Below are 57,671 nucleotides of genomic sequence, written 5' to 3' on the forward strand. Positions count from 1 at the left end.
TCGGTAAGCAACCAAGCAACAGTTACTGGAACGAGCATCAGTGGTAATGATGTCAGCGATGCTTCCGACGACAATAGTATTCTTGAAAACGATCCAACACAAACCAATTTGTGTCAGTCTGATGGAATTGCTCTTATTAAAACAGCTCTTTTTAATGATGAAAACTCGGATGGCTGTAGCAATGTGGGGGAAACCATAACCTATAGCTTTACTCTTACAAATACTGGAAATACGACCATTACGAATGTGGTACTTACCGATCCTATGTTAGGAGGTACAATTGCTCTTGCATCTGGTGATACCGATAACGACAACCTGCTTGATGTAGGTGAAACTTGGACATACTCCGCCAACTACACCATTACTCAAACCAACATCGATACTGGTTCGGTAAGCAACCAAGCAACGGTTACTGGAACAAGCATCAGTGGTAATGATGTCAGCGATGCTTCCGACGACAATAGCATTCTTGAAAACGACCCAACACAAACCAATTTGTGTCAACCCAACAATATTTATCTTGAAAAAATCAGCCACTTTAATGATGCTAATGGAGATGGATATGCAAACATTGGGGAGATAATAACATATAATTTTATCATACACAACACAGGAGCTTCAACGCTGTATAACATTACCTTACAAGACAATCTTCCTGGTATTACCATAAACGGCTCTTCTATTGCTCAACTATTATCAGGAGAAGTAAATAGCACAACCTTTACCGCCACCTATAGTATAACTCAACAAGATTTAACAAATGGAACTGTTACTAATCAAGCGTTAGCTACAGCAGAAGATTCCTCTGGAAACAGCATTACTGATATTTCAGATGATCCTAACAATTTAGATAACATTGACATTGATAATGATGGCGATCCAGACGACCCTACAATCACCACCCTACTTATAGAGGAGATTGCTTTTGAAATTTTTAATGCGGTTTCACCAGATGGAGATGGGTCAAATGATTTCTTTCGTATTAATGGTATAGAAAATTACCCCAACAACAACCTCAAAGTCTTTAACAGATGGGGAGTTTTAGTTTACCAAACAGATGCATATGGAGCTAATGGAAATCTATTCAGAGGAATATCTGAAGGTCGAGCTACGGTTAGCAAAGACCAAAAACTACCTACAGGCACTTATTTCTACATACTCACACGATGGGACACTGACCAACAAGCCATGACTAACAAGGGATATTTATACCTAAAAAGAAACTAAAAACCACAAAACCTAATGAAACATTATTCTATATTACTCTTCATAATTATTAGTGTACATGTGTGTTTTTCTCAACAAGACCCACAGTACACTCAATACATGTACAATACCCAGGTGGTAAATCCAGGTTATATTGGTTCTAAAAATGCTCTTGGCTTAGGTTTGCTCTACAGAACACAATGGGCTGGATTTGAAGGAGCACCCAATACGGGTACTTTTACTTTTAATGTGCCTTTGGGTACTCTAAAACGAAATGCCATAGGACTTTCTATTATTAATGATAAAATAGGCCCTTCTAACGAAACTGGCATTACCATAGATTATGCCTATTCCTTACTTCTATCAGGACATGCTAGAATATCTTTCGGAATTAAAGGAGGGCTCAGCATACTTGATGTAGATTACTCTAAACTAAACATATATGACGATAACGACTGGCAGTTTGCAGAGAACATCGACAAAAAAATGCAAGCTCAAATAGGTGCGGGTATTTACTATAATAACGACAAACTCTATCTTGGTTTATCAGTACCTAATTTTTTCAACTCAAAACATTATAATTCAAACAACACCAATAACAGTGATGAAAATGCAATCGCTATTGAACGCTTACATTACTTCTTAATAGCTGGTTACGTCTTTAATATTAGTGAAAGCCTAAAATTTAAACCTGCTACAATGTTAAAGTGGGTTAACGGCTCTCCTTTACAAGCAGATTTGTCTGCGAATTTTTTATTCAATGATAAATTTACTCTTGGTGCTTCCTATCGATGGGACGCAGCAATCAGCGCCATGGCAGGATTTCAAATAACTAGTCAGTTATTTTTAGGAATGGGATATGATTTTCAAACCACAGATATAGAAGAGCACAGTGATGGCTCTTACGAATTCTTTCTGCGGTTTGATGTCTTTAATAATCCTGAACGTATACTAACACCTCGATTCTTTTAAACTCTTATATCATGAAAAAGCATTATTTTATTTTCTTCTTTTTATTTGCTCTCATAAATCTTTCTTCTTTTGCTCAAATAGCTTTGGTTGAAAAGGCAAACACCAAGTATAACACCTACGACTTTATAGATGCTCGAAAAATCTATTTAAAAGTTGTTGAAAAGAACTACGGATCAGCTGAAATATATAGAAAACTGGGAAATACATACTATTTTAACAGTGATTATTCAAAAGCTGCAAAGTGGTATTACAACTTAATAGACCGATTTCCAAACGAAGCTCTTACAATCGACTATTTTAGAGCAGCCCAATGTTTAAAGAGCATCAACCAACCTGAGGAAGCTCAAAAACTTATGAATATATACAAATCTAAAGGAGGGAAAGTTATTTCTTTAGAAACCTATAAAAATGTTGCCGATACTTTGTTTAAAAAAGGAGTACACGACAAACTTTTTGAAATAGAAAAGATTCCTGTTAATACAGCATATTCAGATTTTGGTACTGCTTTTTATGGCAACAATATTGTTTTTGCATCAAGTAGAAGAAATCCAACATTATCAAAAGAGCAATCTACTAAACTTGCAGGATGGGACAATCAACCATTTTTAAACCTGTATCAAGTTCCATTAGATAAAAATATGAATTTTGGACAAGTAACAGCTTTTGACAAAAACGTTAATTCACTCTATCATGAATCTACCGCTGTTTTTACAAAAGATGGAAACACTATGTATTTTACTAGAAATAATTATTTAAACGGTAAAAAGAAAAAAGATAAAAATCATGTGGTCAGACTCAAAATATACAAGGCTACTAAAAACGGAGATACTTGGGAAAATGTACAAGAACTCCCTTTTAACAACGATGCTTACTCTGTAGGACACCCAACTCTTAGCCCTAAAGAAGACAAGCTATACTTTTCTTCAGATATGCCCGGTAGTTTGGGAATGTCTGATATTTGGTTTGTAAAAATATTGGGCGAAGATATTTACACAAAACCTGTAAATCTTGGTAATAAAATAAACACTCCTGAAAGAGAAACTTTTCCATTTGTAAGCGACGAAAACAACCTGTACTTCTCTAGTGATGGACATTCGGGAATGGGGGGATTAGATATTTTTGTAACACAATTAAACAAAAACTCTCATGGTGAAATTTCTACTTTTGGAGAACCGATAAATAGTTCAAAAGATGATTTTGGTTTTATTCTGAAAGAAGACAGAATTGGATATTTTACATCCAATCGTGATGGTAAAAAAGGAAGTAAAAGTGATGATATTTATCAAATTTGGGAGCGTTGTGAAATTACCATTCAGGGACCTGTAACTGATAAAAAAACTGGTAAGTTAATTCCAAATACAGAAGTTACCCTATTAGATAGTAACAATAATGAAGTTAAAACAGTTACTGTAGGTAGTGATGCTACTTTTTCATTTCTTTTAGATTGTCAAGAACAGTATACTTTGAGAGCAAAGAAAGAAAAATACAATCCAAAAGAAAAAGTTATAGAAACTCCAAGCAATCCTAAGACTATTAAAATGCCTATAAAATTAAATATGTCTTTAGATTTAGAACTTACTGATCCATGTCCTCCTAACGATTTAGGCTGCAAATTAACCCTACAACCTATTTACTTTAATTATGATAAATCCAATATCCGTCCAGATGCAGAAATTGAGTTAGCTAAAATTTTAACCGCCTTAAATGAGTATCCTGCTTTAAAAATTCATATTGAATCACACACAGACGCTAGAGGTAAGGATTCTTACAATTTAAAATTATCTGAAAGTAGAGCACAAGCCACATTGAACTGGTTGTTAAAAAAGGGAATTGACAGCACAAGGTTAACGGCAAAAGGATATGGAGAATCTGAACTCATTAACAAATGCACCAACCAAAGTACCTGTACAGAAAACGAACATCAACTCAACCGTAGATCTATGTTTATCATTAAAGAATAAAGACAGCTATTTTACAAAGTACTTTTAACGATAAAACCTCTTTAAATAAAGAGGTTTTATCGTTTCTAATGTTTACTTAACTATAAAATAGGAGCTAATAATCGAGCTAATCTCTCTGTAAAACGTATCAATACTGGTCTATTGTTCCACTGATTTAACTCTATTTTCTCACTGTGTTTTAAATCTTCTATAAAAGCGTCTTTTAACTGACTTGCGAAATCTTTATCATAAATCAATGCGTTAATTTCAAAATTTAAATCAAAACTACGCTCATCTAAATTTGCTGTTCCTACAGAACAAATTAACTCATCAAACACCATTGTTTTTGCATGTACAAATCCTTTTTTATACCTATACACCTCTACTCCTATTTCTAATACTTCTTTATAAAAAGAATTTGACACCGCATTAACTAATTTCGAATCTGAAATACTTGGCACCAATAGTTTTATTGTAACTCCACTCAAACTAGCTATTTTAAGAGCATCTAAAAAAGAGGTTCTGGGAACAAAATAAGGAGTTGTGATTAGGATTTCTTTTTTTGACAATAAAATTGCTTGAATGAGCGCATACATAATGTCTGGATGATCAGAATCTGGTCCGCTAGAAATTACCTGAACTAATTGTTTATGTTCATTTGTTTTTTCTTGAACTTCCGCTGGAAAAAGTTCTTCCTCAATAATGACATTTTGATTCGCACAAAAATTCCAATCTGCTAAAAAAACTCGTTGTAAGTTTAAAACAGCTAGTCCTTCAATTTTAACATGTGTATCTCTCCAATAACAATTAAACTTATTAGGATTAATATAGCGCTCTGAAACATTTACTCCCCCTACAAAACCAACCTTACCATCAACTACAATAATTTTTCTATGATTTCGATAATTAATTCTATTAGCTAACAATAACCATTTGATTTTATAAAAAGGGAAAGCCTCTACCCCACTATCAACTAAAGATTTTACAAACGACTTGCGAATATCTTTACTTCCAAAATCGTCATAAATAAAACGTACCTTGACTCCTTCTTTTGCTTTTTCTTTTAAAACATCTCCTATTTGCCTACCTATAGTGTCATTTTGAAAAATATAATACTCTATATGTATATGATTTTTTGCTGCTTTTAAAGCCTTTATTACCTCAGGAAACTTACGCTCTCCATTTAAAAGCAAACTAACTTTGTTATTATTGGTTAAAACATTTTCTTTATGTATAAACTTCGTCAGATTATAAAAATGTCCTAAATGACTTTTAGATGTTGCTAGTATTTTTTCATTATACTTTTTTAGTTTCTCTTTAAGTTCAAAGAAAATGTTTTTGTCAACTTCTAGCTTTTTATTATACAGTTTATACGTTCTGTGATTTATTCCAACCATTAAATAGATAATAATCCCTCCTACTGGAAATAAGATGAGTAAAAACAAATAAGCTATTGCCTTAGGTGGTGTTGACGTATTAATGATAATAACAGCAACTGCAACAATAATGGCTACATATAAAATTATAAGTAGTGTTGTTATCAAAATAAAATATCTTTTTTGCTAAAGATATTTAAAATATTGAAACTCTTATAATGAGTGTCAAAAAATAAAAACCCTAATGGTTTTAGGGATTCCTGAAATTTAAGTAGCGAGGAGCAGATTCGAACTCTCGTACCTCACGGTACTAACCTAGGTCTAGACTAGTATTTTACACAAATCCAATCAACTGAAGTCTATCGTTTAAAAAAAAGGAAGATTGATTAATACTATTATTTAGTGTGTTTTTTTGTGCACCAAACAAGATATTAAATTCTAACTTAACTTATTGTTTTTGATACAATTACAATTCTTTTTACTTATTACCTTCCTAGATAAAAAACTGTAAAAGAAGCAAAAACCTTACTTTAAGTACAACTTTCTGTAAACGCATTTAAAGTATAAGCATTATTTTTAGAAAGTTGTGTAACGATATATAAATACATTGATTATATACTAATACTGGTTGTATAACAGTACCTCTTAAACGTATATAAACAAGTTGTGGTTAATACTGAAAAACTGTATTCTTCTTAATCTTGTTTTTCGAAATAAGGATGTACTCCCTTTAAATCAATGTAGTCTTTAATTTTATCTGTTTCACTTAATGGAATATAATCAACAATATTACTTTCATAAATATGTTTCCAAATAGAATGATTTTTTTGACCTAAACTCTTTTTAGGTTCATTACCAACTAGGAAGTAATGTCCACCTCCTTTTTCGTAATCAACTGCTTTTGTAAATGAGATATATTTAGTTAAATCTCTTTCAAGGTCAACATACCTTTTAGAAAAATCTATAGTTTGTCCTGCGACAATTTGACCATTCTCTCCTATGAAATTAACATTCACAGGCGATATTAACTCTTTAAAATCACTAGGTCTGACATCGACATCTAAATTAACTTTAGATTTTATTTTAGAATATAATTTTGTTCTAACAATTTTAACAATATCCTCCTTTGGTTTTTTGGTTATAATTTCTTCATCATTATTAAAAATATAGCTTTTGTATAATTTTAAAAATGTTGTTTCATCAAAATTCACATCTATTTCTCTTGGTTCAGAAAACTTTATAATATTATTGGAATATCTATGAAGATAGCTGAAATATTTTTCGTTAACCCAGTTTTGAGTAAAATCTTTTTTAAGATTCAATAAGTTATTATTATCAAATCCAAAATTCAAATCATTATTTAAATTTTTAAAATAAGACTTTAAGAAACTATAATTTTGAATTGGAATTAGTTGCTTAACTATACTCAATTTAGTGTCTGAAATCTTGAATTTAATATCTTCTCCATTAGCCATAATTATCCCTATACTAATCTTTTCTTTAAGACTTGCATTAAGAGTTAAATACATTATGCTAAAAAAAGTTTTCATTACTTAATATTTTCTTGAATTAGAGTTCTAAAGTTAATTTCGCAACTATTAAGCCATTCTTTAGTAAACAAATTTTCTCTCAATTGTTCCTCTAAAGTATCTTTGTCAACTATCCATTCTACAGGAACTAACGAAATAATTTCAGATAAATTATCTTCACACTCTTTAGTACAAAGGTAAAACTTCTTAACCAAGTTATCAACAACTTTAACAAGATTTCGTCCTCGGCTAAATAGTATGTTTGCTAGTTCAGTATTAATCAATGATTCAAAATCATTAATCTGATATACTCCTCGATGTAATGCATTTGAATTAAAAATAGCATCATGGTCAAATACAGTAAAGTATATCTCATTTTGTACTGTAAAGTCAATTAATAAATTACTATTGTTATGATTTCTATCTTCATTTGAAAGCCAAATATCAAAAAAAGCAATCATTAAAAAATCTTCCTTGTTTATAATTTTTCTTCTAAAACTTGCATCCCGAAAAGAAGCCAAGACAGTATCGTTTATCTCTTGACTAGATTGAATATATTTAGACCCAAAACAAGGCTTATCAAAATTAATTCCCTGAACATTTGAAGGAATATGGCCTTTCTTAACATTAATCAGAGAAATTTCAGGAGTATTTAAATCCCAAATTGTTGCGAAACTAGAACCTAAAAGTTCATTTATCAATTTAGATGCATCTCTACTATGCTTACAAATCCAATATTGTAAATCATCACAAATAACCAACATCGGATTCCCTGCTGTCGGATAAACTTTATCTGGTTTATGAATTGTTTTTAATAGTTGAAGCATTAATTGAATCTGAATTTATCTCAAATATATTACAATAGATACAAAGAATTACAAAACTTTAGACAAAGTACTAACCACAACAACGTGTATAATTAATAAGATTGAATTTCCACATCAACGGAAAACGACTCGCGTCGTTTTCTCCCAAAAAATCATACACAAACCGTTAGCTGCAAGCAACGCCAAAAAGTTAATTTCAGCAAAATGTATTCAACCCCTCTTAAAATATATCCATCTACAAATTATTGTCAATATAATTTTGTACTGTAAATAATTAATAACTAAATTTTTGTAGTATGAAAAAAGTAATATTGATAACGGGAGCATCAGCGGGAATGGGCAAGGACGGAGCTTTAAGATTAATAAAGGAAGGGCATATTGTATACGGAGGAGCACGAAGAATCAACAAAATGCAAGATATAATTGATGCTGGAGGACATAGTATTGAATTGGATGTGACTAACATTGATTCTATCAAAAATGCCGTTAACACCATCATTAGAGACCAAGGTCGTATCGATGTGCTTTGGAACAATGCAGGATATTCTGTAACGGGTGCTGTAGAGGACGTTTCTTATGAAGATGCAAAAAAGCAATTTGAAGTAAACCTATTTGGACTATCAGAAGTCACGAAGGCTGTGCTTCCTTTTATGAGAGAACAAAAATCTGGCACAATCATAAACACTTCTTCCGTTGGAGGAAAAATATTCTCACCTCTTGGAGCATGGTATCATGCAACAAAGCATGCTTTAGAAGGCTGGAGCGATAGTTTAAGAATAGAATTAAAGCCCTTCAATATCAATGTGGCTATTATAGAACCAGGTGGTATATCTACTGAATTTGGAAATGTACTTTACCAACCTCTGATAGACCGCTCCAAGGGTGGTGCTTACGAAGAAATATCAAAAAAAGTTGCAGATTCTTATAAAGCAAATTATGCCGACCCTAAAAGGTTAGCACCAACCTCTGTAGTCAGTGACGTTGCAGTAAGAATAATAAACAGCAAAAGACCAAAAACCAGATATGTTGTTGGATACATGTCAAAAACGACTATTTTTATGCGTTGGTTACTTACCGACCGCATGTTTGAAAAAATAATTGTGAAATTCTTTTAATTCATGAAAGAACATATACATATCAATACCATCAGTCAAGTACATAAAATGCTTGGGCTTGAAAGCCCAAAACATCCACTGGTTACTATCTTGAGAGACAATGGTAAATTGGCCCCGTTTAGTTCTATCGAAAATAGGTTTTTGATTGACCTTTATATTATAAACTTAAAATCTGGATTGGGAAGAACTTGCCTTTATGGAAGAAATACCTATGACTACCAAGAAGGCACTATGGTCTTTATGGCTCCTAATCAAACAATAAAAGTGGACTCCAGTATAGAAACCCCTAACCTATCAGAAAATTGGATTCTTTTGTTTCATCCCGATTTAATTAGAAAATCTGAATTAGGGAATAAAATAGAACAATATTCATTTTTTAATTATGACGTTCATGAAGCATTACATATTTCTGACTATGAAAAAAATCTGTTAAACCAAATAATAAACAACATCGAAAATGAATACTCTCAAAACATAGACACTCATAGTCAAGAACTCATTATTTCAAATATAAAAATGATTTTGGACTACTGCACAAGATTTTATGACAGACAATTTTACACTCGTACAAACTTTAATAAAGACATAGTAGCTAAATTCAATGCAGAACTTAAAACTTATTACAGTTCACAACTCCCTTTAGAAATTGGTATTCCAACAGTAAAATATTTAGGAGAAAAAATGAATATATCACCTTATTATTTAAGTGATTTATTAAAAAAAGAAACTGGAAGAAATACCATTGAACATGTTCATTTTTACATAATTGATAAAGCAAAGACCAATCTATTAAATTCAACAAAATCAATAAGTGAAATAGCCTATGAACTAGGGTTTGAATATCCTCAACATTTTGCAAAATTGTTCAAAAACAAGACTGGATTAAGTCCAACTGAATACAGAAGCCTAAATTAAAAAAGCCAGCAGCCAACAACGTATATAAAAAATAGCGGCTTAGGTACTTAATACAATGTGGTTTTAATAAATTTACCGTCAGTATCAAACCGAAAGAGTAGTGTGCAAAAATCCGCTACTTTTCATATACTAAACGCTGTATACCATTGCGGAAAAGCCAACCGCATATTAAACACATTTGGTTTTTTCCATCACACAATCTGACCCTAAGAAACCAAAAGAGCTTAATCTTTCCATCACTTAGGACAGTCCATCATTTTGATTTTCTTCTGGTCGAATACATGACTTGTTGCTCTTTGAATTGACCAATTTCCTCTCTGAGTGTATGATTGATGCTTTGAATCAGGTCATTTTGAACTTTCATAATTCGTAATAAATCGTGCATTGCGTTTAAATTATCTAATTGCTTATAGACAATTTCTTCTAAGTCGGCTTTGGTATATCTTCTACTCATAATGTAAGTTTTAAAAAGTATTCTTTAGATTTTCTAAACAAACCTATTCAAAATCTATTAAAATTCAAAATAAAACTTTAGAAATTCTATATTTTTCTTTTCAAGAGTTAAATTTACCTATACAAATTCGAAAGATTTATGACTTCTTTAGGACTTTATTTGACTAAAAAATCTGTAAACAGGGCAATGGTTTCAAGACGAACAGGAATCAGTCAAGCTAGGTTATCGCAATTAACTTCAAACGAATCGACAAAATTGAGAGCTGAGGAACTGTTCTTAATCGCCTTGGCTATAGATATAGACCCAGGAGAAATGTTTAAAGAAATTTTTAAGGATTTAAGATTAAAATAGTGAAAAAACGGCAGGCAACAAAGTATAAAATTAACTACTAATTCGTGCCTACTTACAGAAATCCTCGCAGATACTCTGCTTAATGCTTACTTGAAGAGTTATGTGCTAATACATTACGGAAAACTCTTACTTCTATTGTGGTTTTCCTTCGGTACATTTAAAATATAAATATTATATTTAGAAAGTTGTGTAACGATATATAAACACATCGATTATACACTAATACCGGGTGTATAACAACACCTTTTACATATATATAAACTGGTTAGCTATAATATAAACCCAATTAGAAAATAGATGATTCCTAAAATTAATAAATACGACTTTTATTTATATCGTGATTTTAGCAATGGTGATAATTATCTCAATTTAATTCAACTTGTTGCGCATTCAAGCGAATTTTTAAATGAAATTATTTTAACACCAGAAGAAAAAGAAAAACTTTCTAAAAGAATAGAACTGTGTAAAATATTATTTGAAGATGAGTGGGAATCTAGAAACGGAAAAATTCAATTTTTCTTTGACTTTAATAAAGAGTCGGCTATAAAATATTATCATAATTTAATCCAATTAGCCAAAGAATTACAATTTCAATCTGAAATTCCAAATCTCGAAAAAACACTTGATTTTTATATCAAGAACGAAATAAAAATAAAAAGACTTCAAGAAAATCAAGACGACGATGATGCATGGGATGAAGTTCAATCTTTAAATAGAGAATACGAATACCCTTATTCTGATTTATTGAATAAATTAGCTATAGATTTTTCAATAAACCCCGATAGTTTTTGCAGGGATATGAATGGAAATTCAATTGACCCTAATTTTACTGGAAAATTAAAACATTACGAAGGAGATACCATAAAATATGAATATTCAGTTCAAAAAGGTCAAATTTTTGGTGAATTTATGGAGTATGATAATGATGGTAATAAAGAAGAGTTATCATTCAAAGAAGGATATTTTGACAAAGAGATTATTAAAAGCTGGTTTAAAAACGGACAGATTGAATTTGAACAACTGAGTAATTCAGGCTATAGGTATTGGTATGATAATGGACAAAAAAAAATGGAAAATATAAATAACATTATCAAAAAATGGGATAAGTATGGGGAAGAAATACTATAACTAATAATGGTTATAAGTAATTGCTTATTCTCGCCTACTTCTAAAAATTCCATTGGAATTTTCAGACTTGTGCATACTTGCAAAGTTTCGTGCCACCCCACATAACTACTCATTGCCGAAACCGTCACCCTTAAATAATGAAAGAGAGCAAGCTTCTATATGCAATAGAGCAATTCATCGCTCTTAACGAAACCGAAAGAGAATTATTCTTAAAAGTTATAGAAAACCCTTCTGGAATTATACTACCTCCAGAATTTACCGAAGAAGATTTTTATAATAAACCAACTAAAAACCAGCATTTAACATAGTAACATAAACTATTGACTTTGTGTGCTTTTATGTGTACTCTTTTAAAATTTGACATAAAAAAAACGTTTTAGAAAAATCTAAAACGTTTTTTAATCAGTACGGGCGGAGAGACTCGAACTCTCACACCTCACGGCACTAGATCCTAAGTCTAGCGTGTCTACCAATTCCACCACGCCCGCGTACTTTTGAAATTGTGGATGCAAATATAAACAATACTTGCAAACTACAAAGAAGAAGTATACTATTTTTCTTATTTTTGATGCTAATTAATATACAACACATGCAAAACGTAAAAGATTATATAGCTCAACATAAAGATCGTTTTATTAATGAGCTTATCGATTTATTAAAAATTCCTTCAGTAAGTGCTGATCCTGCCTACAATCAAGATGTATTAAACACTGCTGATACGGTTAAAGAAAGTTTAGAAAAAGCGGGATGTGATAAAGTAGAAATTTGCGAAACTCCTGGGTACCCTATCGTTTATGGAGAAAAAATAATAGATCCTAATTTACCAACAGTGTTGGTTTATGGTCATTACGACGTACAACCAGCAGACCCTATCGATTTATGGACCTCACCTCCTTTTGAGCCTGTGATTAAAAAAACAGACATCCACCCTGAAGGAGCTATTTTTGCTCGTGGTGCTTGTGACGATAAAGGGCAAATGTATATGCACGTAAAAGCATTAGAATATATGACCCATACAGGAAACTTACCTTGTAACGTGAAATTTATGATAGAAGGTGAAGAAGAAGTGGGTTCTGAAAGTTTAGCTTGGTTTGTTCCAAGAAATAAAGAAAAACTAGCTAACGACGTAATTTTAATTTCTGATACAGGAATGATTGCTAATAACATTCCTTCGATTACAACAGGGTTACGTGGTTTGAGTTATGTTGAAGTTGAGGTAACGGGGCCTAATAGAGATTTACATTCTGGACTGTATGGTGGTGCAGTAGCTAATCCAATCAATATTTTAACCCAAATGATTGCTTCATTACACGATGAAAACAATCATATCACCATTCCTGGTTTTTATGACAAAGTGGAAGAATTATCGCGTGAAGAACGTGATGAAATGGCAAAAGCTCCATTCTCATTAGAAGAATATAAAGCCGCTTTAGATATTGACGATGTACATGGTGAAGCTGGTTATACTACTAACGAACGTAACTCTATCCGTCCTACTTTAGATGTGAATGGTATTTGGGGTGGATATACAGGGGAAGGTGCCAAAACAGTAATTGCTTCCAAAGCCTATGCAAAAATCTCTATGCGTTTAGTTCCTGGACAAGAGTGGGAAGAAATTACCGAGTTATTTAAAAAACATTTTGAAAGTATTGCACCCAAATCGGTAAAAGTAGAAGTAAAACCTCATCATGGTGGACAAGGATACGTAACACCAATTGATAATATTGGATATCAAGCAGCAAGTAAAGCCTACCAAGAAACCTTTGGAGTTACTCCAATTCCGCAACGAAGTGGTGGAAGTATTCCTATCGTTGCTTTGTTTGAACAAGAATTAAAAAGTAAAACTATTTTAATGGGATTTGGGTTAAACTCCGATGCCATTCATTCGCCCAACGAACATTTTGGCGTGTGGAATTACTTAAAAGGAATTGAAACTATTCCGTATTTCTATCAGTACTTTACTGAATTATCTAAATAATTATAAAAAAGCGTCATTAGATAATGACGCTTTTTTTATAAAGAAATATACCACGTTGTTCTAAACCATAAAGAATTATTCTTAGCCATCGTTAACAATTTCCCTAAGCGATAGTCTAAACCAATTTCTAATTTATCTTTTTTAGAAAGTCTGTACCCTACATACGGAGACAATCGTACTTCTAAATCTTCTTCATTAAATTGCCACAAATATTCATTTGATAATTTAAGGTACCATTCTTTAACATCCACCTTATCTCCTGACAATGCTTTTTCACAAGAAACTCGATAACGAGTTCGGTATTGCGATTCAACTCCAGAAGCGAAAAATTGTTCAACCCCTAAACGATGCCCTAATTTAAAAGTATCAAAACTCTGTACAGTATTAAAATGCTGAACCGTTCTGTGCACTAGATTACCTTCTTTGAGACGAAGAATATACCCAAAATTAACAGATGTGTTTACGGCTACTTTTATTGAAAAAATGCTAGACATATCTACCAAACGATGAGAAACCATAAATTCATCATCATAAAATACCTCTCGTGCTTCAATACTGTTTACCCATTTGGTTGTACCTGAAATTTTTGTTGACAGCACTACTTTTGGCAACCATCCAGAGGTAAAGTTAGCCTGCGCCTGAACAGATACTACTAGCAACAATAATCCTAAAAAAACGACTACCTCTTTCATTAAAACTCTAAATTAATATGGTGCTGAGGAGCCAGCTTCCATTCTTTAATTAAAACCCCGTTACTATTAAACAAAAACTCGTAGCCTACATACAACTTTTCTCTTTTTCCTTTAACAATTAGCTCATAATTAGGGCGTATTTTTTCATGATGACCAGCTAACTTAAATACCGCTTTGTACAGCTCACCCTCATCTCCTTTATACTGAATTTGAGTTTTTTTTATCTTAAACCTTTTGAATTTTTCAGACAAAAGACCTTTTATTTGTGTCTGTACTTTTTTGTTTAATTCAGAAAAATCCACTTTTATTTCAACATCTATAATTTCTCCTTTTTCAGAAAACTCAACACTGTGCTTTTGAGATTGATAATATACCTTCGCCTCAAAAGTCTTCCCTTCTTGACTCTCTTCAGCATACCACTTTACTTTCTCTTTAAACCCCCATTTTTTTATAATATGTAACGAATTTCTTGGTACTTTATCTTTATCAACTCTATATTCTCGCTCAAACTTTTCTTGAGTAAATACAGAGAGTGTAAACAATAAAAAAATAATCGCTAAAAATCTCATCGTTGTCTTTTTATTCAAAAATACTGAATATTAAAAAATTACAACCTCTACATTTGTAGAATTAAATTTTATTTCTACATTTGTAGAGATGAAATTAATTTTGTAACAATGCAATTATCAAAAACCGAAGAGCAAGTAATGCAATATTTATGGAAGCTTAAAAAAGCTTTTATGAAAGATATTTTAGCAGAATTTCCAGAACCAAAACCTGCAACCACAACAGTTGCTACTTTATTAAAAAGAATGAAAGACAAAGGTTTTGTTGACTATAAATTATATGGAAAATCAAGAGAGTATTTTCCTGTAGTTAAAAAATCAGATTATTTTTCTAAACATGTAAATGGGTTGATTAAAAACTTTTTCAACAATTCTGCGAGTCAATTTGCTTCTTTCTTTACTGAAAAAACAGATTTATCAGTTTCTGAACTAGAAGATTTAAAAAAAATTATTGATCAACAGATTAAAAAGCAACAATAATGATAACGTATTTAATCAAATCAGGGCTTTGTTTAGCGTTACTTCTTGCATTCTATCATTTGGTGTTAGAACGAGAAAAAATGCACCAATTCAACCGATTTTATTTATTAGGTAGTTTATTGTTTTCGTTTATAGCTCCTTTTTATAAAATATACATAGAAACAATTCCGAATACTGTAGGAACAACAGCTACCTTAATTACAGATTCGACTATGAATGCAAATACAGGTGAAGAAATTAACTACACACAATATCTATTTGTTGGATATACAATCGTAGCAATCATTTTATTAATCCGTTTTACAAAAAACTTACTTAACATCTTTTTAAAAATAAAACGACATCAAAAAATTAAAAAGGGAAAAACTACGCTTGTTTTAGTAGATGATGCTATCAGTCCACACACTTTTTGGAACTATATTTTTATCAATAAAGAAGAATACAACTCAAACAAAATAGAAATTGAACTTTATACCCACGAATTAACACATGCCTTGCAAAAGCATACGTTTGATATTTTATTGATTGAACTTTTACAAATTATTTTTTGGATCAATCCAACATTTATATTTCTTAAAAAAGCAATAAAGTTAAATCATGAGTTTTTAGCAGACAACAAAGTGATCACTACACATAAAAATACTACTGAGTATCAATATTTACTATTAAATAGAGCTACTTGGAACAACGAATATTACTTGGCCAGTAATTTGAATTACGTATTAACTAAAAAAAGATTATTAATGATGACAAAACAAAGTTCTCGTACCAAAATTTTGCTTAAAAAACTGACGGTAATACCCGTATTAGCAGGATTTACTTTTCTCTTTGCCGAAAGAGTTGAAGCGCAAAAAAAAGATACTGACAAAGCTCCTGTATCTATACAAGTAAAAAATAGTGCCAAAAATTTAAAAGGAGAATCTTCTAAAGAAACATTAGTGGTGTACACGTATGAAGATGGAAGTACAATACAAAAAAAATATGATGACCTTACCTTAGAAGAAAGAAAGCAACTTCCCCCACCTCCTCCACCGAAGAAAGGAGTTTATAGGAGAACTCCACCAGCTCCAAATTCTCCAGTAGTTAGGATTGGAGAAGAATCAAACATACCCCCACCTCCTCCTCTTACTAGAGTAAAAAAAGGTGGTATTTCACATACTCCTCCTCCACCTCCTCATATTAGGATTAAAAAAGGAATGAGAACACCTCCAGAGCCAATCTCTCCTTTGGAATATATCAAAAAACACAAAGACAACAACTCTGAATATTACTACAACGGTAAGAAAATAAGTTACAAAAAAGCACTAAAACTTTTAAAATCTGACAACTCTATAAACTTACATAATTGGAATAAAAATGATAAAGCTGTTTTTAAACTTTCAGACAAACCGATAACTATAAAAAACTAATTTTGTTAAAAGCCTCTTAAATGAGGCTTTTATTTGTAACAATTATTTAAAACACTCGTTATTAACACATAAGCTTACTGTATGTTAAAACGATTTTTCCTTCTTTGTTCTGGAGCTGATTTAGATTTGCTAGAAAAATGTGCTAATGGAGAGCAAAACAAATATGCTGGTATCGGCGCCACTGTTTTCTTTACTGCTCTGATGGCAACTATTGCCTCTGCTTACGCTTTGTACACTGTTTTTGACAATATGTATACTTCTGTTTTTTTCGGAGTTATTTGGGGACTACTCATTTTTAATTTAGATCGATTTATTGTTTCAACCATAAAAAAAAGAGACTCTAAACGACAAGAAATTGTACAAGTAATTCCACGTTTACTATTAGCATTAATTATTGCTGTGGTTATTTCTAAACCTTTGGAGTTAAAAATTTTTGAAAAGGAAGTCAACCAAGTGTTACTGACAGAAAAAAATCAGATGACATTAGATAACAAAACACAAATAGCACAACAGTTTACTCCTGAAATCGAAAAAATAAATTCAGAAATTACCTCCTTAAAAACAGAAATAGCGACTAAAGAACAAGAAGTAAACACACTATATGAAACTTATATTGCAGAAGCTGAAGGCAGAAAAGGCACAAAACTTCTCGGTAAAGGTCCTGTTTATAAAGAAAAAAGAGAAAAACATGATGCTGCTTTATCAGAATTAAACCAATTAAAGCTTGCTCATAATGACAAAATTAATGCGAAAGAAGAAGCTATTAGAAATTTAATTCAACTACAAAAAGAAACAGAGTCTAAAACACAACCTATTATTTCTAATTTCGATGGTTTAATGGCTCGTGTAAATGCTTTAAATAAACTGCCTTGGTTACCTTCTTTTTTCATTTTTCTTCTATTCCTAGCTATTGAAACAGCTCCAATCTTTGCTAAACTTATTAGTTCAAAAAGCGAGTACGATTACAAATTAGAGAATCAAGAATCTTTAATTAAAACATGGATTCAGCAGCAAGTATATCAACGAGAGGCGATTTTACAAACCGACAAAGACCTTAATAATAAAATTTATTCTGATTTAAAAACTGAGGAAGAGCTATATAATTACAAACAAAAAATGGCTCGCAACTTGATGAAACTCCAAACAGATTCCTTTTATCAAAATCAGCAAAATGCCTTGTAAGAAAAGGCAATTTTTACTTTGTTTTATTTTTTATATTTTCGTTCCTTAGAAAACAAAACAAATTAATTGCATGAAAATCAACAAACTCACTATTTTCTCAATAGTGTTTATGCTATGTAGCAATCTTCTTTCTCAAGAAAAACAACAACTTTCTTCTCTTTTTATTCCTAAAGAACTAAAAGAAAATGCGAATGCCATAATTAGATTAAATAAAATAGTCGTAAATGTTGAGACTGTAGATCAACTTAAAGTTAAACAACAAAGAATCGTTACCGTTTTTAATAAACTTGGTAAAAAACATATTAACGCTTACAAACACTACAACAACGACACCAAAATAACTCATTTATCTGCTATTATTTATGACGCCTTAGGCAACAAAGTAAAAAAGTACTCAAAAAACGACTTTCAAGATGTTAGTGCAGTTGATGGTGGAACACTTTATTCTGACTCAAGAGTTAAGTTTTTAGAACATACACCTACTTCCTATCCTTATACTGTTGTTTTTGAATCTGAATATAAAAACTCATCAACAGGGTTTATTCCTCAATGGTTTCCAATTGAAAATTACAATTTAGCCATAGAAAAAAGTGTGTATACATTAAATAACCCTCAAAAAATCCCTTTTAGAAAAAGAGATAAAAACTTTAAGGGGTTTACTATTAAAAACTCTTCCAGTAATAATAATGTAAACTATACATTAACAAACCAACCAGCTATAAGACCAGAATACTATACTCTAAACTTTGAAGAGCTTGTTCCAAACATGTCTATCTCACTTGATTTATTTAGTTTAAAAGGAGTTAAGGGGAGTGCTAAGAACTGGAAAGAGTTTGGAAAATGGCGTTACCAGTACTTAAAAAATGGAAATGATGTCCTTTCGGAATCAATTAAATCCGAAGTTAATAATATTACAAAAGGTATAGACGATCCAATATTAAAAGCTAAAGCTATTTATTCTTATGTACAAAAGAAAACAAGATACATAAGTGTTCAAGAAGGAATTGGCGGCTGGAAACCTATACCTGCAAATAAAGTCCATGAGGTAGGTTATGGAGATTGCAAAGGATTAACTAATTATACTAAAGCCCTTTTAGATGCTGCAGGTGTGAAATCACACTACTCAGTTGTTTGGGCTGGTAATGCTAAGAAAAATGTTTATAACGATTTTTCTTCTATGCAAGGTAATCATGTTATCCTAAATATTCCAAATAATGGAAATGATATTTGGTTAGAATGTACTAGTCAAACTATCCCCTTTGGTTTTTTGGGAGATTTTACAGATGATAGAGATGTACTGGTAATAACACCAGAAGGAGGCGTCATTAAAAGAACTCCTGCTTATATTAACAAAGACAATTTACAACTTACCAAAGCTGATGTTACGTTACTGCCAAATGGAAACATCTCAGCTCATTTTGAGAGCAAATCATACGGAACACAATATTATGACAAGTATGCTATAGAAGAATTTACTAAAAAAGAGCTCAATAAATATTACAAATCTACGGTTTGGGATTACAATAATAATTTAGAAGTTGATAATATTAAGCATTCTAACAATAAAGAACAAATTGAATTCACTGAGGATCTTGATGTTAAAATAGAAAAATTTGCAACTGTTAGAGATAGTAGTTATTTATTTAAACTTAATATTTTTAATCGAGTTACTGGAATCCCAAAAAAATATAGAAATAGACAACAGCCATTAGAAATTGAAAGGGGATTTACCGATAAAGATGAATTTATTTTTACTCTCCCAGAGGGGTACACATTTACAAGTTTACCAGAAAAAAGAAACATCACTAATAAGTTTGGAACTTATCGTATTTCATTTGAAAAAATAAACAACACTACATTCAACTATAAAAGAGAGTTTTCTCTTATTAAAGGAATACATTCAAAAGAGGATTATAAAGCCTACAGGAAATTTAGAAAAACAGTCGTTAAATACGACAATTTAAGAATAGAATTAATCAAACAATAAAAACTATGAAAAAAATACTGTCTGTTTTCGTGTTAATTATAACAATACACATAAATGCACAAGAAATTAACTTCGGAAAAGTTTCTAAAGAAGAGCTTCAAGAAAAATTTCACCCCTTAGACTCAACAGCAGATGCCGCTTACTTAAACCTAATCCGAAAAACATATTATACTTTTTCTGAAAAAAGAGGGTTTGAAATTGTAACTGAAATACATGAAAGAATAAAAATTTACACAAAAGAAGGCTTTGAAAATGCCACTAGATCTATTATATATTACAAACCAGATTCTGGAAGTAAAGACAAAGTAAACTCTATAAAAGGATATACTTTTACATTCGAAAATGGTAACATAGAAAAACAAAAACTATCGAAATCTTCAATTTTTGACGAAAAATTATCAAAATACAAGAGCCTTAAGAAAATTACATTTCCTAATATAAAAGAAGGAGTTATTATTGATTTAGAATACAAAATAACATCTCCTTACACTCATGTAATAGATGAAATAGATTATCAATTTGGTATTCCTGTAAAATATTTTTACAGCTCTATTGAAATTCCAGAATATTATACGTTTGCAAAAAAACAAAAAGGCTATTTTTTAATTCCTGTAAAAACTTCGACTAGAAACACATCAATAACTACGTATCAAAAACGCGGTAACAGTAATAACTTTAGACTAAGTGTTGGAAGTACAAAAACAAATTTTCAAAATACTGTAGATGTTTACGAAGCTGAAAATATACCTGCTCTAAGAGATACAGAACCTTACATATCTAATATTAAAAACTTCAGAGGTGGTATTAAGTATGAATTAGCTTCGACAAAATTCCCTAACTCAAAAATGAAGTTTTACTCTAGTTCTTGGGAAGATGTTTCTAAACAAATTTATAAATCTTCTAATTTTGGAAGTGAACTAGAGAAAACAGGATATTTTGAAAATGATATTGAGCCTTTGATAAGTAGCACTACAAATAATTACGAAAAAGTAGCTAGTATTTTTCAGTTTGTAAAAGAGAAAGTAAAGTGGAATAACTATTATGGGAAATATGTAGAAAAAGGTGTTAAAAGCGCCTATAAAGATGGTACTGGTAACATTGCAGAAATTAACTTAATGCTTACCTCAATGCTGCGTTATGCAGGCTTAAACGCTTATCCTGTTTTAGTCAGCACCAGAGCAAATGGAACCCCTTTATTTCCTACATTAAACGGCTTTAACTATGTTATAACAATGGTTAAGTTTCCTGATAACAAATATATTTTGTTAGATGCTTCTGAACCGTATAGTCTTCCTAATATTTTACCAAAAAGAGCTCTAAATTGGAATGGTAGGGTCGTTGCTGAAAACGGAGGCTCTTCATGGGTTAAATTGGCTCCGTCAAAACATGCAACAGTAGACAATCTTTTAATGGCTAAAGTTACTGAAGATATGACCATTGAAGGTTTTATTAGAACAAAATTCTTTAACCATAAAGCTTTAACGTTTAGAAAAGATAATAATCATATTGAAGAAGAAACGCTGATAACAAACTTCGAAGAAAAAAATAGTATAGAAATAGAAAATTTTAAAATTTCTAACATTCAAGATTTAGGTACTCCAGTTAATAGGGATATAAAATTTTCAAGTGAAGATTTAATTGAAAAAATTAATGATAAAATATATATCGAGCCTTTATTATTTTTAACAGAAAGAGAAAATCCTTTTAAAATAAAGGACCGAAAATTTCCTGTAGATTTTGCTTCCCCATTAAAATATAAAAACTCTATTTCCATCCAAATTCCTACAAGTTATAAAATAGAGTCTTTACCTGAGACTTTGGCCATTGGGTTACCTGAAAAACTAGGATTATTTAAATATCAAATTTCACAAGTTGGGAATAAAATCAAGGTCTTGTCTGTTTTGCAATTTAACAAATCTATCATTGCACCCGAGCATTACTTAGCATTAAAAGACTTTTACAGTCAATTAGTAAAAAAACAAACTGAAAAAATTGTATTAGTTAAAAAACAATAAAACCTCAAGACGTGTTTATTGAAATAGAAAAAACGAGTACTTAAGTACTCGTTTTTTTTATAAAGCTATTGCTATAGCGTTTTTAACTTCGCCTATTGTAAAAATACTTCTAGTATTACCAACATATTTTAATGCTGTAAGTTTATTTACTATAAAATCTCGGTAAGCATCCATATCCTTTACGTAAACCTTTAAAATATAATCATAATCTCCACTTACGTGAAAACACTCAGTTACCTCTTCTAATTTATCAACCTCTTTTTCAAAAACTGCTATATGATCTTTATTATGCCGCTCTAACTGAACATGACAGAAAACTAAAAACGATTTTTCAATTTTATTCTTATTAACTACCGCTACATATTGTGTAATTACTTTTTCTTTTTCTAACTTTTTTATTCGTTCATAAACTGCTGTTACCGAAAGCCCCAACTGTAATGACAATTGTTTTGTGGTTTGTTTACTATCTGCTTGAAGCAACCCTAATAACTTCTTATCTATATGATCTAACTTCATCTGAAAAAAAATCTGTGTTTATTATGACTATCCTTTCGGAAATTAATAAAAAACTAAATATAAGCACAAAATTAGTATAATTTTCTACACAAACCACTTTATATTGATTTTTAAACAATTAAAGTTGATTTTAGTAGTCTACTAATAATTAACCTTAATCAAGATGAAATTTAAACCTGCAAACAACATACAAGACCTACAATACTTTGGAGAATTCGGTGGTGTAAACCCATCTATATCAGACTCCTCTACTTATACATTCTTATCTGCTAAAACCATGTTTGATACTTTTGAGGGAAATACAGATGGCTGTTATTTATACTCTCGCCACTCCTCTCCTTCAAACTTATATCTATCTGAAGCTTTAGCCGCTATGGAAGGTACTGAGACTGCCAATGTTTCCGCTACTGGTATGGGAGCCATCACTCCTACCATCTTACAAATTTGCGAAGCAGGAGACCATATTGTTTCCAGTAGAACTATTTATGGAGGAACCTATGCTTTTTTAAAGAATTTTACCCCTCGAATAGGTATTGAAACTTCTTTCGTTGATATTACAAAATTAGCTGTAGTAGAAGCAGCTATTACTAAGAAAACTAAAATGATTTATTGTGAAACCGTTAGCAACCCATTGTTAGAAGTTGCCGATATCAAAGCCTTATCTGTATTAGCTAAAAAACATAACTTACAGTTAGTTGTAGACAATACATTTTCTCCTTTATCTATTTCCCCTGCTCAATTAGGTGCTGATATTGTTATTCATAGTTTAACAAAATTTATCAATGGTTCTTCCGATACGATGGGAGGAGTTATTTGTGGAACTACCGATTTTATCAACTCTCAAAAAAGTGTAATTGATGGTGCAAGCATGTTGTTAGGTGCATCTATGGACTCTATGCGAGCTGCTTCCATCTTAAAAAACATGAGAACCTTGCACATTCGAGTAAAGCAACACAGTAAAAACGCGAGTTACTTAGCTGAAAAATTTGAAGCTGACGGATTAAAAACGGTATACCCAGGGTTAAAATCACACCCATCACACGAAGTTTTTAAATCCATGATGAACAAAGAATACGGTTTTGGAGGAATGCTAACCATCGATGCTGGTTCATTAGATAAAGCCAATGCTTTAATGGAGTTAATGCAAGAAAGAAACTTGGGGTATTTAGCTGTAAGTTTAGGTTTTTACAAAACCTTGTTCTCTGCACCAGGCACCTCTACTTCATCAGAAATTCCTTTAGATGAACAAAAAGAAATGGGATTAACAGACGGATTGATTCGTTTTTCTATTGGATTAGACAACGATATAGAACGCACTTACCAAATGATGAATGCCTGTATGAAAGAAATAGGTATACTATAATTTAGAATTATGAACGAAATAATCACTTTTGGAGTTTTGTCTTTTACTTCGTTTTTTACACTCATCAACCCTTTAGGTACCATGCCTATTTTTATGACGATGACTGCTGATTTAGACAAAGAGAGCAGAAATCAAACTGCAAAAAAAGCCTCTATAGTTAGTTTTATAACTATCTTAATTTTTGCATTCTCTGGTCAATTGCTATTTAACTTTTTTGGAATCTCAGTAAATAGCTTTAGAGTTGTTGGTGGTGTAATCTTTTTTCTAATGGGTATGGATATGCTTCAAGCAAGATTAGGAAAAGTAAAATTAAGTAGCTCAGAAGTTAAAACATACGTTAACGATATTTCTGTTACTCCATTAGCAATACCAATGATTTGTGGTCCAGGTGCCTTAACCAATGCTATAGTAATGATGGAAGATGCTAATTCTCTTGAAATGAAACTAGTATTAATCGTTGCTACTTTTCTAGTAATCGTAGTAACATACCTAATTTTATATAGCTCATCTAAAATCATTAAAATATTAGGTCAAACTGGTATAAACGTTATGATGAGGTTAATGGGACTGATAGTTATGGTAATTGCGGTTGAATTCTTCTTTAGTGGACTTAAACCTATTATACTTGATATATTAAACAGCAACTAGATTCTCAACTGATTACATTTGTATAATTCTATACAAAATCGTAACATTACAAGCCGAAAAAATATCATACATGCAAGACGACAAAAACCTATCTGAAATTGAAATAGAGAATCAAAAAATAATTCAAAATAAAGAATTAAGCATATGGGAAGCTTTGATTCCTGTTTTTGCCCTAATTGGTATGCTTGCTTATAATGTATACGTATTTGGAGACGATGCTTTAAGTGGAAGCAATCAGTTTATTTTATTATTAGGTGGAGCTGTTGCTGCTATTGTAGGTTTTAAAAACAAGGTTTCTTATGAACGAATGATTGAAGAGGTTGCTGAAAACATAAAATCTACCGCAGGTGCTATTTTAATTTTGTTAATGGTTGGTGCGCTTGCAGGAACATGGCTTGTTAGTGGTATTATTCCTTCAATGATTTATTACGGGCTTCAAATTTTAAATCCGACTATCTTTTTAGTAGCATGTTTAATCATCTGTGCTGTTATATCTGTTGCTACTGGGAGTTCTTGGACAACCTCTGCAACTGTGGGAATCGCCTTAATTGGTATTGGTGAAGCTTTAGGTATTTCTTTAGGAATGACTGCTGGGGCTGTTTTATCTGGTGCTTATTTTGGAGATAAGATGTCTCCAATGTCAGACACTACAAACTTAGCTCCTGCCATGGCTGGAACAGATTTGTTTACACACATAAGATACATGGCTTACACTACTGTTCCTACATTTATAATAACCATTATCTTTTTTATCATTTTAGGGTTTACCCAAACAGCCACTGGTGATGCTAATACTCAACAAATGCTTGGCGATATTAACAAGGCTTTTACTATAACTCCATGGTTGTTTCTTGTGCCAGTATTAGTTGTCGTTTTAATTATTAAAAAAACACCTCCTTTGATAGCCCTTTTAGCTGGAACCATACTAGGTGGCGCTTTCGCTTTGATTTTTCAACCTCATGTTGTTGCGCAAGTTTCAGGAGTTGAAAAATTAAATTTCGAGTCTGCCTACAAAGGAATAATGCAAGCCATAACTGTTGAGACTTCAGTAGCTACGGATAACGAAGTATTAAAAGATTTATTTACCGCTGGTGGAATGAAAAAAATGCTTGGAACAGTTTGGTTAATTTTATTAGCAATGGTTTTTGGTGGGGTTATGGACGCTATCGGAGCCTTAGCTAAAATTAGCAGTTTTATGTTAAGTTTATTTGATTCAGTATTTGGATTATTTGCCAGTACTGTTGCCACTTGCATTGGTTTAAACTTTACCGCTTCTGATCAATATTTAGCAATTGTTGTCCCTGGAAAAATGTACGCACAAGCTTATAAAGACAAAGGCTTAGCTCCTGAAAACTTAAGTAGAACCTTAGAAGATTCTGGTACTGTTACCTCTGTTTTAATTCCTTGGAATACCTGTGGAGCCTATCACTCTGGCGTTTTAGGTGTACCTGTTATAGATTATGCTTTGTATGCCATGTTTAATTGGCTAAGTCCTTTTACAACATTACTATTTGCCGCATTTAAAATTAAAATAAAACAACTAGCTTCTAAAGAATAACATTTATAAACCTCACCTTTCGTGAGGTTTTTTTTATGATAATTAAAGCCAACATACAAGACGCTAACTTATTAACTGAAATTGCCATAAGTTCAAAAGCACACTGGGGATACTCTAAAGAGCAAATGGAACTTTGGAAAGACGACCTAACGGTCACCCCTAAAATATTTGCCGATTGTACTATTTATAAATTTCAAGTTAACGATATTACAGCTGGTTTTTACGTTTTATACCGAGCTAATATTAGAACAGGTTTTTTAGATTTTTTATTTGTCACTCCCAAGTTTATCAACCAAGGGATTGGTTCTAAACTACTGGAACATGCAAAAAAATCTTGTATAAGTAGTTCTTGCGCTGTTTTAAATGTTTTATCAGACCCAAATTCGGATGCTTTTTATTTAAAACATGGTTTTGAAATAATTGGTAAACGAGAAAGTAGTATTAAAGGACGTTTTTTATCTGAAATGGAGCTATATTTTCCTGAAAACATGTAATAAAGTTGATACTATTAAAAGTGCCCAAGGAGTTCCATGCAAAAACACATCAAACCAATCCATAAACTGCATAGCCTGCTCTCCTGAAAAAGCGTTTCCTCCTGCTATCCATTGTAACTTGCCTACAATATGAGGGGGTTTAAAAGGTGCTAACCCTAAAGTTAAACTTGCTATTAAAAACAACTTCCAATTTTGTCGTAACTTTTCTTTCATTTTATATAAACCAGTTCCACACCACCCCAAAACGAATTACGAAATCTCTATACGGATAATTTGGTGCCGAAAAATAATTCTTTTTAAGTACAAAAGAACTTATGTTGTCTGCTTTAAAATAAATTCGAGTTCTACGAACCCTTGCATTAAAAAATAAATCAACCGTTGGATATCCAATTTCCGTATCGTTTTGTAAAGTAAATTCTGCTAACAACGGATTATACGCATTCGCTTTATATTCTGAAAAAAACTTAAATGTAGCTCCTATTTGCACTAACAAAGGTTTTCCTTTAAACCATTCATCAGTATAATAAAGTGTGTTACGGGTAACCAATTCTGGAACCCTAAAAACACTGTTACCACTTGCTACTTTTTGATACATTAAAGTATTGTTTAAAGCAAACTTTCCGAAAATAAACTCTTTAGAGGCTTTTGCTTTTAAATAATTAACATCTCCAGAAAATTGTTCCGGTTTGCTTTCTTTATTAAAATATGTATAATTACTAATATTCGTAATATCTAGCGAGACATTTCCCCATTTAGACTCAATAACTCCTCCCAATGTACGTGTTCCTATTTGAGAAAAATTATTCTCCCAATTATAATCATCGTAACTACTTTGATGCAATAAAAAATTAAAGTTGGGCGATTTGTTACTTATTCCTACCCTACCCTTTACAGTAAGTACGCTATCTTTCTTATAAAAAGCTTCTCCAGAAAGGCTATTTCCAGATAAACGTCCGCTTCCAGGTGTAAGACTTCCAGAAGCATTTACATGGAAGTTTCCAATTCTTCCATTCCAATCAGCTCCAAAAGAAATTGCATTCCCTTTCAGCTTATTCTTTGTAATTCCAACCGTATTATTCTGTAAGTTTTCATATCCATATGTATAATTTGATAATTCTGCTTTTACACGGAATTTACCTAATACATATTTTGAATTAAAATCTAAAAAGAACTGATTATTGTATAACAAATAAATAGTCTTGTTATTTATGCTGCTTGAAATATTTGCACTTCCAAACATACCTGATACTGTACCTTCGTTAAATCGATAAAACTTAGAATCTCTGGTAAATGAATGTCCTAATTTTAAATTCGTAAAGTCTTTTTGACTCACACTATCTTTTGAGGAAAGTAGTTTAAAAGTATGTTCAAAATACAATCTTTTAGCATCTAAAGTACTTTCGGCACTATTCAAATTCACATCCATCCTACCTCTATTCCCACTAAAATTAGGATCATCTGCTATAAATGCTTCTAAAGAAGTTTCTGTTAACCCTCCATTCTCCTGATTGAAAAAATCTTGATTTACAGCATGTCCTCTAATTGCATATTGTCCTTTAGGAGTCTCGTAACTAAAACTTACTCTAAAATTACCTGTACTAGCTAAAGAGCGCCTATATGTTCCCAACGAACGAAGTCCTTTATAAGCTATGGCAAGATTAAATCGTTTGGAAAAGTTTGTTGTAAAAAGTGCATCTAATACCTGACCTTGCTCTAACCCAGTTCGATACATGATTTCTGTTGTTGGGGTAGGTACGTGATAATAATTTACATCTTCAATATTAAAATAATTGAACATTTTAGCTCTAAAACCTATATCAGGAAATTGAGAAATGGCCGTAAAATCGTATCCTAAATTGTTAAAAGTTTGTCCTTGATTATGAAAAGCTAGCAATTCGAAATTATCTTTTCTTAAAAAGTTGAATGCATACTCTTTCAGAATAGTCAATGTCGTATCTACAATTGTAGTATCGTTTTTATGCGATATAATTTTATAATCGGTATACTTAGTTTTCCCACTAAGCTTTACATTTATTTCATTATCTGGTAGTGAGTCTATCCCTCTTCTAGGAATTTTACCAAAACTCCCATCAACATTTCTAATTTGAGAAAAAAGTACTTGGACACTTATCAAACAAAAAAGTACTAAAAGATTTTTCTTCATAACAGCAAAAGTAAAATAATTTAACGACAAAAATCACGATTAATTTCTTTGAAATCTGTTAATTTGTAGCATGTTGCAATTAAATTATAGTGGCTATGAATTTGAAGCAGGAACAGATGAAGCTGGTAGAGGTTGTTTATCTGGTCCTGTAGTAGCTGCAGCAGTTATTTTACCTAGTAATTTTCGCCATGAATTATTAAATGATTCTAAACAGCTTTCAGAAAAAAAACGACAACATCTTCGTCCTTATATTGAAGAACACGCACTTGCTTATGGAGTTTCATTTATCCATCAAGAAGAAGTTGATGAACTCAACGTTTTACAAGCATCTATTACTGGAATGCATCGTTCGATAAAACAATTAACTATTCAACCAGAATTTATTATTGTTGACGGGAACAAATTCAAACCCTATCAAGAAACTCCACATCAAACCATTGTAAAAGGGGACGCTAAATTTATGAGTATAGCAGCAGCTTCTGTACTTGCCAAAACCTATCGTGATGAGTATATGGAAAAAATTCATCAGGAATTCCCTCAGTATAACTGGCATAAAAACAAAGGCTATCCTACAAAAGAACACCGCGAAGCTATTCGTCAATTTGGAGCAACCCTTTATCATCGAAAATCATTTAAATTGTTACCTGAACAATTAAAATTGAAACTTTAATTTTTCTATTTTTGTCTTCCAATTTTTTAGAAGATGATTAAAAGAACTCGTACCGAAATTAATAAGTGTATTATCCACAAAGTAGCTAACAAGTATAATAGTGGACAAAATGCCTTTTCTGAAAGTTTAGTCCGCTTTGATGAAGAAAGTTACGAATTATTACTTCCTTTTTTACTAAAACCTTTCGGTTCAGTTACACAAAGCTATCGTTTTAGTCATCATGCCGATGTTCGTTTAAACGAAATTAATAAGTACACTTCAGATATTTTTGAAGATGATAGTAACAACGTTTTTATTGAACACTCTAAAAACATTGTTAATCATTTATACGAACAATCGAACTCAGCCAATATAAAAACAGGCGATGTAATTGTAGCTTATTTTGAAGGTATCGAGTATAAAGATGTTTTAACTGAAGCTGTTGGGGTTTTTAAAATTGAAAGTAAGGTAGACTTCTTTCAAACCTATTTAGATGATGACAGTTTTGATGTAGTAGTTCAAAAAGGAATTTCAACCAAGAGGTTAGATAAAGGTTGTTTAATTTTAAACGCTACTGATGCAGAAGGAACTGTCGTTTTATCGGTAGATAACAACCAATACGATGCGCAATACTGGATTAAAAACTTCTTAAGTGTTAAATATGCTGACGATCGTAACTTGCATACTCAGAATTACTTAGAAATGTGCAAGGAGTTTTCTGAAGAGGTTATAAAACCTGAATTTGGAAAACAAGAACAAAGTAATTTCTTAGCCAATACTGTTGATTATTTTAAAGAGCATGAAAGTGTAGATTACCATGGCTTCAAAGATGAAATTTTTGAAGAAGACAAGCATAAAGATCTTTTTGAAGATTACAAGCAGCACTTTGAAAAATTAAACGATGTACTAATTCGTAATAATTTTGAAGTATCTGATGTTGTTTTAAAGAAGGAAAAAAGCAAGTTTAAAACTGAAATTAAATTAGACACCAATATTCAAATTAAAATTGATGTTGATGCTCCTGATGCCTCTGCTGAATATTTAGAACAAGGATACGATGAAGATAAGAAAATGAAGTTTTATAAAGTATATTATAATACTGAGAAATAAAAAAGTTAGTTTAACTCCGAAATTTCTTTTTCCAATCTTTTTTCTAACTCTTTCAATTCGTTTAGTCTTTTCTTATCCTGATACCTGCTAGAAAAATGATAAAGAATGCAGAAAATCATATAAATAGTTGCGCAAAGCATTACTAACTTTAAATAATTATATTCTGTTTTTTGTAGCATTGATTTTTTATTAGAAAAAGAATGCCCCACACCATAAGTTGGGGCCCAAAAGCTAAAAACAATACCAGCAGCAATTACTTTCCATTTGTGTCTTAACAAAAAGTCTTGCTGTCTGATAACGTTCTCTATCTTATACCTTGTTGCTTGTAAATGTTTTTCTTTATAATATTTAGCAGACATTATATTCTAAATATAAACCTATTCTTTTTCAGCCATTTTCTTTACATAATCGGTAATAATTACGATTTGAGTAGCTCCTACTTTTCCTTCAATATATTTAGCATTTTCAGGATCTAACGAAATTCTACGCACAGCAGTTCCTTGCTTTGCTACCATGCTAGAACCTTTTACTTTTAAATCTTTAATCAACACCACATTATCTCCTGCTTGTAAAACTGTTCCATTCACATCTCTATGAATTATTTTTTCACTTTCATCTAAATGTTCACCTGTAGCTTCAGCAAAACGCAATTCCTCATCCTCTAAATACATCATATCTAACAAATCTTGTGACCACCCATCTTTTTTAACACGGTGTAACATTCTCCAAGCTACAACTTTCACGGCTCTGAACTCACTCCACATACTATCGTTTAAACAACGCCAGTGATTAGCATCTGTTTTATCAACATCTTCAATCTGCTCAACACAAGTAGCACAAGCCAACAAACTCCCATCAACTCCTCCTGTTGAAATTGGTGGTACTTCATAAATTGACAAATCATTTTTTGATGCACATAACTCACATTGATTTCCGCTTCTATCTTGTAATTCTTGTAATAAACTCATTTTATTCTTTTTTTGCTTCGCAAAAGTACATTTTTAATTTATATTTAGGCTATGTTATTAGAAAGCGAACGTTTAATTATTAAGGAAGCTCTGGTAAGCGATGCCCCTTTTTACTTTCAACTATTTAATGATCCAGATTGGATTCAATTTATAGGAGATAAAAATTTAAATTCTATTGAAGAGACTCGTATTTACCTAAAGGACATCTTGTTTAAAAACTCAAAACTAGGAGGGCTTGGTTTTTTTACGGTTATTTTAAAAGAAACCAACAAACCTATTGGAGCCTCAACTGCACTTCAAAGAAACACGTTAGATTTTATTGATATTGGGTACGCATTTTTACCCGAAGGAAGAGGAAAAGGATATGCAACAGAAGCCACAAAACTAATTATAGAATATGTTCGTACTACCTTTAAGCAAGAGAAAGTAATGGCTTTAACTATGCCCAAGAACGAAAAATCTCAAAAGTTGTTAAAGAATCTAGGCTTTGAGTTTGTAGGAATGCAACAAGTTTTTGAAAATGGAAAAGATTGTGTCTTTGAATATATTTTCTAATCCAAATACAAATCAATTAACCCTTCTGGTGTTTCGACCTCAATAGTTTTAGTATCTCTGTCTACCTTTTTGATAAAGTCATCAATCATAGGTATAAAAACTTCTTTCCCTCCTCTGTCAACCTCAAATAAAGGTTGTGCAGAAGAATCGTTAATACTCACCACTTCTCCCACTTCGCCAAAAGAAGCATCAATAACCTTAAACCCTATTACTTCATGATAATAGAATTTGTTTCCCGAAAGTTTTGGAAGCAACTCTAAAGGCAAGTAAACACCTGAACGTAAAATAGCCTCTGCATCTGCTTCGGTATCTACGTCTTCAAACTTTACTCGAAACATAGTACCTTTACTGAGGGTAGATTTCTCAATAAAAAAAGGAATCAGGTTATTGCCTAAATCGACAAAAACTGATTCCAAATTTTCGTAAAGATCGGGTTCATCGGTATCTAACTTAATAACTACCTCCCCCTTAAAACTATGTTTTTTAACGATTTTGCCAAGATAAAAGCAATCTTCTTTTTGCATCATCGTAATACAGTTTTTTATTCTTCGCTATCAGCACCTGATTCAGCAGCAGCATCCTCGCTATCTTCTACAGCAGGAGTTGCAGCGGCAATACGCGCTTCATTTACAGCTTTCTCAGCCTCTAAAGCTTTTGCTTTAGCTTCAGCCTCTGCTTTTACTAAACCTTCTGCTTTACCAGCAACTTTAGTTGTTTTTTCATCTAACCAAGCATTGAATTTAGCTTCTGCTTGCTCTTCAGTTAAAGCTCCTTTCTTTACTCCACCAGCTAAGTGATTCTTTAACAAAGCTCCTTTATAAGACAAAATAGCTCTAGCAGTATCTGTTGGTTGAGCACCATTTTGTAACCACTTTACAGCTCCATCAACATCTAATTCAATTGTTGCAGGGTTCGTGTTTGGGTTATAAGTTCCGATTTTTTCTAAGAAACGACCGTCTCTTTTAGCTCTAGAATCAGCAGCTACTACCCAATAAAATGGTTTTCCTTTTTTACCGTGTCTTTGTAATCTAATTTTTACAGGCATAATTTTAATTTTTAAGGTACGCGACCTTGGTTATTAACAAATCTTACCATCTCGTGATAAGTGAGCGCAAAATTAGAAAATATTTTCCAAACTACCTTTAAAAAACATTCTTTATTTAACTAAAAAAGCATCTGGAATCCAGATGCTTAGAAAAAATAAATTGTGAAGGTATATTATAATACTCTTACGCTAACTGCGTTTAATCCTTTTTTTCCTTCTTTAAGTTCAAACTCAACAGTATCACCTTCTCTAATCTCGTCGATTAGACCTGATACGTGTACAAAATGTTCTGTGTTTGATCCTGATTCGATAATAAATCCAAAACCTTTAGATTCATTGAAGAACTTTACTGTTCCTTCTTTCATTGTAAAAAAATATTATATTAAAGTGCAAATGTAATCTTATTAATTGATTATCAACTACTTTTTTTTCATATTTCTTTTAAAGTTAACTTACACTTAACACCCTTTTTTGATTACAGCCAGTTATTCAAGCCTTTACCACAACCAAAAATACTCGTTAATAACTTCTCTTAATAGCAATGCAAATTCTTCGTATTTTTACACTTTGTTTTACCCAAGACACTTCAACGTAATTTTTTGCCCATGTATTTAATTTTCGATACCGAAACTACTGGATTACCTAAAAGTTGGAACGCTCCAATAACCGATACCGATAACTGGCCAAGAGCCATACAAATCGCATGGCAATTACACGATGAATTAGGAAACTTAATTGAACACAACGATTTTTTAATCCAACCTGACGGATTTAATATTCCGTATGATGCAGAGCGAATTCACGGAATTTCAACCGATTTAGCTATCGAACAAGGAATTCAGTTACGTGAAGGCTTAGAACTATTCCAAAATGCATTACAAAAAACCACGTTCATTGTTGGTCAAAATGTTAGTTTTGATGTCAACATTATGGGCTGTGAATTTCATCGTTTAGGTGTTGAAAATAATTTAACAGAATTACCTGTTTTAGATACTTGTACCGAACATACAGCACAATTATGTCAAATTCCTGGTGGTCGTGGAGGAAAATTTAAACTTCCAACTCTTACCGAATTACACAATCATTTATTCGGAACTGGTTTTGGAGAAGCTCACAATGCAACTGCCGATGTAGAAGCGACTACAAGGTGTTTTTTAGAATTAATTCGTCTACGTCAATATACAGAAGAACAATTAGGGGTTTCTTCTGATTATTTTCAACGTTATACAGAAGCTAATCCAAATCCGATACAAGTAATTGGACTCAAACACTTAAACCTAAAAAAGGAAAGTGAGAAAATTCGCAAAAGAAAATCTTCAGAAACAGAAGAGGCCAATACAATTTCTACTGCTGAAGGATTAGCAGAGCTTGAAGGGGTTCAATTTGCTCACTTACACAATCATACACAATATTCTGTTTTACAATCTACCATTCAAATTGGTAATATTGTAAATGCTGCTGCTAAAGACAATATGTCTGCCGTTGCCATGACCGATACTGGTAACATGATGGCTGCTTTTCATTTTGTACAAGCTGTATTAGGTCATAACAAAGCCGCTGAAGAAGCAAACAAAGAAGCTTTAGAAAAAGGGGAAGAACCAACACAACGCATTTTAAAACCTATTGTAGGTTGTGAATTTAATATTTGTGAAGACCATACCAATAAAAGCCAAAAAGACAACGGATACCAAGTTGTTTTGCTTGCTAAAAACAAAAAGGGATACCACAACCTAGCAAAGATGTCTTCTATTGCATTTGTTGACGGTTTTTACTACGTTCCAAGAATTGATAAAAAAATTATCGAACAATACAAAGAAGACGTAATTGTATTGACAGGGAATTTATATGGTGAAGTTCCTAGCAAAATATTAAATGTAGGTGAAGCTCAAGCAGAAGAAGCTTTGCTTTGGTGGAAAGAACAATTTGGAGAAGATTTATACATCGAATTGATGCGCCATGGACAGGAAGATGAAAGAGTTGTTAATGAAACTCTCCTTTCATTTTCTAAAAAACATGATGTAAAAATTGTTGCTACAAACAATACTTTTTACCTGGACAAAGAAGATGCCAATGCCCATGATATTTTATTATGTGTAAAAGACGGTGAAAAACAAGCAACTCCTAAAGGTAGAGGAAGAGGGTATCGTTATGGATTACCTAACGATGAATACTATTTTAAATCTACTGAAGAGATGAAAAAACTCTTTGCTGATTTACCTGAAGCAATCATTAACATTCAAGAAATTGTAGATAAGGTAGAACCTTTTGGCCTAGCACGTGATGTATTATTACCTGCTTTCGACATTCCTGAAGAGTTTAGAGATGAAAAAGACCTTGAAGATGGAGGAAAAAGAGGTGAAAATAACTTCTTACGTCATTTAACCTATGAAGGAGCCAAAAAGCGTTATGGAGAAATTACCGATAAAATCCGAGAACGTTTAGATTTTGAGCTTGATGTTATTGCTAAAACAGGATATCCAGGGTATTTTTTGATTGTAGAAGATTTTATTCGAGAAGCCCGAAACATGGATGTATCGGTAGGTCCAGGACGGGGTTCGGCTGCTGGTTCTGTTGTTGCTTATTGTTTATGGATTACCAATATAGATCCTATTCAGTACGATTTACTTTTTGAGCGTTTCTTAAATCCTGAACGTGTATCGATGCCCGATATTGATATTGATTTTGATGATGAAGGTCGAAGTCGTGTAATGGATTATGTAATTGAAAAATATGGTGCTAATCAAGTAGCACAAATTATTACCTACGGTACTATGGCTGCTAAGTCATCTGTACGTGATACTGCTCGTGTACTTGATTTACCGCTATTTGAAGCAGATAGAATTGCCAAATTAATTCCAGGAATGAAGTTGAAAAAGATCTTTTCTTTAGACGAGAAAGGATTGAAAGAAAAGCTTCGTTCTGAAGAAATTGAAATGGTAAATGAGCTAAAAGCTATTGCTGATGGTAATGGACTAGAAGCCGAAACCATTAACAAAGCTCGAATTTTAGAAGGCTCGGTTCGGAACACTGGAATTCATGCGTGCGGGGTGATTATTACTCCTGATGATATTACCAAATTCGTACCTGTGTCGGTTGCGAAAGATTCTGACATGTACGTTACTCAGTTTGACAACTCGGTAGTAGAAAGTGCAGGATTATTAAAAATGGATTTCTTGGGGTTGAAAACTCTAACCCTAATTAAGGATACGGTAAAAATTGTAAAAGCACGTCATGGGGTAGAACTCGACCCAGAGAACTTCCCCATTGATGATGAGGAAACTTATGCTCTTTTCCAACGTGGAGAAACTGTGGGAATATTCCAATACGAATCTCCTGGGATGCAAAAATACATGCGCGAATTAAAACCTACGGTGTTTGCCGACTTAATCGCAATGAACGCACTGTATCGTCCAGGTCCTTTAGAATATATTCCTTCTTTTATTAGAAGAAAGCATGGTGATGAAGAAATTCAGTATGACCTTCCTGCCATGGAAGAATACTTAGCCGAAACCTATGGTATTACTGTATATCAGGAGCAAGTAATGTTACTTTCGCAAAAGTTAGCTGATTTTACCAAAGGTGAAGCCGATGTACTTCGTAAAGCAATGGGTAAAAAGCAAGCAGCAGTGCTTGCTAAAATGAAACCTAAGTTTGTAAATCAAGCAAAATCCAATGGTCATGATGAAAAAGCCTTGGAAAAAATTTGGAAAGACTGGGAAGCTTTTGCATCTTATGCCTTTAACAAATCGCACTCTACTTGTTATGCTTGGATTGCCTATCAAACTGCTTACTTAAAAGCCCACTATCCTGCTGAATATATGGCAGCAGTACTTTCTAATAACATGAACGATATTAAAACTGTTTCGTTTTTTATGGAGGAATGTAAACGCATGGGGTTAGAAGTATTGGGTCCTGATGTAAATGAATCGTATGCAAAGTTCTCAGTAAACAAAGACGGTGCTGTTCGTTTTGGTATGGCAGCTATTAAAGGAGTAGGAGGCTCTGCTGTTAAAGCAATTATTGATGAACGCAAAGAAAACGGACATTACTCTTCTATTTTTGATGTAGCCAAACGTGTTGATTTACGTGTTGCAAACAAAAAGGCTTTTGAAGGATTAGTATTAGCGGGTGGTTTTGATTCTTTTACTGGTGCCCATAGAGCTCAATATTATGTAAAAGATGAAAAAGGGCAAACTTTTTTAGAAAAGGCTATTCGCTTTGGAAATAAGTTTCAAGAAAATCAGAATTCGTCTCAGGTTTCTTTGTTTGGAGAAGCTTCAGAAATTGATTTACCTGAACCCTTGATTCCTGAGTGTGAAACTTGGGGAACTATGGAGTTGTTAGCCCGCGAAAAAGAAGTCGTAGGAATGTATATTTCTGCACATCCTCTTGATGATTTTAAAAACGAACTAAAGTTCTGCAACGCTACCCTAGCGCATTTTAAAAACATTGCTCAATACGAAGGTTTAGGACTTTCTTTTGCCGGAATTGTAACCGATGTACAACATCGTGTATCAAAAGCAGGAAAAGGATGGGCTGCTTTTACTATGGAAGACTACAACGATAGTTTTGAATTCCGAATTTTTGGTGAAGATTACTTAAAGTTTAAACACTTTTTGGTTCCAAATTCTTTCTTATTTATCAAAACTACTATCAAACCTGGATGGACTACTAAAGAAGGTGTTAAAGGTGAACCTAGAGTTGGGTTTAATGAGTTTTTATTGTTACATGATATAATGGATAAAATGTGTAAAAAACTCACTATAAAAATCGCCCTACAAGAAGTAAAAGAAAACACAATTAAAGAGCTACAACACCTATTTGCGACCAACAAAGGTTCACAAAGTTTGTATTTTACCATTTGGGATGCTGAAGAAAAAATAGAACTGAGTTTACCTAGTAGAACAACAAAAATTAAAGTGTCCAGTGAGTTTTTAAAAGCATTAGACGAACAATTTATCAATTATAAATTGAATTAAAAAATGCTCTCTAATTATCAAAACAGTATTGATTTATTAACAAATATAGCTACTCAAAAGTTATATAAACAACTTATAATTCAACTTAACAAAGATTTAAGTTTGACTGGAATTGATTTAGATTTTTCTGTAAATAATACTCCTTCTGAGTTAAAAGAAAAACTCCAAAAGTCAGTAAAAGAGTTAATTTTACATGATTTTAATTCTTATACTAACCTTTTATATCGCATTGATGTTTCTGAAAGAGATCTGCAAAATATTGAATCAAGTGATATTGATTTCTATACTGAAAACACTACATTTTTAATTCTAAAGAGAGTTTGGAAAAAAGTGTGGTTTAAACATCAGTTTTCAAAATAAAAATTTAGGTTATAATTTCTTCTATAATAGCATTCAAATTGTGAATTTCTTCAAAATTACTCAACCAAGTTGCTGTTTCTCCGTGATCTAAAAAGCTATTGAATGCCGCTCTTACTGCTATTTTATTTTGTTGCGGCAACCCTTCAATTACTTCTGCTAAGTTACTTAACAAATGTTTAGGAGAAGTATGTTCTTCATATAACTTAAATGCTATTTTACCCGTTACCTCTAGAAAATTTAAATAGTTGGTCTTTGTTGTAATGGGTGTGGCTATTCCTAGTTTATCGAAAACTTTTTTTACTACTCCAGAAGTTTGGCGTCCCCATACTCCATCTACTAAAATTTCTTCTTTATAAATATGCTTTAAAACCAACTGCAAATACAGGGTTTCTGATTTTGAGGTCTCATTATAGTCGACAGGTACACTGGTATCGACATGCCAATGATCTTTGTGATTAGGGTAATAATAATTTAACACAATACCAAAGTGTTTTCTTAAAAAGGATTCTATTCCAAGATATAACTCTTTTTGATGAATAAAATTAGTTGTAATTAGATTTTCATTGCTCCAAAAAATTGCATCTAAATCAAATGCTTTTCCGTGTCCGTGTTGCCCTGGCTTTTCAACAAAAATTCCTGCAGTGGTAATTACTTCTGGCCTTCCTAAAGGACAATGTTCGAAAACTTCTTGAAGTGCATTTTCTAGAATACTTAAGAAATCTTCATCAATTGAAAAATTACGTTGTTCTCCTCTAGTTCCATAAGGATGATTGGTTAATCTAGCATACTGTAAAGGGATACCATTTATTTGATTAATTAATTTCATTACTCCGCTTTTTAAAGTTTAATATTAATTGTTTTTCCTTCTTTTGTATATTCTCTTTTAACTCCTTCTAAAATATACTGCCTTAAAATTTTATTTTCGTTACTTCCAATGGTCTTTAAGCACGCATATTGAACTACATTTACGATGTTTGCTCCTGTGAGGTTGAATTTTTTTGCTAATTCTTCTATCGTAATTGACTCTTCAAGTTCAACATTTTTAGGTAAATTGTTTTTCCACAATAGTAATCTTTCATCATAGTTTGGCGTTTCGAATTCTATGATATTATTAAAGCGTCGTGTAAAAGCCGTATCAATATTATTTTTAAAATTGGAAGCTAAAATTATAAGTCCCGGATGGGCTTCTATTCTTTGTAATAAATACGATACTTCTTGGTTCGCGTATTTATCGTGCGCATCACGAACACCTGTTCGTTTTCCGAAGATAGCATCAGCTTCATCAAAAAATAAAATCCAATCTTTGTTAATGGATTTATCAAATAGTTTGGATAAGTTTTTTTCTGTTTCTCCAATATATTTCGAAACTACCATTGATAAATCTACTCGATAAACATCTTTCCCTGTATGTTTTCCTAGTAAACCTGCTGTCAACGTTTTTCCCGTTCCAGGGAGACCACAAAACAACACACGATAACCTGGTTTTATTTTTGAAGCCATACCCCAGTCGTTCATTAGTATTTCTTTGTACGCTAGCCAATTTTCTATTTCTTTGACATCATTGAGTGTTTTTTCTTGCAATACCAAATCTTCCCATGCTAAATTGGTAGTAATTAAACTTGCTGGAAAGTCTTGACTTAATTGTGGTTTTAGTTCTTCTCCTGTTAAAAACAAGTGTGTATATTCTTCTGATAAAATTAATTTTGCAGACGTTAAAGGTTCTCCTTCTGATACTTTTTCAACAACGATTATTTTGTTTTTTATCAATCTGTTTTCATAAAGAATATAAGCTCTGTTCAATAACCTATTGACTATATAATTCCCCGACAATATATACAGTGCTGTCTCTACTGTTGGTAAAATACCTCGATAAGACTTTCCTTTTACTCCGCCAAATTCAGGAAACTCTCCTCCTTGCGGAATGTACTCTTCGATTATTTTGGTATAAAAATTAGGCACTAAATGAGGTATTAGTGTTAACAACAGTAAAATAACCTCGTAATTAGATAATTTATTTCTAATAATAAAGTCAGATAAAAAAGTTCCATCTTTCTCTATTTCTGGTTCAATTACCTCTACTACTTCTTCTCTCAACTCATATAATAATCTTGCTCTTACTCTATTTTCAAGATACTTTATCAACTCTAAATTAATTAATGAGTTTATTTTTTTGTCAATTACTTCCATACTACGTTTCTTTTTAAGAGGCACTTTCTGTTTGAGTCTCGTCTTGCATTGCTGGATGGTCTTTTATGATATTCCCATAACCACTATCAATTCCCAATCTGGCTGTTTTATCATCAAAAGTATGCTGATTAAAATCTTCTTTATAAGCTTCATCATTTGGATCTGTAACCATTTGCTCTTCGGTAAATTCATAACCACTACTGTTATAAAAAACATTTAAAAACTGCCCTGGTAATTCTTTAAGATCTGCATTAATCTCTTTTTGTAATACTCTAACTAATTTTGTTTTTACTTCTTCTTCTTCTAAGCCCTTGAATCTTTGAGGGTCAAAATTGGGATTGTCTTCAGTAAACTCTTGTTCTAACAACTGATTTAAGTTGTTTCCTTTTTCATGTTTTATGTTTGCAGAAACATTCAAGTCGAAAGAAGAAATACTTGGGTTAGAAAAAATTGATGCCATCTTATTTTCAACTCCTAACATTGCCTTCCTATTATAATCAGGAGAAGAAGGGTAAATGTTTAGTGCAGAATTTTTACCAGACCCTCCAAATCGATCTCCTATTAGATGAGCATTGTCAAAACCATTGCTAGCACTATCTGTAGTTCCTCTAGGATTTCCTTCTGGTTTGAATACTAAATTATCTCCAAAAACACTTCTGTTTTCTACCACATCATTGCTTTTTTCGGCAACTTCTCCATAAGAAATTTCAATTTTAAATTTCGGATTGTCGTCTCCTCTATCTTCTCCAGAGTACGGCTTGGTTGAATACTCTGCTAAATATTTTTTTGATGCTTTATCATATGTCATTTTTATCTTATCGGGTTTGTAAAATCCATGGGGCTTTTTATAATTTTTACTTGCTCCTTCTTTTAAAATTCCTTGGTCTGCATAATTTTCTTCAACATCACTCCCATCAATAAATAAGGTGGGTAAAGGGTTGGTTTTACCTCTAAAGCTTACCTTATTAATTTTACCCGTATTTGACATAAATTGATAAGCTTGATTTTCTCTATCTCTATCTTTAAATTTTAATTTATTATCGGCATGATCTCCGAGTTTTTGTTTAAACTCAGGTAATATTTCGTCATTGTCATCCGTAACTTTACTTCCAACTTGGTCTAAAATTTTAGGCTTTTTTTCTAACTCTTCAACTCCTTCTTCAGATTCACCATTTGTCTCCTCCACCTCTTCTTTAGTCAAATTTGATTCCTCTTTTTTAGGAGGACTAGCCGTATAAATATAATCCCAACTATCCTCTCCATCTGTAACGCTAACGGAAGTAAAAACCTCAAATTCAGCATTTATTTCTGTCGCTACTTCCTCGGCCTCTGCCCTGCTTATCTTTCCTTCTTCTGCTTTTTCTCCTTCTTTTCTATGGAGTGCTCGCAATCCTTCATTAATTAGTTCTCTTTTTTCGGCCTCACTCATTAACGGTATTTGTAACAAATGCCTTCCATTGTTTTCTTCTCCATGTTCTACATAAACAGCAACACTTTCTGTTTCTTCATTTCTAGTTTGAATTCTACGAATTCCATACCTGCGTTTAACAGCTGTTATTTTATCTTCCACAACTCCGATTGTAGGTTTTGGATTCGCATTTTCCATTTGAGACAATTCGTCTAAAGCACGCATGTATTTTTGTTCTTCAGAAAGAGCACTTAAATCTTCTTCTCTTCTACCAGGTGGTAACCCTTCTCCTTCACCTGTTATTTCAGGATTTACTGTTTGATTGCTATTTGTGTTTTCTCCTTGCCATTCTCCTTCAGGACTCGATTCGCTATCTCCCATGCTCCGTGGAGGCGGATCTGCCATAACATCGGCAGTAAACTTATCAGGGTCAAACTCTACAGGAGACATGGTTAATTCTGGCGGTTCTTCTCCTCCTACTAACCAATCTACATCGGCTCCAATTCCTAAACTATCTCCAATAGGGTATTGTACCTCTCCTAATGGAAACTCTTCTCTCCCATCAGGTGCAGGTGACCACCATGGACTATCTAGTTCATAAAATAAAGCTCCTGATAATTGTAAGAATAGTTGAGCTGCAGCTTCAAAATGTCCTTTTAATCGTGATTCTCCTACTTTTCCTCCTTCTGGAGAAGCTTCCTCTTTATATTCAAAAGTTGGTGTAGCCTCTGCATACGCTCGTAGTCCAGCCGCAGCCGTAACATTTACTCCTGCTTTTACATCATGTCCTATTAAGGTAACTCCCACACCTGCTTCGGCTTCTAATCCAAGTACAGCAAAAGCATTAATACCCAACGTTCCTGTAATATTAAACTCTTGCAATACGGATGGATCGGTAGAATAGGTTCCTGTAAAACCTACATCTTTTAATACTAAAGGACCAAAACCTGCATTGGCAAACATTCCTATGCTCGCAAATAAAAACACTTGGCCTACTAATGGAATTCCATATCCTGCTCGTATTTCAACTTCAAAAATATCGACCTTCTTTCCACGCTGCTCCATTAACTCAATCTCATTTGGAACAATAATTTCACCGACAATGGTAACATGGCCTTCATTGTCTATTCCTACTTTTGCCGTTCCTTCTAACCAAGGTGTTATAGTTGCTTGTACTTCACCCCAACCAGCTAGTACTTGATTATTTTTCGTTTTTGGTGTAGTTACCTGTTCTTGATTTGCAGGAGCTTCGGCTTCTTGATCCATACTTTCAACGCCTAATGCAGCGTGCATCATTTGTCGAGAACGTGTTGCATCGGTTACTAACAGGGTAATTTCTCCAGAGAATTTATCGGAATTCATCCTACCCGTACCTTGAATAGTTACAGCACCATCATCATATTCTACAGTTAAAGAAGCACTTACATTGGCTATATCAGCAGCAATACTTGCTTGTCCGCTTAACTTTCCATCAGCTCCTCTGGCTACATTGAATTCTCCAGAGGCTAACCCAGCAATATCTACGGTTGAATTGAGTTCAAAGCTTAAATTAGAATCTGTGATTCCTAAACTTCCTGTTGCTTCTATATAGCCATCTATATTAGCTGATAAATTATTGGCTCTAAAATTGAGTCCACCATTTTCGAATCGGTTTTCTAAACCTTCGGCAACTTCAATCGGACTCAAACCTAAGAAGCTCATTGCCTCTAGATTCTGGTTAATTTTCTGGATAATACCCAATACATCCGGTACCACTTCTTCTCCTACTCTAACACTTAAAAAACCTGTCGTATTTTGTTCTTCTCCAAAATTGCGCAATACCAATACAGGAAATACGCCTGCATCTCTCAAGGGATTTAAAAATGACATTCCACGAACATCCAGATAATCATTGCCGTCTGATAATTCAAATTTTTGCGATTCTCCTTCTGCGGGTCTTCCTAACTTTCTTATTCTAATGGTTCCCGTAAAACGTTCTCCAATCTTGACAGCTACCTCAAAATTGCGCGTTCTCGATTCTTGTTCAATATAGGCTAACCAGTCGTCAGATAATTGTAATCCATTTGTTATATCTAGTGCTTGAGTGGGTGCTACTAAGGTTTCTGTACCCGTTTCTCCTCCTGATTTTTGAACATTGTTAGCGGCTGATGATGCTCCTTGTTGTACGGTATGTGTTAACTCATGTGCCAATAGGTGTTTTCCTGATTCGGAGGTTGGGTTGTATTTCCCTTCATTAAAATAAATGTCATTTCCATTGGTAAATGCTTGAGAGCCCAATTCTCTGTTCATTTGAACCGCATTGCTATCGTTGTGAACACGCACCCCACTAAAATCGGCTCCAAAACCTGACTCCATTTCATTTTTAGTGCTACTAGGTAACGAATTTCCTCCTCCTTTTGAGTTACTTAAGTTACTTTCTAGTGAAGAAGTATCATCTCCTCCCGACATTTGTAGTTGTTGTACTTCTTCTTCCTCTTTTTCTTGAATGTCATCCTCTTCTTTCTCTTGAATGTCTTCTTCGGTTTGTTGCTGGATTACTTCTCCAACAAATGAAGTTTCAGATGTATCTTGTTTAGGTTGGATCTCTTCTTCGGGAGATTTTTGTAGCTCCTCTTCTTCTTTATGCTGAACTACTTCCTCTTCTTCCATCATTTGCACATCCTCTTCTTCTTTTTGTTGTAGTTCTTCTTCTTGCTTTTGAAGGTAATTTTCTGATTTTAATTGTACTACTGGACTTATAGTGTCCACCAATGGTTTTTGCTGAACCTCTTGTTCGTTTGATTCTTGCTTTTGAAGTTCCTCTTCATTTTTCTTTTGAATCGTTGGTGTTAAGAAAGAATTAGGAGTTTCTTTTCCTTTTGCTACAATTTGATCGGCGACTCTATCGGCTTCTACCTCATATGTATCTCCTGGTTTTCCAACATTTAATTTAGGTTGAATAAAGTTTTTCCCTCCAGTATATTTTGAAGAAGTTGGTTTTGTGGTATGTTGGTTTTGTGGTGAAAACATCCTTGTTTTAATTAACTATTCTATTATTTTTCCCATTTTATATTTTCTAAAGCTGCTTCAAAGAATAAAAAATTATGATCTTCTAACAATAGGGGCTCTATTTCAAAAGATAGCAAGCTATTCTCTTTTCTCCATTTTTCATCAAACTCTTTACCTGATTCTATCAAAACTGTAAACTTATATCCCAAAAGTTTTTTAGGCTTACTAATGTTTAATCTTACAGCATGAAAATTCTGGGCGCTCCCTCCCTCATAATAATCTCTTTGTGCATTTTGAGTGAATTTTTCTATTTGTGCATTAATTCTAATCATCTCTTGCTTTTTATGTGTACAGTTAATAGTTAATGTAAAGAGTACTAGTACATATTTAAATATGTTTATTTTGGTACAATCCAAGGTCCTACAATTTTTTCTCCTCCATAAGTTCTTTTTACTCTTACTCTTCCCTTTGGGTTATAATGTGAGGAAGACATTATTTGATTTTCTATATACTTTTTATTTACTTCATTGCTTTTTGTTCTGTAATTTTTACCTGTTTCTGGTAAGTTATTATCTATCGCAAATTGTTCTGTTAAAATTCTAACTTCTATTTCCTGTTTTAAATAATCCGTTTCTTTACTATAGGCGTGATGTAACTCGTGATATAATGTCATTGCAGCATCTTCTATTGATAAGTTTGCATTCAACCTTATTGTATTTGTATGCTTCTCTGTATTTCCTCTTAACCTCTTACTTAAGTTACTTTTTGTTATTTTTCCTGTTTTTATATCTTTCCAAAAATCATATGCTGACGTAAATATTTTAATTGTATATCCTTTGTCTTTTAACATTTGAATTACGTGAAAATTACGTGATTTATAAAAGAAGTTCATGATTTTCACATGAAAAGGAAAACTCGCTTCACTTTTGTATAGCTTACGTTGCTTTTTATACCAATTCGTATAGCGGTTTGTGATTGTTGTAGCCGCAAAATTATTATCCAAATGCCCCATTGTCTCGGGACCAACAATCCCATCAACTTGCAACTTATTGTCTTTCTGGTATTTTCTTACCGCTAAATCCGTTCCTTTATCAAAAGTTCCAGAAACGCCACTTGTTAGGGTATAACCTGCATCTAGTAAAGCTTTTTGTAAAGTGATTACTTGTATGCCTGTACTTCCTAACTTAATATACTTGGAATTATTTAATGCTTTACTGATATTTTCATCGTGCTTAAACCTACTTGATTTAGGTTGTTTCTTTCTTTGAATTTTCTTTTGCACCATTCCTTTTTGCTGAATGGTATGTGTTAACTCATGTGCTAACAAATGTTTTCCGCCTTTAGAATTTGGATTGTACTTCCCTTCGTTAAAATAAATATCATTTCCATGCGTAAATGCCTGCGCTCCTATTTCTTGGTTCATTTGAGCCGCTTCTGAATCGTTGTGGATGTTTACACGGCTAAAATCAGCTCCGAATCCCGATTCCATTTCTCCTAATGTTTCAGCATCCATTTTTTGACCTCCTTTGCCCCCTCTCAATTTGTTTTCAAAAGAAGATTTATTGGGTGTTGCCCCCTTGTTTTCGGTCTTTGATTGCACGGTCTCTTCTTCCTCCTGTTTTTGAATGGGCTCTTCCTCTTCCTTACTTTGTACCGCTGCTGCTTCCTCCTGCTTTTGAATGGGTTCTTCCTCTTCTTTACTTTGTACCGCTTCCTCCTCCTCCTGCTTTTGAATGGGCTCTTCCTCTTCTTTACTTTGTACCGCTTCCTCCTCCTCCTGCTTTTGAACAGGTTCTTCTTCTAATGCTTCAGCTTTTTGTATTAAAGGACTTATTTCAGTAGCTAACGATTTTTGCTGAACTTCACTTTCTTCTTCTTTCTGCTGAATAGCATTAGATTCGTGAGTGTTTCCTACCACTTTATCTGCCATTTTATCTGCTTCTACTTCATATGAATCACCTTGCCTACCAAACGCTAGTTTTGGCTGAAAGAAAAGGTTCTTTTTTTGATCATTTTCTGTAACAGTAGGTTCTGGTTTTTTATCTCTTTTAAACATGACTTCTAAAGTTTTAGTGATACGCTACCAATTTGTAAAGATTAGTTCCTTCTTCCAAGGAAGCTTACACAAACTAAGGTTCCATGGAAGCTTGGTATCTAATAAAATATCTTGTGTTTTTCTTTCAACTGTTAGCGTAGGGTTATCTTTCGTTAAGTCTAACTTACCTTCTCTTTGTAAATACTCATTCCGCAGTAAATCATTTGAAGATTTTTTTAATACTGACCAATTTTGAAGTACTGCTCTTAATAATTCTTCTGACTTTTCTTTAAGCTCATCATCCAAAACTATATTTCTTTCAATAGAGCTTTGTATGGGCAGGTTGCATAAGAATTTTTCAAAGACTAAGTTATTTTCAAATTGCTGCTCTTTCTTGGTTGCTACATAGTGTAACAAGTGTACCGCCTGATGTGGTTTGATTATTTTATTCTCTTTGTTTAGAAAACCACATGAGTTAAAAAACTGCTTTAAAAATGGATGTAATAAAATTAATCCCACATTTTTAACAAGGTGAGATTTAAACTCACTAGCAACCTCGTTTTTAACCAAAAAAGTATTTTTCAATGCTTCTTGATGTCTTCTTTGGTAATCTGCTCTTTTTTCCTCTTTTAACTTTTGTGTTATTGGGCTTGCATCGTCCTTTTTAAGCACCTTACTCTCCAGTTTCATTTCTGTTTTAAATTCTTCTTGTTTTTCTTCTTGATTTTTATTTATTGGGAGTTGTTTCTTTAACTTTTCTTTTTTGTTTTGGCTTTTTACCCCTTTCACTTCATTGAGCAGGCTAATATTTCTTTGTGCTTCTTGCTCTTTATTTTCAACAGAACACTTATTGTGTAATGTATTTAAATCTTGAGTTCTCGTTTCAATATCAGAATTTGTTTTAGTAAACTCATCAATATTACCTATGTTACTCTTTTCTCTTTCTCTTGTTACATTTGCAAAACTTATATTGCTTGTATTAGTGGTATTTTTTTCTATTTTTCCGCTATCTCTTCTTTCTCGTTTTTCATTATTAAACTGAGTGGAAAGTGTGTTGTTTTTTGAAATAAGGAGTTTTAAAAAACTCACTAACTCCTCTTGTTCGTTATAAAAACTATTGGTTTGTTTTAAGATTTTTATAGCCTCTTGAACATCTTTTGTTATTGTTGAAAAATCTTTATTTAATAAGGCATTAATAAAGATATTCCATACTTTATTCTTTATTTTAAAAGAAGTAAAATCAAACTTTTTAATTGTCAACAAAAATGCCTTGTATTCCTCAGGTTTATTAAAAACACCTAAAAACAACAGGTCCAACTCCTCTGTTTTAAACTGTTGTATCAATCGCTTTCTTTGCACAGGGTTTTTTAAAGACATTAAAAACCTCCTCTCAAAACTTGAATTTTCAGTTATTTCAAACAGCCTCTTTTTTGTAAACGTTTTTTCTTCTTTTTGGTTCCACCAAGCTGTTGTTCCGTGTTCCAAAAAGTAAAAAAAAGTGTCTAGTTTAGATTCTGATATAGTCCTTGTTTTTATTGTTACCTCATGCAACTCTGGTTTTTTAAAAACAGCTTTTAACTTTGTTATAAGTTGCTCTTTTATTTCTCGCTTTACACTATTGCTAGTTATAGATTTGTTACTATTCGCTATATCAACTTCTATTTTTAAGTTTGCTATTTGTTGAATGAAAACTTTACTTTCAATTTCCTGAGAATTAAAATAGTTCTCTATTGCCGGAAATACTTCTTCCTGTAAAAAGTTCTCTATTGAGTTTTTATACGTTTCTGCTGTCTTTTTACTTCTTGTATTTACCTCGACAAATACTTTATGAATGGTATGTTCTTTAGCTACCATTATACGTTTTCTATTAATTTTTCATTTATAAACTCAGAAATATATGCTGCTTGAACTTCTGTTGTAAATTCCTTTAAAAATTGTAGGAATTCTTCATTCGCTACTTTTATTTGATTTTCTTTAAAAAAGATAAAAGCACTATCTATAACTTCTAACAGTTCTAAGATAATTCCTCGGTTTTCATCCGACTCTAAAACTGTGGGGGCTTGGCAATGAAGAATATTTAAAAACAACCTTACTTCTGCTCTAAAATACCTTGTAAGCAATGTTCTATTTTCAACATCTTCAACAAGTAATTTTGATGTATTGACAAGTAGCTTAGAAAACATTTCCCTTAATTGGTTGTTGTTGTCTCCTTTTAAATAAGAACTCTTTTCATCGGTTATAATTTCGGTATATAAATCATTGGTAGGAACTACCACAATCATGTTAACATTAGTACCGCTACCTCCATCACTTATACTAAACTTATTTAACGTATAATAGTTTTCAATTTCTCCTTGGTTTATCTCCTCACAAGTCTTATCTTGTATTTTACCTATTTCTATCATTTCTGTAGCGGTATGTTCTCCACACTCACTTGCTACTATTAATGAAACTTCTACTATATCATCCTCAAAATTGCTTAAATCTTCGGTTATGGTTATTCTATTTACTTGTGGTTCTTTTTCTACTCCGTTAATTATCCAAACGTACTTATCTCCTTTTTCAGAAGTATTTGTCAAGGATAATATTCTCTTTTCTGAATCAAAACTATGTGTAAAGCTTGCTTGTGGTGTTGCTGTTAAATTAATAGTCTGTGTAACAAAAGTTCCTACAAGGCTTATACTTACAGTCCCCGAAGCTGTTAACCCTGAATTGGCTGGCACAAATTCCCATACTTTAGTTTCTTCGTTCAATTTCACATTTCCTCCTGTTAGTTGTACCCCTTCAAATTGAGGTCTCACAACCACAGGATAAGACTCTTTATCACTTAAACAAAAAGTGGTGTTTGGTAAGCTTATTGTAAACTCTGGGAAGGCTATATTCTTTGTAAAATCTGCTTTAGAAAAACATCCGTTGCCATCAGTAATCATTAACTTTATCGTGTATGAGTTCCCTACACCTTCTTTGACTAATAACTGAGGATTGAACAACTCTGTATCCGACTCAATGCTATTTACACTCCAATTAAATTTTAATCCTTCGGGTTTTACACCTTCTGGAAGTATTGCCTCAAAAGCTGCTTCATAAAATAATTGTCCATCTTTCCATATAAATCTCGATTCGCTTCGTTCAGAAATGCTTATTTGTTTAACTTCATGAATCGTTATTCTTGCATTTGTTGTTTGTCCGTCTTCTAAAAACTCAATAATTTGATCATAACTTTCAAAAGTGGCTACATCAATAACCAATTCATTATTCTCAATCGTTAGTCCTTTTATAGCCCCACCAACAATAGTTATTGTTCCATTAACATTGGTAAATGGTATTCTTGCTATTTTTTCTTTAGTAAAATCGATACAGTATGATGGTTCGATAGCCAACTCTGACGGTGTTAAAGTGTCAAACTTTATTGGGCTTATAGGAATTTCTTTTGAACATGGTCCTAATGAAATTTCTAATGCTGGGTTTATCTCATTATTAATATCATTAATTGGTAAGGTGTAGTTATGGAAAACTTTATTATTTATAGGTGCATGTTCTACTCTTGTACCATCTCCCATAAAATCCCAAGAGTACTTGATATTATTAAAGAAATCAGCACTAACAATATCAGGATCCTTCCAATGTAATACATACGTTACTCTGGCTTTAGATTTATCTTCATTATATTCAATAGGTTGTTCTACTTCAACCAACAACTCTAATGCTGGATATACTGTAAGCTCACAATCTGTAGGCTCATCGTTTACTGTAAACTTCAACGGTTTACCTAATAAACTTTTATCAACTTTTGCAACATCTATTTTCCATTTTTCATCTTCAGAATCTTTAAATACTCCTGATATTACTCCTTCAGGAACAATTGCTTTTACTTCTCCATCCACAGGTCTGACAGTAAAAATTAACGGTTCTATTACAGTTTCTTTTTGCAAACAAATGGTGCTTACTGGTAAGCTTAAAAACGGTGGTTCTTTAGGGATTATAAAATTAACTGGTGCACAATCTGAACAACACATATAGGGTAAAGAAAAATCTGCTACCACGGTGTTTTTTAATGTTTCATTCTCACTAAGCACTTCATTTTCGTCGAAATACAATCGTTTGGTTGTTTCTAAAACAACAGGATTGTATATCTGGAAAAAGTATTCTCCTTTTGGTACTAAATGATCTTTAATCGTAATACGCATTCCAACCGATCCGTCTTTGTACATTTTGGTTTCTTCTGCCTTAAGAACTTTAGATACTCCCGCTCTAAACCAAGTTCTGTTTAAGAATGCTGTAAAATTATTTACTGTTTCTGCCAATGTTTTTCCAACCAATACAACATCTTGTTCAAAAAACAGCCTGTCTTTTAGGTTAAAATAACTTCCATCTACAAATGAAAAGTTAATTGTTGAACTTTTATCCCATAACTTGATTACTCCTCCATTTTTATACAATACTTCTTTTTCTAAAAAAGCTTCTTTAGAAGCTAAGAACTCGTCTTTTATAAATCCGACATCTGATAAAATTGGTTGATTTTTAAATACAACATCTATTACTACCTCATCAAATGTATTTTTATCAGCTGCATTTTCGGTAACATACACCATTACAAAGGTTCCTCCTGGAACAACTCCTGCCTTATGTTCAAGTCCTGGATGTTGTTTTACAAATTCTGAAAGTTGTATTCTTCCGAGTATTTTTTTCTTTCTCTTTTCTATTTCAGCTAGTAATGTTTCTAGCTTTTTTCCTGAACAACAAACAATAGATAATTGGTTAATTAACAATCCTAAAATTTGCTTAGTAGACAATTCTAGTGTAGTACTGTTATATTTAGCCTGCAAACTTTTTACTTTTTTACACAACTCAGCAATGGTTAACTTATAGTTGGTTAACACTAAATTATCTATGTCTCTTATGTATAATGGTACTTTGGTATCTAATATATATGCATGAACCAAGGTTTCGGTTAAATCTGTTAAAATGAAGTCACTAAGCGTAGGTTCTTCTTTCCATACTGCCGTTTCTTTTATTACCTCGGTTTCTTTATTGAGTTGAACAATAATGTCACTAGCCGATCCATCTTTATTTGTATCAAATACTTTTTCTATTAAAGTCCCAAGAGAATCGTCTTCTTTAGTTAAGCTCTCTTTAACTATGTTTTCTTCTTCTAAAAACCTACTGTATTCTTTGGCTCCAATATCGTATTTATACCTAAAGTCTTCCTTTATATTTGTTTCTTTAGAAAGCACATCCATTCTACTCACATACTCTTTTACTTGTGGAATTTCTTCCTTAATTGGTTCCTTATCTAGAACCGCTGTTTTATCTCTAAATTTTTCAACTTTATCAACTACCGTATTAACTTTTGGATTGGTTAGTTTGAATGCTGAAAATGTTTTACTTACTTCTGATAAAATACAATTCTGTTCAGCTCTCCATGCGTTCAATAACATTTTTAAATCTTCAAACTCACACTCGTAATTGTTGATGTTAATAATTTGTTCAGTAGCATTGATAGAAAGTGTTTTCACATCAAAACTCAAACCGTTATCTTTTTTAAGTTTTAAGATTTTTGCTAGGGCATCTCGATACATTTTCCCTTGATGTCCTTCAATTCTGTAAAAGTCATTTTTATCAATATTGTATGATAATGGTTTTTGAATGGCTAAAGAGTTCGAAAGGTTTTCTTTATGATAACTTAAGTTTTGGTTGGCTCTGTAGTTTGTTGTTTTGTTAAAGTCCCAATTCTTTAAAAACTGTGAAGAAACATTGTAATAAAAAGGAACTGCTTTATCGCTCAAACGACTATATGCTTGCGATGGTGTGATAACAATTTCATCAGATTTTATTTTTCCTATGTAATTAGTTACAATAGCAATTGCTCTACTAATTAACAATTGTACTTTTTGAAGGTTCTCATTTTCTTGACCTACAATCGTTGATTTATAGAATCGGTGACGTAATTCTGGGTAATCTTCCGTTTGCTTCAATTTTCCTAACATAATATGTTTTGGAAAAGCACCTATGCTCGGACAACAATTTACATTGATATGTAGCAGTAGTTCTTTAATTTCATTGTAAGTGTCTACCATATCCTTTATAGCATCATATCGATACTGAAAATCTAATGGAACCGCCAACGAACTAAAACTAAACAATGCTTTTAGTTTGGTAGCTATGGATGGTTTTTGAAATTTTGAAAATATGGTATCAAATCCTGCAATTAAATCTACACTAATACTTTCATCTTTAACAACACTATCAAACTGCGCTTTTAACTCTGCAAATGTTTGCGTATTATTTTCAGTTAACACCACTCTTCTTGCTTCCACCACTGGTAACTCATGGTTAATTTTATACCAATTGTGCTTTAAAAATATAGCATCTTTGGCAGCAATCGCTTCTAAATCTTCAATGCTCACGAGTAATACTCGCAGCTTATTAATTTGTTCAATCCCTTGATTATCGCATGTCAACTTACTACACAATTCATCTTCATTTGCGTACTGTTCTAGATACAATAAAACAGCCATTTTTTGTATCTCAGGAAACTCAACTAAATTGGTGTACGACTCTTCTTCTTCTGTATGCAATTCCCATAAGTTATACTGCTTATCTTGAGAGTTTTTAAAACGTTCGTAATTCCCATCAGTATCTTCAAACTTTTTATAGAATGAAAATGTTTTTGATGGTAGGTTTTCTTCTATTAAATCAAAAAACTGAACTAAATCTCCATCAGTAGTTACTGAAGCCCCTTGCAGTATTTCAATACTTGTAACAGCAGTTTTATCTATGGTAAACTTGGGTATTACTTTAAAACCACATACTAAACCAACACCACTTAAGCCTAACCTCGATAAACGGTTTTGATCATCGAAATAATCAATAAATGCATTTAATTGTGTTTCTGTTAATACTTGATTAGCATTGAACTTGCTATATTCAGTTGTAATTTCTTTTAATTTTAGGTTAGTCGTTTCCATACGTATTATGTTTTGGCTGTGTTAATAAATAAACACGTACTATTTTTTATGAGTTTTCTTCGTTATTGTTTTCTTTTTCTACGCCAATGTTTCCAATACTAGATTGATTTAAAATGATTCTTCCATCTAAGGCTTCCTCCTCAGCACTACAATCGGTTAATCTTCCTACTGGATAAATTGTATTTAATTGCTGTATTGCATGTATTAAATTTTGTAATTCACCATTTTCTGTTGGTTGTTCTTGCTCTAAATTTGTTTTGGCAAACAGGTACTCTTTATAAGAGTTTTCAAACTGTAATAAATCATTTTCTTTATCTGGTACAATTCCCTTACGCTCTCCTACCCAACATATTCTTGGTAGTATATGTGCTGGAAGTTCTTGCCTGATAACATCTTCCATATAGCGTCTAAAATCTGGGTTTGAAAAGCGGTATGTATACCCTGGTAAAACAATACTAACTCTGTAAGAATAAGGATCAATCGTTCCACAATCTTCACAGTCTTTTGCGCAAATAGGCAAAAAGTTTTCTGCTTCGTTATTGGTAACATTTGGGCGCAATAGCATATGTTCAACTAAAAACATTCCTTCTTCAGTGAACTCTTTTTTTAGAAAAGAAATCACCTCTAATAATGCTTCTTTTAAATCATTACTATCTGTATAATATTTGTATTGTTTTGCAATGATGTAATCAGAACTACTCTTTGGTTTTTCCGGATTAATAACATCAAAAGAATACTTTACTGGAATAGAAGGTTTTGATGGTGTAGATTCATGTATTCTTATAAATCCAATTTGCATATTATTTGTAATACCTTCTTCAAAAGCTTCCTCTATATCTTTTTCTTTGGTTTGTACCATTTGTAAAACTGCAAAGTATAATTCTTCAATAGCAAAGGATTTTTTAGCATAGTTTTCAGTTGCTGACAACAGTATGTTTCCACTAGTATCTTTTAACCTCCATCTATAGCTATTACTCCCTTCTGTTACTTCATAAATATCTACACTGGTTTCCGTTAAATGTCTTCGTTTCTCATTGGTAATCCCCATTAAACGTGCTATACGCTTTTGAAATCCTGATACATTGTTAGTATCCCATAAGTTTTCTTTAACGCGCTTGTAATAATTAAACGCTAATCCTCTTTCGCTACTTATTATGTTGTAGTCTTTTAAAAAAGCCTCTTTGTTTGACAATACAATTTCATCGGTAGCTGTTCCATACAGCGCTTTCATAATGAAGGTATATTCTCCAAATCGTTCAGCAAAACGAGCTAATAAATGATCTAAAATGGAGTTTCTTCGCTCTATATTATTATCAAACTGACTGAACAATAGTTTTGTTAATTCATCGTCATCTGACTGTGGATATTCACTAACGAGTTCATCAAAATCTTTAATGTCTTTAACCGCTTGTGTAAAAAAAGTACGCGTTTCTTGCCCACTGACAGAAAGCAACGTTCTTACTTCTGATAAATGTTTGAAATAGCTCGCTAAGATTTGATCGAAAAATGTTAGATAGGCTTTTAATTGTTTCGCTTTTGCTTTCCTGTCATTAGAAACATGTACAGCTAGCCCCTCTCGACCAATTCCGTAAGTATCAGGAAAATCATTTTGAATAGTGGTATACTCGCTAACTCCTATTAAACTTTCTTTTGGCAACGATAAAACCTTGTCTTCATCTGCTATTTGCTGTGATGCTATTTCATCTTCTTTTAATTGTTTCAAATATTCCTCTACCCTATTGTAGTTTAAGTTTAACGGAAGAAATCCTTTGCTAAAATTAAAAGTACTTTTCTCACACAACACAGGTTTTTTATCTGGATCGATACAAACTACCCATTTGTTCTCTTGAACTATATTTTCATCACAAAAACCGACAGAGATGTCTTTAATTAATTTTACCCCTTCAATGTTCATGATAATTTTCATCACATCTGAAAGGCGTACCTCTTTTCTTAATTCTGCTTTTTTAAGCTCTTCTACATCAATAAATCCATTGTTTAAAACTGGGCCATCAAATACCTCATCGGTTGTATACCCTTTATCTAACATTTGCTGAATTGAATAGAATTTTAAAGATGGTGATAGGTAGTTTTCTATTTGAAATACAATATTGGCATATACCCATTCTTCATCTGCTTCAGGAGTTACATCTACATTGGCACAAATAGCAATCGGCTGCGTGTCTACTTCTTTTATTTCTATCAAGTCTTCACATAAATTTCTGTTTTTGTGATAAGTCGTTTTTATATGAGGAAAAACCTGTTCTTTAGTATAGCCTTCTTCTAAATCGACCAATAAGGAATACAATCCCTTTAGCTTAAAATCTTTTTGAAACTCTGGTAAAATCCCTTCAAACTTTTTATAGCTTAACTGGTTATTTTTACAATCAACAAACACTTGCTTATCGTAAATTCGTAACCAACAGTTTTTTACCCCTTTTAAATCAATAAGCAGTTTTCTATAATCTAATTCATTGACTGGTTTGGTTGGAAAAATTTCTGAAGCTTGGTAAAACTGTGCTTGCAATGATAAACTGGGATCTTTAGATGCCAATAAGTTTTCTAAGGGGGTATCAATACGCATTCCTAAATCGGTAATGGCATAACACAACATTTCTAAAATAGTAACTCCTGGATCGTGTGAATTGAAGTCAGTCCACAACTTACCTCCTAATGTTTCCAAATAAGAGATTCCTTCTTTTCTTAAAAAAGAAAAATCTAAGTCATCTTTTCTAGATATATTTTTAGGAATATTGATATGTTCGTTTATAGCTGACATGTTTGTTCTATGATTTTTTTGGTTCCTTTACAGGTCGTTAATACAGTACTTACGTTGTGAGTTTTAGCAGATACCAATATTGATTTTGGATTGCTTGGTTCTATTTTGTACACATTAGCATTGCCATTCATGCTTACGTTTTGTAAATAATCTACATAAGGCAGTTTTTCTAAGTAATCAATCAATATGCTTTTGTGCAGCATAATTCCGAAGGTTACTTCTTTGGTTTCGTCGAATGCCCAAGGAGATAAGAATTTTGTAATGTCGGTTTTTAGCTGCTCTGTATAATAGTTTTCATCATATCCTTCATAAAAACTCACTTCCAAGCCAATCGTTACTTCTTCATAATTTGGATTGATAACCTCAGCATTTACAGGTAGGGTATTTAACGAATTAATGTAAGTCGTAACACTGTTTAAAGTAGCTTTGCTAACTCTTGGTTGGTACATATCAAATACATTCTTATTTACAGTATCTGGCACCACAATTAACGTAACATAACCCGCTGCTATAAAACTTGTTTCTGAAGTATGATTTAAACACTTTACTTTGTATATTTCAGGAAATTCTTGAAGAATCAAATGCTCGTAATCCCATAAGCTTATCGCTCTATTTTTATGACGCAAGCGTTCGCTTATTCTTCTATAAAAGTTAGCATCAGATTCTTCAGGACTTCCTCCAAATGAATTATACGGTTGTGAAACTGATTTAATTTGTGGAATGCGTGTCACCATTTTTTTGATGGTTTCACTAGGCAATCCGTTTTTTAAATGGC

46 protein-coding genes and 1 tRNA gene (1 of these 47 running past the window's edge) are annotated in these 57,671 nt (G+C 32.5%); 23 read left to right on the plus strand and 24 right to left on the minus strand.

Annotated elements, in window-relative coordinates:
* From V1T75_RS10315 to V1T75_RS10325, 3 genes are all read left to right on the plus strand, one after another.
* Positions 1-1,227 (plus strand): gliding motility-associated C-terminal domain-containing protein (locus V1T75_RS10315; RefSeq protein ID WP_330488464.1); only part of this gene is annotated, 1,227 nt, incomplete at its 5' end.
* A 15-nt stretch (positions 1,228-1,242) separates the two neighbouring features.
* On the plus strand, positions 1,243-2,178 hold the full coding sequence (locus V1T75_RS10320; protein WP_330488465.1) for a PorP/SprF family type IX secretion system membrane protein: 936 nt from the start codon (positions 1,243-1,245) through the stop codon (positions 2,176-2,178).
* Between the two features lie 11 nt (positions 2,179-2,189).
* Entirely contained in the window at positions 2,190-4,139 is a 1,950-nt protein-coding gene (locus V1T75_RS10325) for an OmpA family protein (RefSeq protein ID WP_330488466.1), read from the plus strand.
* 80 nt (positions 4,140-4,219) lie between these two features.
* Here V1T75_RS10325 and cls read toward each other — a convergent pair whose 3' ends face one another.
* The 3 genes from cls to V1T75_RS10340 all read right to left on the minus strand — a co-directional run bounded on the left by cls (position 4,220) and on the right by V1T75_RS10340 (position 7,850).
* Positions 4,220-5,662: a cardiolipin synthase gene (cls, locus tag V1T75_RS10330; protein ID WP_330488467.1), complete on the minus strand. Its 1,443-nt coding sequence runs from the start codon at positions 5,660-5,662 to the stop codon at positions 4,220-4,222.
* A 527-nt stretch (positions 5,663-6,189) separates the two neighbouring features.
* A complete protein-coding gene (locus tag V1T75_RS10335) occupies positions 6,190-7,044 on the minus strand; it encodes a hypothetical protein (protein ID WP_330488468.1) in 855 nt (284 codons plus the stop codon).
* Positions 7,044-7,850 (minus strand): HipA family kinase, encoded by an 807-nt coding sequence (locus V1T75_RS10340; protein WP_330488469.1) that lies wholly within the window; start codon positions 7,848-7,850, stop codon positions 7,044-7,046. Before V1T75_RS10340 ends, V1T75_RS10335 begins: the two co-directional genes overlap by 1 nt.
* 296 nt (positions 7,851-8,146) lie before the next feature.
* Between V1T75_RS10340 and V1T75_RS10345 the strand changes: the two genes are divergently transcribed.
* Positions 8,147-8,965, plus strand: coding sequence for an oxidoreductase (locus V1T75_RS10345; RefSeq protein ID WP_330488470.1), 819 nt, complete (start codon positions 8,147-8,149; stop codon positions 8,963-8,965).
* Between the two features lie 141 nt (positions 8,966-9,106).
* Positions 9,107-9,880, plus strand: coding sequence for a helix-turn-helix domain-containing protein (locus V1T75_RS10350; protein WP_330488471.1), 774 nt, complete (start codon positions 9,107-9,109; stop codon positions 9,878-9,880).
* 253 nt (positions 9,881-10,133) lie between these two features.
* Here V1T75_RS10350 and V1T75_RS10355 read toward each other — a convergent pair whose 3' ends face one another.
* Positions 10,134-10,334: a hypothetical protein gene (locus V1T75_RS10355; protein WP_330488472.1), complete on the minus strand. Its 201-nt coding sequence runs from the start codon at positions 10,332-10,334 to the stop codon at positions 10,134-10,136.
* A 138-nt stretch (positions 10,335-10,472) separates the two neighbouring features.
* Here V1T75_RS10355 and V1T75_RS10360 point away from each other — a divergent pair, with 138 nt between their 5' ends.
* The 3 genes from V1T75_RS10360 (at position 10,473) to V1T75_RS10370 (ending at position 12,121) form a co-directional block, all read left to right on the plus strand.
* Positions 10,473-10,685 carry a helix-turn-helix domain-containing protein gene (locus V1T75_RS10360; protein WP_330488473.1) on the plus strand — a complete coding sequence of 71 codons (213 nt, stop codon included), beginning with the start codon at positions 10,473-10,475 and terminating at the stop codon, positions 10,683-10,685.
* Positions 10,686-10,982: 297 nt separating this feature from the next.
* Complete coding sequence (locus tag V1T75_RS10365; protein ID WP_330488474.1) at positions 10,983-11,813, plus strand: hypothetical protein; 831 nt, start codon at positions 10,983-10,985, stop codon at positions 11,811-11,813.
* 137 nt (positions 11,814-11,950) lie between these two features.
* Complete coding sequence (locus tag V1T75_RS10370; RefSeq protein ID WP_330488475.1) at positions 11,951-12,121, plus strand: hypothetical protein; 171 nt, start codon at positions 11,951-11,953, stop codon at positions 12,119-12,121.
* Between the two features lie 98 nt (positions 12,122-12,219).
* On the opposite strand, the gene V1T75_RS10375 is transcribed toward V1T75_RS10370, so the two are convergent.
* Positions 12,220-12,301 (minus strand) — tRNA-Leu (locus V1T75_RS10375).
* Positions 12,302-12,402: 101 nt separating this feature from the next.
* Between V1T75_RS10375 and V1T75_RS10380 the strand changes: the two genes are divergently transcribed.
* A complete protein-coding gene (locus V1T75_RS10380; RefSeq protein ID WP_330488476.1) occupies positions 12,403-13,791 on the plus strand; it encodes a dipeptidase in 1,389 nt (462 codons plus the stop codon).
* A 35-nt stretch (positions 13,792-13,826) separates the two neighbouring features.
* On the opposite strand, the gene V1T75_RS10385 is transcribed toward V1T75_RS10380, so the two are convergent.
* Complete coding sequence (locus V1T75_RS10385) at positions 13,827-14,483, minus strand: DUF2490 domain-containing protein (protein WP_330488477.1); 657 nt, start codon at positions 14,481-14,483, stop codon at positions 13,827-13,829.
* Positions 14,483-15,052: a hypothetical protein gene (locus V1T75_RS10390; protein WP_330488478.1), complete on the minus strand. Its 570-nt coding sequence runs from the start codon at positions 15,050-15,052 to the stop codon at positions 14,483-14,485. Before V1T75_RS10390 ends, V1T75_RS10385 begins: the two co-directional genes overlap by 1 nt.
* 108 nt (positions 15,053-15,160) lie before the next feature.
* Here V1T75_RS10390 and V1T75_RS10395 point away from each other — a divergent pair, with 108 nt between their 5' ends.
* From V1T75_RS10395 to V1T75_RS10415, 5 genes are all read left to right on the plus strand, one after another.
* A complete protein-coding gene (locus V1T75_RS10395) occupies positions 15,161-15,529 on the plus strand; it encodes a BlaI/MecI/CopY family transcriptional regulator (protein ID WP_299005937.1) in 369 nt (122 codons plus the stop codon).
* A complete protein-coding gene (locus V1T75_RS10400; protein WP_330488479.1) occupies positions 15,529-16,938 on the plus strand; it encodes a M56 family metallopeptidase in 1,410 nt (469 codons plus the stop codon). Before V1T75_RS10395 ends, V1T75_RS10400 begins: the two co-directional genes overlap by 1 nt.
* Before the next feature lie 81 nt (positions 16,939-17,019).
* Entirely contained in the window at positions 17,020-18,120 is a 1,101-nt protein-coding gene (locus V1T75_RS10405) for a DUF4407 domain-containing protein (protein ID WP_330488480.1), read from the plus strand.
* A 70-nt stretch (positions 18,121-18,190) separates the two neighbouring features.
* Entirely contained in the window at positions 18,191-20,107 is a 1,917-nt protein-coding gene (locus V1T75_RS10410) for a DUF3857 domain-containing protein (RefSeq protein ID WP_330488481.1), read from the plus strand.
* 5 nt (positions 20,108-20,112) lie between these two features.
* Complete coding sequence (locus V1T75_RS10415; RefSeq protein WP_330488482.1) at positions 20,113-22,122, plus strand: transglutaminase domain-containing protein; 2,010 nt, start codon at positions 20,113-20,115, stop codon at positions 22,120-22,122.
* A gap of 57 nt (positions 22,123-22,179) precedes the next feature.
* Here the strand turns inward: V1T75_RS10415 and V1T75_RS10420 are convergent, their stop codons facing one another.
* Positions 22,180-22,638 (minus strand): Lrp/AsnC family transcriptional regulator, encoded by a 459-nt coding sequence (locus V1T75_RS10420; RefSeq protein ID WP_281980645.1) that lies wholly within the window; start codon positions 22,636-22,638, stop codon positions 22,180-22,182.
* 163 nt (positions 22,639-22,801) lie between these two features.
* Here V1T75_RS10420 and V1T75_RS10425 point away from each other — a divergent pair, with 163 nt between their 5' ends.
* From V1T75_RS10425 to V1T75_RS10440, 4 genes are all read left to right on the plus strand, one after another.
* A complete protein-coding gene (locus tag V1T75_RS10425) occupies positions 22,802-24,001 on the plus strand; it encodes an aminotransferase class I/II-fold pyridoxal phosphate-dependent enzyme (RefSeq protein ID WP_330488483.1) in 1,200 nt (399 codons plus the stop codon).
* A gap of 9 nt (positions 24,002-24,010) precedes the next feature.
* Positions 24,011-24,649, plus strand: coding sequence for a MarC family protein (locus V1T75_RS10430; RefSeq protein ID WP_330488484.1), 639 nt, complete (start codon positions 24,011-24,013; stop codon positions 24,647-24,649).
* Positions 24,650-24,719: 70 nt separating this feature from the next.
* Positions 24,720-26,207 (plus strand): Na+/H+ antiporter NhaC, encoded by a 1,488-nt coding sequence (gene nhaC, locus V1T75_RS10435; RefSeq protein ID WP_330488485.1) that lies wholly within the window; start codon positions 24,720-24,722, stop codon positions 26,205-26,207.
* Between the two features lie 35 nt (positions 26,208-26,242).
* Positions 26,243-26,701 (plus strand): GNAT family N-acetyltransferase, encoded by a 459-nt coding sequence (locus V1T75_RS10440; protein ID WP_330488486.1) that lies wholly within the window; start codon positions 26,243-26,245, stop codon positions 26,699-26,701.
* Here the strand turns inward: V1T75_RS10440 and V1T75_RS10445 are convergent.
* Together V1T75_RS10445 and V1T75_RS10450 are read right to left on the minus strand one after the other, a co-directional pair.
* Positions 26,678-26,914 (minus strand): hypothetical protein, encoded by a 237-nt coding sequence (locus V1T75_RS10445; protein WP_330488487.1) that lies wholly within the window; start codon positions 26,912-26,914, stop codon positions 26,678-26,680. The two genes, V1T75_RS10440 and V1T75_RS10445, sit on opposite strands and share 24 nt — an antisense overlap.
* A gap of 1 nt (position 26,915) precedes the next feature.
* Entirely contained in the window at positions 26,916-28,865 is a 1,950-nt protein-coding gene (locus V1T75_RS10450; protein ID WP_330488488.1) for a putative porin, read from the minus strand.
* A gap of 70 nt (positions 28,866-28,935) precedes the next feature.
* Between V1T75_RS10450 and V1T75_RS10455 the strand changes: the two genes are divergently transcribed.
* Positions 28,936-29,535, plus strand: a complete 600-nt coding sequence (locus V1T75_RS10455; RefSeq protein WP_330488489.1) for a ribonuclease HII — start codon at positions 28,936-28,938, stop codon at positions 29,533-29,535.
* 33 nt (positions 29,536-29,568) lie between these two features.
* The gene (locus V1T75_RS10460; protein ID WP_330488490.1) at positions 29,569-30,624 is read left to right on the plus strand and encodes a nucleoid-associated protein; all 1,056 of its coding nucleotides are present in this window, start codon (positions 29,569-29,571) and stop codon (positions 30,622-30,624) included.
* Positions 30,625-30,629: 5 nt separating this feature from the next.
* On the opposite strand, the gene V1T75_RS10465 is transcribed toward V1T75_RS10460, so the two are convergent.
* A complete protein-coding gene (locus V1T75_RS10465) occupies positions 30,630-30,983 on the minus strand; it encodes a hypothetical protein (RefSeq protein WP_330488491.1) in 354 nt (117 codons plus the stop codon).
* 18 nt (positions 30,984-31,001) lie between these two features.
* A complete protein-coding gene (locus V1T75_RS10470) occupies positions 31,002-31,592 on the minus strand; it encodes a PhnA domain-containing protein (RefSeq protein ID WP_330488492.1) in 591 nt (196 codons plus the stop codon).
* Between the two features lie 51 nt (positions 31,593-31,643).
* Between V1T75_RS10470 and V1T75_RS10475 the strand changes: the two genes are divergently transcribed.
* Positions 31,644-32,147 (plus strand): GNAT family N-acetyltransferase, encoded by a 504-nt coding sequence (locus tag V1T75_RS10475; protein WP_330488493.1) that lies wholly within the window; start codon positions 31,644-31,646, stop codon positions 32,145-32,147.
* Here V1T75_RS10475 and rimM read toward each other — a convergent pair.
* From rimM to V1T75_RS10490, 3 genes are all read right to left on the minus strand, one after another.
* A complete protein-coding gene (rimM, locus tag V1T75_RS10480) occupies positions 32,144-32,671 on the minus strand; it encodes a ribosome maturation factor RimM (RefSeq protein ID WP_330488569.1) in 528 nt (175 codons plus the stop codon). The two genes, V1T75_RS10475 and rimM, sit on opposite strands and share 4 nt — an antisense overlap.
* 17 nt (positions 32,672-32,688) lie before the next feature.
* Positions 32,689-33,192 carry a 30S ribosomal protein S16 gene (locus V1T75_RS10485; protein ID WP_330488494.1) on the minus strand — a complete coding sequence of 168 codons (504 nt, stop codon included), beginning with the start codon at positions 33,190-33,192 and terminating at the stop codon, positions 32,689-32,691.
* Between the two features lie 173 nt (positions 33,193-33,365).
* Positions 33,366-33,557: a cold-shock protein gene (locus V1T75_RS10490; RefSeq protein WP_330488495.1), complete on the minus strand. Its 192-nt coding sequence runs from the start codon at positions 33,555-33,557 to the stop codon at positions 33,366-33,368.
* 240 nt (positions 33,558-33,797) lie between these two features.
* Between V1T75_RS10490 and dnaE the strand changes: the two genes are divergently transcribed.
* Both dnaE and V1T75_RS10500 read left to right on the plus strand, forming a co-directional pair.
* Positions 33,798-38,171 (plus strand): DNA polymerase III subunit alpha, encoded by a 4,374-nt coding sequence (gene dnaE, locus V1T75_RS10495; RefSeq protein ID WP_330488496.1) that lies wholly within the window; start codon positions 33,798-33,800, stop codon positions 38,169-38,171.
* Positions 38,172-38,174: 3 nt separating this feature from the next.
* Positions 38,175-38,531: a hypothetical protein gene (locus V1T75_RS10500; protein ID WP_330488497.1), complete on the plus strand. Its 357-nt coding sequence runs from the start codon at positions 38,175-38,177 to the stop codon at positions 38,529-38,531.
* Positions 38,532-38,535: 4 nt separating this feature from the next.
* Here V1T75_RS10500 and V1T75_RS10505 read toward each other — a convergent pair whose 3' ends face one another.
* The 9 genes from V1T75_RS10505 to V1T75_RS10545 form a co-directional block, all read right to left on the minus strand.
* Positions 38,536-39,357, minus strand: coding sequence for a hypothetical protein (locus V1T75_RS10505; RefSeq protein ID WP_330488498.1), 822 nt, complete (start codon positions 39,355-39,357; stop codon positions 38,536-38,538).
* 11 nt (positions 39,358-39,368) lie between these two features.
* Positions 39,369-40,718, minus strand: coding sequence for an ATP-binding protein (locus tag V1T75_RS10510; RefSeq protein ID WP_330488499.1), 1,350 nt, complete (start codon positions 40,716-40,718; stop codon positions 39,369-39,371).
* A gap of 13 nt (positions 40,719-40,731) precedes the next feature.
* On the minus strand, positions 40,732-45,135 hold the full coding sequence (locus V1T75_RS10515; RefSeq protein WP_330488500.1) for an eCIS core domain-containing protein: 4,404 nt from the start codon (positions 45,133-45,135) through the stop codon (positions 40,732-40,734).
* Positions 45,136-45,158: 23 nt separating this feature from the next.
* Positions 45,159-45,446, minus strand: coding sequence for a hypothetical protein (locus V1T75_RS10520; protein WP_330488501.1), 288 nt, complete (start codon positions 45,444-45,446; stop codon positions 45,159-45,161).
* 65 nt (positions 45,447-45,511) lie between these two features.
* Complete coding sequence (locus tag V1T75_RS10525) at positions 45,512-47,170, minus strand: eCIS core domain-containing protein (RefSeq protein WP_330488502.1); 1,659 nt, start codon at positions 47,168-47,170, stop codon at positions 45,512-45,514.
* 24 nt (positions 47,171-47,194) lie between these two features.
* Positions 47,195-49,003 carry a contractile injection system tape measure protein gene (locus V1T75_RS10530; protein WP_330488503.1) on the minus strand — a complete coding sequence of 603 codons (1,809 nt, stop codon included), beginning with the start codon at positions 49,001-49,003 and terminating at the stop codon, positions 47,195-47,197.
* A complete protein-coding gene (locus V1T75_RS10535) occupies positions 49,003-54,117 on the minus strand; it encodes a hypothetical protein (protein ID WP_330488504.1) in 5,115 nt (1,704 codons plus the stop codon). The genes V1T75_RS10530 and V1T75_RS10535 overlap by 1 nt, the downstream gene beginning before the upstream one ends.
* 46 nt (positions 54,118-54,163) lie before the next feature.
* Positions 54,164-56,896, minus strand: a complete 2,733-nt coding sequence (locus V1T75_RS10540) for a hypothetical protein (RefSeq protein ID WP_330488505.1) — start codon at positions 56,894-56,896, stop codon at positions 54,164-54,166.
* Positions 56,884-57,671, minus strand: the 3' portion of a protein-coding gene (locus V1T75_RS10545) for a baseplate J/gp47 family protein (protein ID WP_330488506.1). Its footprint extends 2,389 nt past the window's final position; the window shows 788 of its 3,177 coding nt (coding positions 2,390-3,177); its start codon lies off the right edge, out of view; it ends in the stop codon at positions 56,884-56,886. The genes V1T75_RS10540 and V1T75_RS10545 overlap by 13 nt, the downstream gene beginning before the upstream one ends.

The organism is Tenacibaculum sp. FZY0031, from assembly GCF_036350695.1.
GTDB lineage: Bacteria > Bacteroidota > Bacteroidia > Flavobacteriales > Flavobacteriaceae > Polaribacter.

What these genes read in the sequence shown, in the direction of transcription:
- V1T75_RS10320 (WP_330488465.1), top strand. Translation starts at nt 1,243, where the DNA reads ATGAAACATTATTCTATATTACTCTTCATAATTATTAGTGTACATGTG.
- V1T75_RS10325 (WP_330488466.1), top strand. Translation starts at nt 2,190, where the DNA reads ATGAAAAAGCATTATTTTATTTTCTTCTTTTTATTTGCTCTCATAAAT.
- V1T75_RS10335 (WP_330488468.1), bottom strand. Translation starts at nt 7,044, where the DNA reads ATGAAAACTTTTTTTAGCATAATGTATTTAACTCTTAATGCAAGTCTT.
- V1T75_RS10340 (WP_330488469.1), bottom strand. Translation starts at nt 7,850, where the DNA reads ATGCTTCAACTATTAAAAACAATTCATAAACCAGATAAAGTTTATCCG.
- V1T75_RS10345 (WP_330488470.1), top strand. Translation starts at nt 8,147, where the DNA reads ATGAAAAAAGTAATATTGATAACGGGAGCATCAGCGGGAATGGGCAAG.
- V1T75_RS10355 (WP_330488472.1), bottom strand. Translation starts at nt 10,334, where the DNA reads ATGAGTAGAAGATATACCAAAGCCGACTTAGAAGAAATTGTCTATAAG.
- V1T75_RS10360 (WP_330488473.1), top strand. Translation starts at nt 10,473, where the DNA reads ATGACTTCTTTAGGACTTTATTTGACTAAAAAATCTGTAAACAGGGCA.
- V1T75_RS10365 (WP_330488474.1), top strand. Translation starts at nt 10,983, where the DNA reads ATGATTCCTAAAATTAATAAATACGACTTTTATTTATATCGTGATTTT.
- V1T75_RS10370 (WP_330488475.1), top strand. Translation starts at nt 11,951, where the DNA reads ATGAAAGAGAGCAAGCTTCTATATGCAATAGAGCAATTCATCGCTCTT.
- V1T75_RS10380 (WP_330488476.1), top strand. Translation starts at nt 12,403, where the DNA reads ATGCAAAACGTAAAAGATTATATAGCTCAACATAAAGATCGTTTTATT.
- V1T75_RS10385 (WP_330488477.1), bottom strand. Translation starts at nt 14,483, where the DNA reads ATGAAAGAGGTAGTCGTTTTTTTAGGATTATTGTTGCTAGTAGTATCT.
- V1T75_RS10390 (WP_330488478.1), bottom strand. Translation starts at nt 15,052, where the DNA reads ATGAGATTTTTAGCGATTATTTTTTTATTGTTTACACTCTCTGTATTT.
- V1T75_RS10395 (WP_299005937.1), top strand. Translation starts at nt 15,161, where the DNA reads ATGCAATTATCAAAAACCGAAGAGCAAGTAATGCAATATTTATGGAAG.
- V1T75_RS10400 (WP_330488479.1), top strand. Translation starts at nt 15,529, where the DNA reads ATGATAACGTATTTAATCAAATCAGGGCTTTGTTTAGCGTTACTTCTT.
- V1T75_RS10405 (WP_330488480.1), top strand. Translation starts at nt 17,020, where the DNA reads ATGTTAAAACGATTTTTCCTTCTTTGTTCTGGAGCTGATTTAGATTTG.
- V1T75_RS10410 (WP_330488481.1), top strand. Translation starts at nt 18,191, where the DNA reads ATGAAAATCAACAAACTCACTATTTTCTCAATAGTGTTTATGCTATGT.
- V1T75_RS10415 (WP_330488482.1), top strand. Translation starts at nt 20,113, where the DNA reads ATGAAAAAAATACTGTCTGTTTTCGTGTTAATTATAACAATACACATA.
- V1T75_RS10420 (WP_281980645.1), bottom strand. Translation starts at nt 22,638, where the DNA reads ATGAAGTTAGATCATATAGATAAGAAGTTATTAGGGTTGCTTCAAGCA.
- V1T75_RS10425 (WP_330488483.1), top strand. Translation starts at nt 22,802, where the DNA reads ATGAAATTTAAACCTGCAAACAACATACAAGACCTACAATACTTTGGA.
- V1T75_RS10430 (WP_330488484.1), top strand. Translation starts at nt 24,011, where the DNA reads ATGAACGAAATAATCACTTTTGGAGTTTTGTCTTTTACTTCGTTTTTT.
- nhaC (WP_330488485.1), top strand. Translation starts at nt 24,720, where the DNA reads ATGCAAGACGACAAAAACCTATCTGAAATTGAAATAGAGAATCAAAAA.
- V1T75_RS10440 (WP_330488486.1), top strand. Translation starts at nt 26,243, where the DNA reads ATGATAATTAAAGCCAACATACAAGACGCTAACTTATTAACTGAAATT.
- V1T75_RS10445 (WP_330488487.1), bottom strand. Translation starts at nt 26,914, where the DNA reads ATGAAAGAAAAGTTACGACAAAATTGGAAGTTGTTTTTAATAGCAAGT.
- V1T75_RS10450 (WP_330488488.1), bottom strand. Translation starts at nt 28,865, where the DNA reads ATGAAGAAAAATCTTTTAGTACTTTTTTGTTTGATAAGTGTCCAAGTA.
- V1T75_RS10455 (WP_330488489.1), top strand. Translation starts at nt 28,936, where the DNA reads ATGTTGCAATTAAATTATAGTGGCTATGAATTTGAAGCAGGAACAGAT.
- V1T75_RS10460 (WP_330488490.1), top strand. Translation starts at nt 29,569, where the DNA reads ATGATTAAAAGAACTCGTACCGAAATTAATAAGTGTATTATCCACAAA.
- V1T75_RS10465 (WP_330488491.1), bottom strand. Translation starts at nt 30,983, where the DNA reads ATGTCTGCTAAATATTATAAAGAAAAACATTTACAAGCAACAAGGTAT.
- V1T75_RS10470 (WP_330488492.1), bottom strand. Translation starts at nt 31,592, where the DNA reads ATGAGTTTATTACAAGAATTACAAGATAGAAGCGGAAATCAATGTGAG.
- V1T75_RS10475 (WP_330488493.1), top strand. Translation starts at nt 31,644, where the DNA reads ATGTTATTAGAAAGCGAACGTTTAATTATTAAGGAAGCTCTGGTAAGC.
- rimM (WP_330488569.1), bottom strand. Translation starts at nt 32,671, where the DNA reads ATGCAAAAAGAAGATTGCTTTTATCTTGGCAAAATCGTTAAAAAACAT.
- V1T75_RS10485 (WP_330488494.1), bottom strand. Translation starts at nt 33,192, where the DNA reads ATGCCTGTAAAAATTAGATTACAAAGACACGGTAAAAAAGGAAAACCA.
- V1T75_RS10490 (WP_330488495.1), bottom strand. Translation starts at nt 33,557, where the DNA reads ATGAAAGAAGGAACAGTAAAGTTCTTCAATGAATCTAAAGGTTTTGGA.
- dnaE (WP_330488496.1), top strand. Translation starts at nt 33,798, where the DNA reads ATGTATTTAATTTTCGATACCGAAACTACTGGATTACCTAAAAGTTGG.
- V1T75_RS10500 (WP_330488497.1), top strand. Translation starts at nt 38,175, where the DNA reads ATGCTCTCTAATTATCAAAACAGTATTGATTTATTAACAAATATAGCT.
- V1T75_RS10505 (WP_330488498.1), bottom strand. Translation starts at nt 39,357, where the DNA reads ATGAAATTAATTAATCAAATAAATGGTATCCCTTTACAGTATGCTAGA.
- V1T75_RS10510 (WP_330488499.1), bottom strand. Translation starts at nt 40,718, where the DNA reads ATGGAAGTAATTGACAAAAAAATAAACTCATTAATTAATTTAGAGTTG.
- V1T75_RS10515 (WP_330488500.1), bottom strand. Translation starts at nt 45,135, where the DNA reads ATGTTTTCACCACAAAACCAACATACCACAAAACCAACTTCTTCAAAA.
- V1T75_RS10520 (WP_330488501.1), bottom strand. Translation starts at nt 45,446, where the DNA reads ATGATTAGAATTAATGCACAAATAGAAAAATTCACTCAAAATGCACAA.
- V1T75_RS10525 (WP_330488502.1), bottom strand. Translation starts at nt 47,170, where the DNA reads ATGTTTAAAAGAGATAAAAAACCAGAACCTACTGTTACAGAAAATGAT.
- V1T75_RS10530 (WP_330488503.1), bottom strand. Translation starts at nt 49,003, where the DNA reads ATGGTAGCTAAAGAACATACCATTCATAAAGTATTTGTCGAGGTAAAT.
- V1T75_RS10535 (WP_330488504.1), bottom strand. Translation starts at nt 54,117, where the DNA reads ATGGAAACGACTAACCTAAAATTAAAAGAAATTACAACTGAATATAGC.
- V1T75_RS10540 (WP_330488505.1), bottom strand. Translation starts at nt 56,896, where the DNA reads ATGTCAGCTATAAACGAACATATCAATATTCCTAAAAATATATCTAGA.